Source organism: Noviherbaspirillum malthae (assembly GCF_015352985.1).
Taxonomy (GTDB): Bacteria; Pseudomonadota; Gammaproteobacteria; order Burkholderiales; family Burkholderiaceae_D; genus Noviherbaspirillum; species Noviherbaspirillum malthae.
In genome coordinates, this window is the sequence record NZ_JACYXF010000001.1 from 558,905 (window position 1) to 613,691 (window position 54,787).

Consider the following 54,787-nt stretch of genomic DNA (forward strand, 5'->3'; position numbering starts at 1 on the left):
CGATCTGCTGCACGGCTGTCCGGTCGTCACGGCCAGCGGCCAGCGCGTCGGCATCGTGGACCGTTTGATGATCGATGTCGTCACCCACCAGCTGCGTTATGTGGTGCTGGCCCGCAAGCGAGGCAGCGCGATCGTGGCGCTGCCGTGGCATGCGCTGTATTTCGATGCGGCGCAGTCCAAGCTGGTGTTTTATACGCTGGGGTGAGCCGGGGTTGAATGGCTTGCTTTTCGGGGGCGGCTGGAGAGGCGGGTGTAGCAAAGGGTTCGCAATGCGAGAGATGCGCCTGCGTCGGCTGCAGGGCTAAAGAATACTCCTCCCCTTTCAAGGGCGGCCGGCGAGGCGGGAGGCTGGGTGGGGGATGGGTTTAAATGATGCAGTTGAAACCCATCCCCACCCCAACCCTCCCCCTACGCCGGGCGCCCTTGAAGGGGAGGGAGAAAATGTGGGCGGTTGTTCTCGCCCTTACTTCACCCCCAGAAACAACCCCTTCCCCCGCGCCTCCGCAATCCCCGCCTTGGCCAGCGCGCGCAGGCACATCGCCACCGTACCGGCAAAGGCTTCGTCGTACCAGGCATTGGCGCCGCTGACGCCGACCACGATGCCGTCGACCACCACGCTGCCCCACAGCACCGTATCCTTTTCCGCCAGCAGGTGGGGGCGCAGCTCCTGCACCAGGTGGCCATCCATGCCGGTGCGCCATGCGACCATTGCCTTGGCGCGCGCAAACCCCGCATAGTCGGCATCCCATTTCTCGCGGTCGCCCACCGCATGCTCATACAGCACCGCTTCTTCGAACGAGGAATTGGCCGGCGTGCGCAGCGGGTCCATCACCACGATATAGAGGAAGCCGCTTTCGCCCACTTCCTTCTGCTTCATGGCTTCGGTGATCATCGGCAGGCTCAGCGTCACCGCCTTTTCCGCGGCGGCGCGATCGATGAAATAGCTTGCGTTGGCTGTCATGTTGTCCTTTCGGGAGAGCGTTCGGTTAAGTGGTGACGAAGTGGAAAGCCTGGTTCCAGTCATCGACGAAGCGGTCGATGTGAAAGCGCTCGGAGGCATAGCGGCGAGCGCCTTCGCCAAGGCGCCGTGCCAGCTGCGGATCGTCGATCAGCGCCTGCATGCGCTCGATCAGGGCATCGACATTGGTATCGACATAGCCCGAGACGCCGTTGTCGATCACGGTCGACATCTCAGTGGTGGCGAGGCCGATGACGGGCAGGCCGATCATCATGGCTTCGATCACGGCCAGGCCGAGGCTGGTATAGCGGATCGGATTGAAGAAGAACCGGTATTGCGAACTGAAGGCCGGCAGCTGCGCATGCTCGATCTCGCCGATGCCGCCGGCTTCCAGTGCGCCCATGCCCACCAGGTCGAGCGGAATCCTTTCCCGCGCCTGCAGGAAGACGTCATGGCCGAGGCGACGGCCCCGGGTCGCGATGTTGTTGATCACCACCAGCCCGCGCGCCTTGTCGCCGCGATAGGACACGTCGCGGGGCGTCAGTACGCCATGCTCGACCACGCGCGTGGGCGTGCGGCCGTTGTTCCACATCAGGCGGTTGAAATGGGTGACGTGGACCAGCAGCACTGACGGATCATCAACCGGATGCGGCATGTCGGTAGGATGCTCGCGCGGCGTGTCATGCTCGATGTAAATCTTTGGGAGCCTGCGCTGGCCTTCGCTGAGATACGTGTGCTGGTCTTTCAGGTACTGGTCGTCGTCCTGGAACAGGATGAGGTCGAACTCATGATCTTTCACCTCCGCGACCGGCATGTCGATCACGTTGTCGCCCCAGGGAATATGGCCGCAGCGGCCGCCGTAGCCAGGCGGGCGGTCCGGCTTGGACATGACGTAGAAATCGTGCGGCGCCTGGGTTAGGTAGTACAGGTAGCTGCCGTGGGTATGCCAGGTGAGGATCTTCAGTCTTCGCTGCATGGTCGGATGTGGTGAGTGGGAAAGAAGCCGGTGCGCGGGAGGATGCGCCGCGCCCGGCGGCGAGGCTTGGAGCCGCAACGCGAGGCGCTACGGAACCGACGCCTTACAGGAAGCCGACCCGAAACTTGAAGGCGCCGACTGCGCGCCAGAACACCGCAAGCGGCGGGATCAGGATCGAGGTCACCAGCATTTCCAGGACATGACTGGGCGCCTTGGACGTCTTGCTCAGGCGCTGCAGGCAGAAACGTCCCGTCATGAAGGTCCAGACCGTGCCGGAGACAATTGCGGTGCCGACCGCACCGGCCGGAGTCGCGGCCAGCGTCGTCAGCAGCGCCCCGACCGTCAGGTAGAAGTCCCAGCGCGGCTTGGCGCGGATGCGGCGGCGGTACAGCGAGGGATGCTTCTTGTAGAGCAGGGCGTCGAACTGCACTTTCTTGACCTGTTGCAGGCTGACGCCCCACTGGGCAGGACGGATGGGATGCATCATCACCGCCTTCGGCTCGCGCACGATGTTGGCGCCGTAATCGATGAGGCGGAAGTGCAGGTCGGAATCCTCGCGCCAGGCGAAGCGGAAACGCTCGTCGAAGCCGCCGAGGTCTTCCAGCACCTTCTTCAGGCAGAAGCAGTTGGCCGTGACGAACTCGGCGGTTTCCAGGTTCTTCGCATCCTTTTCGTAATCGGTGGGCGTGCCTTCGAGCGGCATCACGACGCTGCCGCAGACCGCATGCACGCCCGAGGCAAAGGCCAGCACGCCGTTCTTGAGCCAGTCGGGGCGCGCGACCGTATCGTCGTCGGTGAAGGCGATGATGGCGCCGCGCGCGGCGCGCCAGCCGTGGTTGCGGGCGGCGGCCGGTCCGTGCGGCCCCATCGAGGGAATGTAGGTCACCTGCAGGCCGTTCTCGGCAGCCTGGGCGGCCCAGCCCGCGACGACGTCGCGGGTGTCGTCGCTCGGCCCGTCGTCGACCACGATGATTTCAAAACGCGCCGTATCGAACTGCTGCATCACCAGGCTGGCAAGGCAGCGGTTGAGCAGCTGCGGCCGTCCCTTGGAGGGTACGACGATGGAGGCCGCGATGCCCACGGCAGGAGCCTGCGTGCCCGCGCCCGCGGCCAGCATCGATACCACCGGAGCGCCGCCTTGCCGGCGCAGCTTGACGCTGCTCGCCCGGGCTTCCTGCTCGGTATCGGCGGTTACGATCCTGCGGTTGCGGTTGAAAGCAATTATTTTCGTCATCAACGTCGTCCTGATCATGCAGCCCATGCCTTCGCAGGCTGCGGCCCGTCGGCGAAAGCATGCGCGTTGCATCTTGCATCCATGCATGGCTTTCGCGGTGTCTTGGTGCTGTCGCTGTATTCCGTTGTTTATTGAACAGATTGGCTAACTTGCAATTCCCGCATCAATGCATTGCGTTGAGGCGGCTCAAGACGGTTTTCCGCCGGACAGCTTTCGGCAAGGCATGACGGCATTGCCGCTCATCCCTGCATCGTCGACTGCATCTCGCGCGCAATCTGTTCGTTGTCGTCGGCGCGCTGCTGCAGCTGCCACAGCCGGGCATAGGCGCCGTTGAGTTCCAGGAGGCGCGCATGGGTGCCGCGCTCGATGATGCGGCCGCGCTCCATCACCAGGATTTCGGTGGCATCGACCACCGTCGACAGCCGGTGCGCAATGACCAGCGTGGTCCGGTTGGCCGACAGCTGGTCCAGCTCTTTCTGGATCGCCTGTTCGGAAGCGGTGTCGAGCGCCGAGGTGGCTTCGTCGAAGATCAGCAGCGGCGGATTCTTGAGGATGGCGCGCGCCAGCGCGATGCGCTGCTTTTCGCCGCCGGATAGCATCACGCCGCGCTCTCCCACCGGCGTCTCGTACTTCAGCGGCAGCGAATTGATCAGGTCATGGATATGCGCTGCCTTGGCTGCGGCGATGATCTCGTCCATGGTGGCCCCGCTGCGGCCGTAGCCGATATTGAAGGCGATGGTGTCGTTGAACAGCAGCGCTTCCTGCGGCACGACGCCGATGGTTTCGCGCAGGCTGTGGCTGCTGACGCTGCGGATATCCTGGCCGTCCACGCTCACGCTGCCGCCGCCGACCTCATAGAAGCGCAGCAGCAGGCGCGCCAGCGTCGACTTGCCCGAACCGCTGCCGCCGACCACCGCCACCGTGCCGCCGGGCGGAATGCGGAAGCTCACGCCGTGCAGGATGGGCCGCGCCGGCTCGTAGGCGAAGATGACGTTGTCGAAGACCACTTCGCCGCGCGTGACCTTCAGGGCCGGCAGGCCGGGCGCCTCGGCGATCTCCGGCTTCTCGCGCAGCAGCTGGAACAGCTTTTCCGCATTGACCAGCGCATCCTTGGCCTCCCGGTAGACGAAGCCCAGCGCATTGAGCGGAAGACAGACCTGGATCACGTAGGCATTGATGAGAATCAGGTCGCCGACCGTCATGGTGCGCGTCAGCACGAACTGGCCCGCCAGCAGCATCACCGATGCCACGCCCATGGCGATGATGGAACTCTGGCCCACATGCAGTATGAACAGTGCGCGCTGGTTGGCCACCACGGCCTCGGCCCAGTTGTCCATGATGTGCTGGAAGCGCGCCGACTCGCCGCGCTCGTTGGTGAAATATTTCACCGCGTCATAGTTGATCAGGCTGTCGGCCAGCAGGCTCTTTGCATTCGAGTCGAGGCGGTTGACGCGGCGCTGGACGATGGTGCGCCGCTGGGTGAACACCACCGTGAAGCCGCAGTACACCAGGAAGGTGACGGCGAGGATGACGGTGAACCAGTCGCTGTAGCGCGCCGTCATGATGCCCACCACCATGCCGATTTCCAGCAGCGTGGGCACCAGCGTGAACAGGCCGACGCCGAGCAGGAAGGCGATGCCGTTGGTGCCGCGGTCGATGTCGGGCAGCAGGCCGCCGATGCGGCGCCTGGCATGGAAGCGCGAACTCAGCGCATGCAGGTGGGTGAAGGTTTTCTGGGCATAGGTGGCCACCGTATGCTGGGTCACGCGGGAGAAGGCGAGGTCGCGCAACTCGTTGAACAGCGTGCTGGCGAAGCGCAGCAGCGCATAGCCGATCAGCAGGGCAACCGGCAGCGCGACGAAGGATTCCGGACGCGACATGTCGTCGACGATGCGCTTGAGCGCCAGCGGGACCGACACCACGGCGAGCTTGGCCAGGATCAGGAAGAAGACCGCCACCGCGATGCGGCCCTTGAAGGCCGACACCACGCGCCACAGGTCGCGCATGACATTGAGGGCTCCCAGCTTTTCCGGTTGTGCGTCCGACATATCGGTTTCATCTCCTTGCGTCGCGGCGGTGAATGTATGGATTGTGCTGTAAGGCTTACAACTTTCCCTTGCAAAAACTTCTCCGGCCCGGAATGCCGGCACGGCCATTCTTTGAGTGCGGGGCGCGCCTATCGTTGCCTAACCAGTGGTATGGATGTTGCAGGCCCGGCATGCAACCGAGAAAGTTCGCCGTACCGTGATGCGTGCCGGCATAACCTGGAGATTCGCAATGGCAAGAATGGAACACGCAATCGAAATCAACGCGCCGGTGCATGTGGTCTACGAGCAGTTGCTGCGGTTCGAGGAATATCCAAGGTTCATGGAGAGCGTGCAGTCGGTCCACAGAATTGACGACAGGCATCTGCGCTGGCATGCGCGGGCGGGCGGCCGGGATGTCGAATGGGATGTCGAGATCATGCAACAAGTTCCGGGACACAGTCTTGCCTGGCGCAAGACCGGCGAGGCGGCGCATGAAGGCCGGATTGTTCTGGAGGACAGGGGAAGCCAGCGCACCCGCCTGTGCCTGAGCCTCGATGTCGAGGCGGTCTACGGCAACGGATCGGGAGCGATGCTGGCGCTGCGTGCCGAACAGGACCTGGTGCGCTTCAAGAAATGCGTCGAGACACTGGTGCTCAATCCATGGCCCGGGCAGTCCCTGCCCGGGCATGCCGGCGCTGGCAGCGTTGCCGGCGAGGATGTCCGTCCGGACGCCTCGGTCATCGCTTCCCGCCGGCGGCGCAAGGCCGAGGGAAACAGTCCCCGCCCCGAACCGGGCTTGCGTCCGCCGTGGCTGCCCATGTTCTTTCCAAGGTTGGAAAGCCCGCTGCAGATCGTGCGCTGCGTGTCGCAGGGAGTGGACAAGATCGTGGACGGCGTGATGGCCGGCACGCGGCTCGATGGGCGTACGGATGCGCATCGCGCGGCAGGCTCGGCGAACGACGCCTACCGCAACGGCGGCGCATGGAGTCCTCTGGTCGAGGTGACGCGCAGCGGCGATAGCGTGGTGGTGCTCGCCGAACTGGCGGGCGTGCGGCGCGAGGATGTGCAGATCGACATCCGCGCCGACCGCCTGATGATAGAAGGCGACCGTCGTCCGCAGGAGCCGCAGCAGCCGGGCGCAGCCCGGCGTTCCGAGCGGTCCTACGGGCATTTCTACCGGGTGGTCGATCTGCCGCTGGGCGCGGATCCGGAAGCCGCGACGGCTTCCATGCACGACGGCCTGCTCGAGATCAGGGTGCCGGTGCGCCCCGGAGCCGCCGAGTGCCGCCGCCTGGACATCAAGACTTCCGAATGACAGGCCGAAGCAAATCGGGCTTGTCGGCTGCGGCAGGCAGGAACAAGCCCGGCGCCGCGCAGTCCACCGTCGGCTACCATCCACTCGTCATCCATGCCGGCCGCACCTTGCGCACCGGCACGTTCATCAAGGAGAAACAATGAATGCCGAAATCGTCGGCTGGCTCAGTTCGCTGATCCTCGTATCCACCATCTCGCGGCAGGTCTATACCCAATGGCGCACCAAGCGCATCGACGGCGTCTCCAAGTGGCTGTTCATCGGCCAGCTCACCGCTTCACTCGGGTTCACCATCTACAGCTATCTGGTCGACAACTGGGTTTTCGTGTTCACGAACTTCTTCATGTTCCTGACCGCCGTCGTGGGGGAATGCATTTATCTCAGCAACAAGCGTCATGCGCAGCGGCAGCAGAATGGAACGGGGGCTCAGGGAGGCGCCCGGCCGGCGCCGAGCCGTTAGGTAAATTGTGCCCGGCTGCGCGGAGACTATTTACAAGGATGTGTAGTTAATGCGTCCCCGAATTTTCAACATCATGCCGCACGACATGCAGCCTTGAATAAGCGCCTCCTGCCTCTTAGCCGCCGAAACACAGCAGCAATACGGGATGCGGCAGGAATGGGGGCACTATCCTCACCGGCAATGAGTTGACTCTCCCTCTCGGGTATATCGCTTGCTTAACGCATTTCAATGCAAGTCTAAGACACGCCGTCTGCAGCGTTCCAAGGAGCGCTGCCCCGGCGCTTTATTTTTTGGAGGGAAATGTGTATACGCTTGGAATCAATGCTGCCTATCACGATTGCTCCGCGACGCTGGTGCGAGATGGGGAAGTGCTCGCCGCAGCCGAAGAGGAACGCTTCACCCGCATCAAGCATGGGAAACGGCCGGTGCCCTTTTCCACCTGGCAGCTGCCTTTCCACGCCATCGATTATTGCCTGAAGGAGGCAGGCATCGCGCTGAGCGACGTCGATCATGTCGCCTACTCCTACAACCCGTGGCTCTTGCTCGGCGAGCGCAAGGGCGATGAAACCATCACGCTGCCATTGGAGCCTTCCGCGCACAAGACTTCCGACTGGCTGTCGCCATGGGACCCGCTGTTTCTTTCCTCCATCGTGAATGCGCCGCGCCAGCTGGCCAGCGGCGCGCCTCACCATATCCGCAAGCGCTTTCGCGGCGTGAGCCATGACGGTCCGTTCAAATGGCATTTCGTCGAGCACCATCTCGCACACGAGGCGAGCGCCTTCCTGGCGGCTCCCTTCGATGAATGCGCGGTGCTCACCATGGACGGCCGCGGCGAGAATGCCACCACCAGCTACGGCTATTACGAGGACCGCCGCTATCGCCGGCTCAAGCAGGTGAACCTGCCGCACTCGCTCGGCCTGCTGTATGAAATGGTCACCGACTATCTCGGCTTCCTGCATTCTTCCGACGAATACAAGGTGATGGCGCTGGCTTCGTACGGCAAGCCGGTATTCGCCGAGCAGTTCCACGAGATCCTGCAATATCGCGGCGACGGCGATTATGAAGTCAGGCCGGCCAGGTGGGCCGAGGTGTTTGGTCCGGCGCGCGAGCGCGGTTCCGAATTCACCCAGCACCATATGAACATCGCGTCCTCGCTGCAGATCGTGCTGGAGGAAACGGTATTGAAGATGGTGCACTGGCTGCATGAGCAGACCGGCGCGGAAAACCTGGCCATGGCCGGCGGCGTCGCGCTCAACTGCGTAATGAATGCACGCGTGCGCGACCGCGGTCCGTTCAAGAAGGTTTGGGTGCAGCCGGCCTCGGGCGATTCAGGCACTTCGCTCGGGGCAGCCATGTGGATCGATGCCCAGCAGCGCGGCATGTCCAAGCGCAGCTGGCAGATGAACCATGCCTTCCTCGGTCCGGCCTATGATGACGAAGAGATCGAGGAATTCCTGAAGCAGGCCAAGCTGAGCTACCGCCGCGCCAATGATCTTTCCGCGGAAGTGGCCGAGCTGCTGATGCAGAACAAGGTGATCGGCTGGTTCCAGGGCCGCATGGAATTCGGTCCGCGCGCACTCGGCGCACGTTCCATCCTTGCCTCGCCGCTGGATGCCTCGATGCAGCAGCGCCTCAATACCATCAAGGATCGCGAAGACTTCCGTCCGGTCGCGCCGGTGGTGCTGGAAGAGGAGGCGGCCAACTGGTTCGTCGACGGCAATGTTTCGCCCTTCATGGTGTTCGTCTACGACGTGCGCAAGGATTGCGAAGACAAGATTCCGGCGGTAAGGCATGTCGACGGAACCGCCCGCATCCAGACCATCAACCGTTCGCAGAATCCGGCCTACTACGATCTCCTCAAGGCCTTCGCCGAACGCTCCGGCGTGCCGGTGCTGATCAATACTTCGTTCAACACGCGCGGCGAACCGGTGGTCTGCAATCCGCGCGATGCGGTCGAGTCCTTCTGCACCACGCCGCTCGATGCGCTGGCGATCGGTTCCTTCATCGTTCAGAAGCCATGATGAAGGGGAGGGCGGATGCTTGAACTGACGAGGATAGGCAAGGCAAAGGAAAATCTTTTTTCGGGCGTGAGAAGCATCGCGGTATTCCGCGCGCTGCAGCTCGGCGACATGCTGTGCGTGGTGCCGGCGCTGCGCGCTCTGCGTGCGGCCGCGCCGCAGGCCTGCATTACCCTGATCGGCTTGCCGTGGGCGAGCAGTTTCGTCAGGCGCTATCACCGCTATGTCGACGACCTGCTGGTGTTTCCCGGCTTTCCGAGCTTTCCGGAACAAGCTGCTCGCCTGCAGCAGATGCCGGGTTTTCTTGCCGAAGTCCAGGGGCGCGGCTTCGACCTTGCCATACAGCTGCACGGCAGCGGCACGCTCAGCAATCCGCTGACCGTGCTGTTCGGCGCGAAGCGCAATGCCGGCTTCCACGTGCCGGGGCAGTATTGCCCCGACCCGGCTGCTTTCACCTTTTGGGACGAACGCGAGCATGAAGTGCTGCGCTATCTGCGGCTGATGGAATTCCTCGGCGCGCCGCCGCAGGGCGAACACCTGGAATTTCCGCTCACCGACGACGACCATGCATCGCTGCGGCGCAGCCATGCCGACCTGCCGGCGCCGGACAGCTATGTCTGCATTCATCCCGGCGCGCGCATGCTGACGCGCCGCTGGCTGCCGCAGCGCTTCGCCGAGGTGGCCGACCGCCTTGCGGCATCGGGCATGAAGATCGTGCTCACCGGATCGCCCGACGAAGCCGAGGTGGTACAGGCGGTGCACAAGGCGATGCGCATGCCGGCCCTGAACCTGTGCGGCAAGACTGACCTCGGCGGCCTTGCGGCGCTGCTGGCGCAGGCCAGGCTGGTGGTGTCGAACGATACCGGCATCTCGCATGTGGCGGCCGCCGTCGCCACGCCGAGCGTGATCGTGTCCTGCGGCTCCGATCCCGGCCGCTGGGCGCCGCTCGACCATGCAAGGCACCAGGTGATTCATGCCGACGTCGCCTGCCGGCCTTGCATGCATCAGGTCTGCCCGATCGGGCACCAGTGCGCGCTTGAAGTCGGCGCCGATGCCGTCGCGGAACTGGCGATGCGGCTGCTTGACGGCAAGGCGAACCACATCATCCACATCAACGATACGGAGACGCATCCATGAAAGAAGCTGATTCCAAGCGCATCCTGGTGACCGGCGGCGCCGGCTTCCTCGGCTCCCATCTCTGCGAATACCTGCTCACACAAGGGCATGACGTGTTGTGCGTCGACAATTTCTACACCGGCACCAAGCGCAACATCGCCCACCTGCTGCGCCATCCGCGCTTCGAGCTGATGCGGCACGACGTCACCTTTCCGCTGTACGTGGAAGTCGACGAGATCTACAACCTGGCCTGCCCGGCCTCGCCGGTGCATTACCAGAACGATCCGGTGCAGACCACCAAGACCAGCGTGCACGGCGCGATCAACATGCTGGGCCTGGCCAAGCGGGTCAAGGCCAAGATCCTGCAGGCGTCCACCAGCGAAGTCTACGGCGATCCGCAGATGCATCCGCAGAGCGAGCATTACTGGGGGCATGTCAATCCGATCGGCATCCGTTCCTGCTACGACGAGGGCAAGCGCTGCGCGGAAACCCTGTTCATGGATTACCGCCGCCAGCACAACCTCAACGTCAAGATCGCCCGCATCTTCAATACCTACGGCCCGCGCATGCATCCCAACGACGGCCGGGTGGTGTCGAACTTCATCATGCAGGCCTTGAACGACGAGCCGCTCACCATCTACGGCGACGGCTCGCAGACGCGGTCGTTCTGCTATGTCGACGACCTGATCCGCGGCTTCGACCTGCTGATGCAAAGCCCCAACGGCTTCTGCGGCCCGGTGAACCTCGGCAATCCCGGGGAATACACGATGCTGCAGCTGGCCGAGCGCATCGTCGCGCTTTCCGGTTCCCGATCGAGCATTGTTTTTCGCCCGCTGCCTAGCGACGATCCGACGCGCCGCCGTCCGGACATCGCGCTGGCACGCACCGTGCTGGAGTGGGAACCGATGGTCGCGCTCGACGAGGGTCTGGCGCGCACGATCGACTATTTCCGCCAGTTGCGCATGGGCGAGCGGGATGACGAGGTAGACATTCCCGAGAGCTTCGCCGGCAGCCTGCGGAACCACAGCCTGCAGCAGAGCGGCATGAGCAAGATGTAGCCAGCGCTGCCGGGTGACGAAACCCATGGACAAGAGGTCATTCATGAACGGCTCACGCAAATCCGGAAACAGGCCCGCGGCGGCCTGGAAAACTCCTGTTCTGCTCGCGGTGCTCGGGATGGCGAGTCTTGCCTGCAGCAAGGGGCCGAATGCGCCCGACCTGCCGAACTCGCCGCCGCGGCCGAAGATGCAGGCGCATGTAGAGGCCGGGCCCATCGTTACTGCGCAGTTTCATTTGCCTGGGAAACCGAAGCCGCGCAAGCCGCTGCGGACTTGAGAGGGTTATATAACGCCGCTCTAGTACAAGCGGCTATGGCAGATTGTCCAGATCGGGTGGCAAAGAGACGCTCCCCTCTCCCGCAAGCGGGAGGGGGGCCGGGGATGAAGGAGATTGCCAAGACCTTCATGGGTTGTGCGATTCCCCTCATCCCCAACCCTTCTCCCGCAAGCGGGAGAAGGGGGCCAGTCCGAAGGCGTTCAAGCAGGTTGGCGAAATTTGCATAAGCTCCCCTCTCCCGCGGGCGGGAGAGGGGCAAGGGGGTGAGGGGGACTGTCAAGACCTTGGGAGGTCGTGCGATCCCCCTCATTCCCATCCCTTCTCCTGCCTGCGTAAGAAGGGGCCTCTTGCCAGCGACAGGCTAAATGACAAGGCGTCGTGCGGCCTTGGTTGCCAACACCGAAAGATTTGTTGTATTAGGCACAGACCTTGCGACAGCCCCGCCTGACGCGATATTTCTCCCCGCAGAGGTCATGGTGCCCGGAAACGCACTTCATCGCGCCGCCGCAACTCCGTTGCGCGAGTCGATGAGCCGGTTTCAACACTATCTTTCCCGCAGTGCCGCAGCGACGGCACATCTCCACCGACGTTTGCAGAGCCGCGTCAATTTCCAGATTCCTCCTGCCGGCCGCATGAACCGGGCCGGCACGATCCTGCTTAACCCCCATCCCCGAAACACGCAGGCCGCCGGCCTGCTGGAGAAAAACAATGTTGCCCCTCATTACCAGAAGACATGTTTCCATTGCCTGCGACGATGGTGCCCTGAACGGCATGCTGTGCCAGCCGGAAAACGCGCTCGGCGTCGTGGTATGCGTTCACGGCAGCAGCGCCAGCCGCCTCAAGCCGCCGAGCGACTACGTCGGCAGCGTATTGCACAAGGCCCGCCTGGCCACGCTTTGGCTGGATACCGCAAGCCTTGAGCAGCGGCGTCACGGCCAAGCGGCAAATGACGTGCGCACGCTGGCCGGCCGGCTGCAGGCGGCATGCACGTGGCTCAGGCGGGAGGCTTCCACCGACGAATTGCCGCTTGCCCTGTTTGCTTCCGGTCATCTCGCCGCCGTCGCATTGCGGCTGGCCTCGGCGGGCGGCGACATATCGGCACTGGTCCTGCGCAGTGCGAGACTGCCGCAGCCCGAGCCGGGGCTGGCGAGGATTACTGCGCCCACGCTGCTGATTGCGGGAGGTCTGGACGACGGCAGCGTCGGCGCCAACCGTGCCGCATTCGCCGTTCTGCGCTGCAAGAAACGCTTCGAAGTGATACCTGGCGCGACTCATGCATTCGAGGAGCCCGGAAGCCTCGAAGTCGTCGCCCGTCTGGCCCGGGGATGGTTCCTGCAGCATACGCGCTTTGTATTGGCATGACTGGATCGCGCGGCATGAAGTTGTAAATCGTACCGTGCCGCGCAGCTTTTACAATGCACGCCGTACTGTCCGGGACGGACGGATGGCGAGTCCGGCTTCCTGATGGTGTTTGCGAGTAGTGGCGTTGCCCCTTCCTGCTGGTCAGGAAGGGGCTTTTTTCCGCCCGCAGCACCAGTCTTGCCGCTCGCTACCTGTCCTCGAGCCAGCGTATGGCCGCAGTGATGTCGCTGTAGAACACCCGGTAATCACCTTCGCCGAAGGCCAGCCGCGCAAGGTAGGCGAGCCTGGTGTTCGGCACCACGATGGCCCGGCGCAGGCTGACATTGTTCGTCTCGTCGTCGAGCCTGCGCTGCAGGAGCACGACATCCAGGTTCGGAGCTTCCATTTCCAGCGTATCGTAGAGCACCTTGCCGCATCCGGTATCCATCACCAATTGCAGCACGCGCTCCTGGCATTCGCGCAGCAGCGCCTCGGTCGGCATGCCGCGCATGCGGGCGATGATCAGCGTGCCGACGGGTTCGACCCAGAGTTGGTCGTTCGTCATGGTGGTTGTCCTTTATGGAGGCCGGTCGTCATTCAACCCGGCAAGGTTTGCGCATGCGGCACGGTCAGCACCACATCCGACTCCGCATGAGCGACGCAGGGAAGAATGTAGCCTTCGGCCTTTTCCTCCCGGCTCACGCCGGGCCAGTCGATGCCGTAGCGGATCTGTCCGCTGACCAGCTTGCACAGGCAGGTGCGGCAGGTGCCGTTGCGGCATGAGGCCGGCAGCGCTATCTTCGCGGCGCGGGCCGCAGCCATCAGGGACTGTTCGCCGCCAGTGGAAAATTCCCAGCCTGCGGGTTCGATTCGCACGGTAAACGGCGCTGCGGCGGCTTCCGTGCTCATCCCTGGATGCCCGTCACGGTGGCCGGCAGCGGCGACACGCCCTGTTCGATGGCGGCTTTCTCCTGCGCGGCCAGCGCGCGCTGGTAGCCTTCCCGCGCCTGCAGGCGCTCCCAGTAGGCCCGCACCGGCTCGCTGAATTCCGGTTCCAGCCCGATCAGTTCGCCCAGCATCAGCGCATAGCCGACCGATACGTCGGCAGCGGTGAAGCGCTGCGCGCACAGGTAGTCCTGCCGCGCCACCACCGCATCGATGCCGCGCAGGCGGGCAAGGAACCAGCGGCGGTAGTCTTCCGCCACCTGCGGCTGGCGCCGCTGCTCCGGCTCGAAGCGGCCGTAGCGCAGCACCAGGGTCTGGGGAAAGGTCAGGCTGGCTTCGCCGAAATGCAGCCAGTTGAGGTATTCGCCATAGGCGGGCTCATCGCCGGCGACATCCAGCGTGCCGGGTTTCCCGGAGCCGCCACGGAAGGCGAGATACTGGCAGATCGCTGCCGACTCGGTCATCCGCAGGTCGCCGTCCAGCAGTGCCGGCACGGTGCCGAGCGGGTTCACGGCAAGGTAGTCGCGCGCGGCGAAGCGGGGCGGGAAGGGCAGCATCTTCAGCACATAGGGCAGCCGCAGCTCCTCCAGCATCCAGAGCGGGCGGAACGAGCGGGCGCTGACGCAGTGGTACAAGGTCAGCATCGTCTAGCTCGCGCGTCCGTCGTAGGGGACGCGCTGCAGGCCGGCCAGATCGATGCCCTCGAGGCAGCGCACATTGATTGCCACCGTTTCCCGGCCCGACGGGTCCTTGCCGAAGCCGAAGGGCGCGCTGCCGCACTGCGGACAGAACTTGTGCTCGATCACGTGCCGGTTGAACAGGTAGGTGGACATGTGGGCCTCTGGCGTGGACAGCTTCAGGCCGGCGCGCGGCAGGAACCACAGCAGGTAGCCCTTGCGGCTGCAGTGGGAGCAGTTGCATTCAACGACCTGGGCGGGTTCGCCCTCGACTTCGTATGCGATGCGGCCGCAATGGCAGGATCCTTGGTATGTCATGTCGTGCGTCTCCTTGGTCGGGGTGCGAAAGGTGTACGAAGGTGAGGCGAAATTGTAACGCGGCCGGGTGCGTGCGGCATTCCTACATGGGTTGAGCAAGGAATGCGACAATGTCGGTCGCGTTGCCGGCCGACTGCGGGCCGGCGCATCAGATCAATTCAAACAAGCTTGCAAAAGGACTCAACATGACAGTCAAGACCGTTGTCTATCAGGCACTGGAAGCCGGCCCGGCGCTGACCATACTCGGAGCCGTGCACGGCAACGAGCGCTGCGGCCCGGAAGCCATCAAGCGCCTGATCGCCGCGCTCGACGGCGGGGAGGCGGCGCTGCGGCGCGGCACGCTGCAGATGATGCCGGTGGTGAACCCGAAAGCCTATGCGCAGAATGTGCGCTTCGTCGAGCGCAACCTGAACCGCCAGCTGTATCCGAAGGACGAGAAGCAGCATTACGAGGATCATCTCGATCCCATCGTCTGCGGCCTGCTCGACCGCACCGATGTGCTGCTCGATCTGCATTCCTTCGCCTCGCCGGGTGGTCCCTTCATTTTCCTGAGCGGCAAGAATCCGCGCGAGCTGGCCTATGCGAAGTCGCTCGGCGTGAACGACTTCGTCTACGGCTGGGCCGAAGCCTACGGCGGCGGCGACAGCAAGGAATCCCAGGGCACCACCGAATATGCGCGCACGCGCGGCGCGATGGCGGTCACGCTGGAGTGCGGGCAGCACCAGAATGCCGATGCTCCCGACGTCGGCTACCGCGCGATCCTGATGGCGCTCAAGCATCTCGACATGCTCGATCCGCAATGCCCGGCGGCGGCATCGCTGGAGCAGCCGGCGGAGAGCGGGCAGCTGCGCTGCGTGCGCATGAAGAGCGTGTATTACCGCAGCGAAGGCGCCGTGTTCAGCAAGCCCTGGCGGCATTTCGATGCGGTGAGGAAGGACGAGCCGATTGCCGTGCTCGCCGACGGCGAAGCGCTTGCCGCACCGGAGGACGGTTTCATCGTGCTGCCGAAGGAGGCAGCGGCAACCGGCGGGGAATGGTTCTATTTCGGTACGGCGACCGCCTATCCGGAGTAAGCGCAAGCGCTGATGCGCACATGCAGAATGCAGCATGCGGAAAGGGAGGCAATCAGCCTCCCTTTTTCATTTCCGGATCATTCCGCCTCGGCGTAGCGCTTGCCGGCCACTCTTTCCCGTATCCACTCGATCTTCGGTGCGGAATGCAGGTCCGCGATCACCGCGCCGTAATTGGCCTGCCCGCGCGCGTGCCGGTTCGGGCCGCTGACTTCGTATTCCAGCACGTAGCTGACGAAGACGCTGTCTGACGCCGGGTCGGGCGTGATGTAGTCGATGCGCGCCAGGCGATAGCTGCGCATCGGCCAGCGACGGCTGTAATGCCGCACGTCGCGCACGATCTCGGACCTTGCGGTGGGGCCGAACTCGTAGTAGTCCACACCGTCGGCAAAGAACTCCGCCTGAGCCTCGGGCGTCTTGCCGGGATCAATGAACTGTTGCAGGAAAGACGCGACGTTGCTTTCGAGGGCGTCCGGCGGCACGGCTGCAGCGGAAACCGGATGTGCCGGCCGGATCGGCTGGGCAAGGGCTGCGGCCGCGAACAGACCCAAGACAGCCGAGGCGCAAGCAGGGAACAGCGGGGCGAACATGATATGCCTTGATGCAATGCCGGAGAAATGCGGCAGGTAAGTCCATGGACCCCGGCACCGCAGCGGAGTTCAGCGCTTGCTGTCAGCGCGGATGCGGTACGGGATGGCCGGAAACAAGTTTTGTGGCGGGGACCACCGGCCTGCTCTTGCCGGATGCCAATGCATCTTGGAATGCGTCCACCACCGCATTGCGCATTTCCTGCCAATGCCGGCCGCGCATGACGACATGCTTCTGATTGATTTCCAGTTCGATGCCGAGATAGCTGTCGCCGGAAAAGCGCCGGCGCAGATGGACGGTGAAACCGTCGGCGGTGCCGCTGTAGGGGTAATTCATGCGGGTGCGCAGGCCATGCGCGCGCACTTGCAGCGCGGTGCGCCAGTCCCGGCACAGCGCCGCTTCGCCCTCGCGCGCCGGATCGTAAAGCAGGCCGATATCGGTATGGCGCACCTCGCCGTCGAGCTCGGGCGTAAAGCTGTGGCAGGAGAGGTGGATCACCCTCGCGCCGCCGGCAACGGCTTGGGCGATGCGCGTCTCGACCTTGGTGCGGTAGGGCAGGTAGTAGCGGCGCAGGATTTCCTCCCGCAGGTCCGGCGGGGCGACGCGCGTGGCTTCCGAGTACAGCCTGGGATGGCCTTGCGAGCGATTGAGATCGATGAGCAGCCGGCTTACCGTGGAGGCCACCAGCGGGCATGCCAGCGCGGCTGACATGTCGCGCGCCATGCGCAGCGCGCCGGCATCGTAGCCGCGATGGGTGCGCAGCAGCGCTTCATGGCCGCGGAAGAATTCCTCGTAGCGCGAAGGAATGCGGTTGCCGCCATGCTCGCAGGTGATAAGGAGAAAGTCGGAGCGTTTCAAGATGATGCCGTCGATGTCGCCGATGCTGTATCGGGTGCCTTGGCCGGAACTTCGTCCGGCCGGAACATCCTGCCTTCCTGCAGGCAGTCGCACAAGTGCGAATACACCGCGTGCAGGCGCTGCGGCGAAGCGCCGCCCGCCGCGCGCAGGATGCGCCGCGCCAGCGGACCTTCCCGTAATATGGTCTGAAGCGGATCGCTCCATGCGTGCCATGAATCCCTGCCGTCGCGCTCCGGCGAATCGGCGGCCCCGGCGTCGTATTCGCCGTCCGTCATCCGCCCGATCAGGTGCCGCCACAGTTCGCCGGCGCTGCACCCGTGGCCCGGGTAGCCCATGAGCCGCAGGTAGGCGGGCTGCTCGATGACAGCCTGCTCCGCATCGCGGGTGCAGGCGCGCAATATTCCGGCAAGCGCCTCGGTCGGGATGGCCTGCTGTTCGGCCAGCGTCGGCGCGTCGTAGAGCCGGCGTACCGCATCCATCGTGGCTGCAGCGATTGCGAGGTCGGCATGCGGGCATTCCTGGGTATCGATCACGCGGATCTCGATGGCATTGCGGTCGAAGCGGGCGATGGCGCCGCGCGAATTGAGCCATTCATGCTGCAATATGCCGTCCGGGTCGTGCGGCGCGATGTCGCGGTACATCGGGGCGAGGATGCGCTGCTCGTATTCGGCGCGGCTGTTCACGGTTTCCGGCACCACCATGCCGGCGATCGAGGGAATGCCGTCGGCGTTGCCGGCATACACCTGCATGCGGAAGTCGGCCGCCTCCGCGATCCGGCCATCGGCCAGCGGCGAACTTGCCGCCAGTGCCGGCAGGATGGGCAGCACCAGCCGTATCGCCGCATGCAGGCGGGCGAACTCCGCGTCATCGGCGAAGGGCAGGTTCACATGCATGCTTTGCAGGTTGGCCCAGCCGTGGCTGCGGCTGTCGAAGATGCGGTCGTAGATCCGGTAGATGGCTTCATTGTCATGCGGCCACAGCCGCGTTTCCGTCAGCGGGTTCATCCATGGATGCATCGCCCCCGGCATCAGCCGCGCCTGCATGGCGGCCAGCCTGCGGTTGATCTCCCGCACTTCCTCCTGGAATGCGGCATGCAGCGGGACGAGCGAAGCGGACGGCTCCCGGTTCTTGATCTCGATGACGTGCAGCACCAGTTCATTGGACCAGCCCATGATGCCGCGCTCGACTTCATTGCCGCCGTCGCCGTCTCTCAGCAGTTGGTCGGCAATCGGCAGCACCGACAGCGTGTCGCGCCGGACGATCATGTATTCGAGTTCGATGCCGCAGCCCGCGAAGGCATGCAGCGGTTGTAGCGGTTGTGGTGTTGGCGGCGCGTCGTCGCTCATGAGTTCGGGTTTCCTTTGCTGGCTTCGATGCGCTTGCGGAAGACGCCCATGATTTCGCGGTACAGCGCATCGCTCAGCACCGCATCTTCGTTGCCGGCATCGACATTCGGGTTGTCGTTGATTTCGATGACGTAGACCTGGTTGCCGACCTGCTTGAGATCGACGCCGTAGAAGCCGTCGCCGATGAGGTTGGCGGCCTGCACCGCGATCCTCACCACATCGTCCGGCGCCTCGCCGACCGACAGCGCTTCGGTGCGGCCTTCGCTGGTGCGCTGCTGCTCATGCTTGATGATCTGCCAGTGGCCGGGCGCCATGTAGTACTTGCAGACGAACAGCGGGCGCCGGTCGAGCACGCCGACGCGCCAGTCGAACTCGGTCGGCAGGTATTCCTGGGCGAGCACCAGTTCCGACTGCCGCAGCAGTTCACCGACTTCGGACTGCAATTCCTCTTCCGATTCGACCTTGACGACGCCCAGCGAGAAGGCACCGTCGGGCTGCTTGAGTATGCACGGCAGGCCGAGCGTGGAAACGATCTGGCCCACGTTGCCCTTGTGAACCATCATGTGCTTCGGCGTGGGGATGTGATGCCGGGTCAGCAGTTCATTCAGGTAGATCTTGTTGGTGCAGCGCAAGATGGAATCCGGATCGTCGATGACCACCAGACCCGCCGCGCTGGCCTGGCGCGAAATGCGGTAGGTGTAATGATCGACGTTGGTGGTGTCGCGGATGAAGAGTGCGTCGAAATCCGCGATGCGCGCCGTGTCCCTGGGTGTGAGCAGTTCGGCCCGCATGCCCAGAAGCTCGGCCGCTTCGCAGAACTTGCGCATTGCCTCGGCATTGGAAGGCGCTTCCGGCCGCGCGGGATCGTGCAGGATGGCCAGCGCCGGCTTGCGTGCCGCCGTATCGCTGCGGATTTTGTGTTCCCTCAGATGGCTGACTGCCGCCTGCGCTGCCAGTTCTCGGTGATGCAGCGGGATGTCGCGTATGCTGCCGCCGACCACGCTGCACAGGCGCCAGGCGTCGTCCAGGCGTTCGAAGCGGGCATGCAGCACCGGCGCACGCAGCAGCCTGAACAGCTGTTCGCAGAGATGCCCATGGCGGCCGTCCGCATCCTGGCCGAAATAGATATTGAGGTCGACCACGTCCGCGGCGTCACGGGCGAAGGAGCAGTCGATCAGGTTGCCCAGCCGCTCGGTGATTTCCCGCACCAGCGTGTCGGACTGCAGATCCTTCATCGCCTCGGCATCGGGCAGCGGCTGGTGGCCGCGCGCTTCGGCCAGCAGCGACACATAGTAGCCTTCACTTTGGTAACGGTAGGAACGGCAGAGATTGAAAACTTTGGCGGAATGGATATCGCCGTAGGCGGGGTCGAGCAGATAGGTTTGCGCGGGGACGACGGTGACGCCGGGGATGTCGCTGGGCCAATCCTGGGGCTGGCTGACGACAAAGAGAATGTTCATGGTACTTCCTGTCGCGGCACGCACCGCGGGTGGATGATCAGCAGGTTGGCGTCATGCGTGACGATGCCCAGCAGGATGGCATTGACGACGCGGTCCACGCTCAGCCAGTAAGCCTGTGCGCTGTCGTAGGGATTCTGCTGATAGGGGTCCACCACGAATACCTTGCGGCGCTCGCGGTCGTAACCGCCGATGATCACGAAATGCCCGGAGGGCAGGCCGCGCACGTCGTCTGGCGTGTCGTCGGGACCGAATTCACGCGCGGCGCGGTACAGGTAGGTGGAGCTGAGGCCGGTGATGATCGGCATTCTGCGGCGCAGGATGCCGCGGATCAGGTAACGCGTCAGGTCGACCAGGCGCAGCCTTCCGCCCAGTTTGAGGAATTCGAGATAGCCGTTGGTCGCGTGCTGCAGGCGGTAGTCCATCTTGTGCTCGCGCTGGCGCTGCAAGCGCTCGGCGATATCGACGCCGGGCTCGGTGAACCAGACCGGATCGAATACGTTCAGGTTATAGGTATAAATGGTGGCCTTGTAGCCCTTGCGCAGCGCATCGCAGGCAAGAAATACCGCGAAGGTACCGCCATGCTCGAGCTTCCCGGTGCGCTGGATCACGTTCTGCAGCGGCTCGTTGTCGCCCCAGTAGCGGTACACCGCATGCAGGCAGGTGGGGCCGCAGGTGGTTTCGTCCGGCTGGGGCAGGATACGGACAGGCAGCTGCAGCAGGTCCGGCGATTCCGAAACGCGGCTCCGCAGATCTTGGTTGGTATCGGCATGCATCGTGTCGCCCTGTTTCCGTCGGTTGCCCAGTAAGAGTCGTATAGCATTTTCGGTGCCAGTCGCATGCCCATAATGGACCAGGCAACCGGTGTTTCAAGTGACGCATCGGAGAGACAAAAGTTTCGCAATGCCTAGCGTATCGGCACGAATGATGCATGACACGGCGGCTTTGCCGCTTCGACGCAATAATGATCGGGAGACCGTACCGTGAACATGATCAGACATTGTTCCATCCTTCCCGCCGTGCTGGCTGCAGCCTTGCCCTTCGTTTCCAATGCGCAGCTTGTATCGCCGCCCGGTGCTGCGGAAGGAACGCCCATCACCGCACCCGCCTTGCCGCCGGGCAGCGCCGAACTGTCTTCCGGCGGCGTCAATGCGACGCGCTCGGAAGCGGGGGTCGAACTCGAAGCGGAGCGATTCCCCTCATCGCCGGCCGAGCGCCTCAAGCCGGTCATGCGCAACGACATCACCTATCTCTGCGGCGGAGTGGGCGACGAAGAGTCCGCCTACATGAAGTCAGAGGCGTCTTCCTATGATCTGATGCTGACCTTCGCCGCACGCAACGGCGCCTATCTGGCCGACGTCGGCGTCGAGATTGCCGACGCCGGCGGCAAGCGGCTGCTGCAGGCGCGCTGCGACTCGCCGATGATGCTGGTGGACCTGCCGCGCGCGGGCAACTACCGCATCCGCGCCGATGCCGGCGGACAGGTGATCAGCCGCAGCGTGAAGGTCAATGCCGGCCGCAAGACCGGGCAGCATCTCGCAACCGCCGTGCTGACCTGGCCGCGGCAGGCTGCTGAAAAGGCTTCGGGCCGGCAGACGGCCAGCGGAAGCCGCGGAAGCATTGGAAGCAGCGGAGCCCGTGGAAACGCAGGTACTGCAGCGACGGGCGGTAACGGAGGGGAACGCGGAATGCGCTGATGATTTATCGCAGGGGAAGCGGAAAGCCGCATCCGGCGTGAACACGCAGCGGCTCAAGCGGCTCGACAGTCGTTCAAGCAAACTGCGCCACAAGCGCAAAAGGCAGGTGTGGCCCGAGCAGCCACGCCTGCCTTTTGCATTGCCTGAGCGATGACTCAGGAATCGGGAATTACTTGTTGCGCTCAGCCGAACCCTGGATCTTTTCGCCGCCGCGCTCAACGTCACGACCAAAGCCGGACATGGTGTTGCAAGCTGTCAAACCAACGGTAACGATCAAGACGCTCAGTACGGAGATGATTTTTTTCATGATTTATTTCCTTTCAGGTTAACGGGGTAAAACAGGTTTTTAAAACGCTGCAATGATCATGCCTATGTTTTGGTTTGGCATGTTTCCCTGCAACACCGACTGCCAGCGTCGCGTTCCTTCTCTCCCTGTATTGCGTGTGATGTCGGCTTCGAAGGAACATGGCACTTGCCCGGGTTATTGACTGCGGCCTTGCATCTGCATGCCTGCCGAAACTGAGAGTCTTCCGGATATGTCCGCGTTCGAAATATTGTTCACGGTCAAATCCGGCCGGCCGCCGCAGCCAGTCTGCGCCGCTTCAGCGGCGCTTGAACAGCAGGCCAAGCAGCAGACCGGTGCCGACTGCCACGGCGACCGATTGCATCGGCTTGTCCTTTACAAACGTGCTCGTGGTCTCCACGCCGCGGTTGAGCTGCCGTCCGGCTTCATTGGCGATGCCTTTTGCGGCATAGCGCATGGTGCTGAACTTGGTCATGAGCTGCGCATGCGCTTGCGCCAGTTCTTCATCGGAAAGACTGGCGGACCGGTTGACCAGTGCATCCAGGTCGCTTTTGAGACTGGAGAGTTCGGTACGCAGCGAGGCGGCCGAACGCGGGTTGCCGCTGCTGGTGCCGGCCATGGTGTCGACGCTGCTGACGACTCCGCCGCTCACACCGTTGGTGTCAGTGCGTGAATAAGTTGCGCCTGCCGGACGATCGCTGCCGGTGGCCGAAGTGGAATTGGTATCCATGTTCTGTTCCTTGACGAAGTTCTTCTCGATGCGCTGGCGCATCCCACCCAGGCTGTCGCAGCACGATCCTGCATCAATATGCGGCGCAGCCGGTCGTTGCCATTCTTGCGTGGCGTGTTGCCGACTATTCAGCAAATGCTGTGCCATGCGTTCATCTATCCGGTGTTGAAGGCCAAGCGCATGAAAGCAAAAGGAATTGCAGGAAGGAACGGTATTGATTGCCAAAAGGCATTCCAAATTTTGCACAAAATGAATGTAAGTATTGCAACCTTGTTTCTTGCAAATCTTTTCGTCATTTCCCGTTTGCAATGCCCGCCGCGCAGAAGCAGACAAAGCGCTTGCTGCAATTGCCTTAAGGAAACATAATTTGCTTGTCCGCCGATTGAGGGCGGATCCATGTACGAATCGGATCAGCAAGTCAGCAAAGGAAGGTTTCCATGTCGAATTTCGGAAACGACGAAGCACGCAGCTACATGCATCAGCTGCTCAAGGTCATGCACCAGCAGGGCGGGTCGGATCTGTTCATCTCGTCGGACTTCCCGCCGAGCATGAAGCACCAGGGCGCGATGAAGCCGCTGAGCCAGCAGAAGCTGACCGGCGAGATCACGCGCAAGCTGGCGCTGTCGCTCATGAACGACAAGCAGCGGCAGGAGTTCGACACCGAGCTCGAATGCAATTTCGCCATCTCGCTGCCCAACGTCTGCCGCTTCCGCGTCAATGTCTTCGTGCAGCAGCAGCAGGTGGGTATGGTGATCCGCACCATCGCAGCCGAAATCCCGAACTTCGAGAAGCTGCAGCTGCCCGAGGTGCTCAAGGACGTGATCATGACCAAGCGCGGTCTGGTGCTGGTAGTAGGCGGCACCGGCTCGGGCAAGTCGACCACGCTGGCGGCGATGATCGACCACCGCAATGCGAGTTCGTCAGGCCACATCATCACCGTTGAAGACCCGGTCGAGTATGTTCACAAGAACAAGTCCTGCCTCATCACGCATCGGGAAGTCGGGGTCGATACGCTGTCCTGGCATCACGCCCTGAAGAACACGCTGCGCCAGGCGCCGGACGTGATCCTGATCGGCGAGATCCGCGACACCGAGACCATGGAGCATGCAATCGCCTTCGCCGAGACCGGGCATCTCTGCCTCGGCACCCTGCATGCGAACAATGCCAACCAGACCATCGACCGCATCATCAACTTCTTCCCGGAAGAGCGGCGCAGCCAGCTGCTGGGCGACCTGTCTTCCAACCTGCGCGCGATCGTGTCGCAGCGCCTGGTGCGTACCGAGGACGGCAAGGGCAGGCGGGCGGCCATCGAGATCCTGCTCAACACGCCGACCATCGCCGAGCAGATCCTCAAGGGCCAGTTCCATGCGATCAAGGAAACCATGGCGAAATCCAGGGAACTCGGCATGCGCACTTTCGACCAGGCCTTGTTCGATCTCTACAATGCCGGGCACATCGGCTACGACGAGGCGATCCGCAATGCCGATTCGGCCAATGAACTGCGGCTGCAGATCAAGCTGCGCGCCAACCGCGGCAAGCCGGGAGAGGCTTCGGAGTTCAACCTGGCCATCGACGAGGAGGAAGAAAAGGAAGGCGCAGCGGAAGAGAAGAAATAAGAAATGAAGGTCTTGCCGGAGCGGGACGGCACGCATCGCGGAATCCCGAGCCGTTTGAAAAATGAAATGGAAGCGATGGCAAGGATGGCAAGGACGAGGCGCATGTCGATTTCGTCCAACACATTGTCCATTGCAATATGAGCCTGCGCCGCGCCGTCCGGCCATATTGGTTAAGATAGCGGTCGTTTATCCAGTCCCACTTCTATGACTACAGATTCCAATTCCATCCTGGTCGTCGAGGATGACGAGCATATCGGCCAGGTGCTCAAGTTTCTGCTGGAGCGCCAGGGCTATCGGGTCAGCCTCTTCAATGAAGGTCTCGCCGCGCGCGACGGCATCGAAGCCGCCGCCGAGATTCCCTGTCTGATCCTGTTCGACGTCATGCTGCCGTATATCGACGGCTTCGAACTGGTGAAGATCGTCCGCGCCAAGGCGGGCTGGGAATCGGTCCCTATCGTCATGCTCACCGCCAAGACCATGGAACAGGACATCGTGCGGGCGCTCGACGCCGGCGCCAACGATTATGTCGTCAAGCCTTTCCAGCCCAATGAACTGCTGGCGCGCATCCGCCGCTTCCTGAAAGGCAAGGCATGATCAGGCTTGCAAGACATCCGGCAGCATGCGTCCTGTCCGCTGCAGCCGCGCTGGCGGCGGCGAACGCACATGCCGGCAGCACGGTGGGCCTGTTCGTCGGTCATGAGCATCTCAACAACGGCTCCCCGAACTGGGAGGAGACTGCCGTCAGGATGAGCCATGAATTCGCGCCGCGCCGGCAGGTCGATGTCGCCGTCACAAGGACCGAACGCTTCGACCTGCGCGACAGCCAGTTCTCGGCAGCCTATGTCGCGCCGCTGTCCCATCAGCTGACTGCAAGCATCGAGGCCAATGCAAGCGCGACCCACAAGGTCCTGGCGCGCAATGCCTTCGGCGGCGCGCTGCAGTATGAATTCGCACCGGCATGGCTGATCCACGCGGGAGCGAAGACCACCCGGTATGACGACGTGCGCGTGAACCAGTCGCTGCTGATGCTGGAGCATTATTTCTCCAATTTCAGCTGGTCCGCCGCCTGGCGTCCCGCGCGTGCATTCAACACCACCGCGCACAGCGGCGAACTGCGCGGCAGCTACTACTACGGCGACCGCAACTCGGTCGGCATCATCCTCGCCGGCGGCAAGGAAGCCGCCAGCATCGGCGGCACCGTGGTGCTGACCAGCCTGCGTTCGGCAACGCTGATCGGCCGCCACTGGCTCAGCCGCGACTGGGCGCTCAACTACGGAATCGGCTCCTCGCGGCAGGGCGAGTTCTACGTGCGCAACGGAGTCAGCATCGGTGTCCAGCACACTTTCTGATCCGCTGCTGGCGGCGGCATTCTGGACCGGCTTCGGCGCGCTCATCGTGACGCTGCTGCTGGCGGGGGAAATCGTCAACCTGCGCATGGCGCTGCGGCGCAGGCAGCGCCGCGAGCGGAACACGCTGGCCAAATGGCGGCCCATCCTCAACGCCGCCGTCATCGGCGAGATTCCCGACGCACTGCCGCGCCTGCGCCGCGGCGAACGCATGGTCTTCCTGAAGTTCTGGGTGCACCTGCACCAGTCGCTGCGCGGTTCGGCCAGTGCCGCCCTCAATGAAGTCGCCTTCCGGCTGGAATGCGATGTGCTGGCGCGTGACCTGCTGCGCGGCCGGCGCCGCGCAGCCCGGCTGCTGGCGATTCTTGCGCTCGGCTACCTGCGCGACCGCAAGGCATGGGACGCCCTGCAGCAGCAGGCCGCTTCCGCAGACAGCACCGCCTCGCTGCAGGCGCTGTGGGCGCTGGTGCAGATCGACCGCAAGGCGGCGGCCGCCACCATGATGCCGTCCTTCATCGAGCGCGGCGACTGGGCGCTGTCGCAGGTCGTGAACATCTTGCAGGAGGCGCGCGAAGACTGCGCCGAGGTCCTGGAACGCATCATTCCCGAGCTTTCCGACGACCGCCTGCCGCGCGCGCTGCAGCTCGCCGAAGCCCTGCGCGCCGACCTGCCGCCGGCCATGCAGGCCAGCCTGCTGAAGCATGAAGAGATTCCCGTGCTCGCCGCCGCCTTGCGCATCGTTTCCAGTCCTGCCGTGGCCGACGAAGTGCGCGCGCATGCCGCCCACGCCGACTGGCGCGTACGCGTGCAGGCAGCCAAGGCGCTCGGCCGCATCGGCGGGCGCGAGGATGTCGCGACGCTGACGCAGCTGCTCAACGATTCCGAATGGTGGGTGCGCTACCGCGCGGCGCAGGCGCTCGCCGAGCTGCCTTTCCTCGGCCGTGCCGGCCTGGAGCGCATGCGCGACGAAGCGGCCGACCGCTATGCGGCCGACATGCTGACGCAGGTCATGGCGGAAAAGGAGATGGCATGAGTACAGGCGCGCTCATCATTGCATTCGTTACCTGGTTCGTCATCTGCTACTTCATCGCGCTCAACGGCGGCTACCTGATGCTCAACCTGCTGGCCATCTTTTCCCTGCGCCGGCGAGGCGAGGAAAAGATCCTCGACGACCTGCCGCAGGCCTATTCCGGGCTGGAGCCGCCGATCAGCCTGCTGGTGCCGGCCTACAACGAGGCTTCCACGATTGCCTCCTCGGTGCGTTCCATGCTCCAGCTGCAATATTCCGAACTGGAAATTATCGTTATCAACGACGGCTCCAAGGATGACACGCTGCAGGTGCTCAAGGACGAGTTCGGCCTGCTGCCTTTCCCCGAAGCCTACCGGGTGCAGATCGAAACCAAGCCGATCAACGGAATCTTCCGCTCGACCCGCTATCCAAACCTGCGCGTCATCGACAAGGTGAACGGCGGCAAGGCGGATTCGCTCAATGCCGGCATCAATGCGTCGCGCTATCCGCTGTTCTGCGGCGTCGATGCCGACTCCATCCTGCAGCGCGACAGCCTGCAGAAGGTGGTCAAGCCTTTCCTGCACGATCCCACCGTGGTGGCGACCGGCGGCACGGTGCGGGTGGCCAACGGCTGCGACGTGCGCGGCGGCTTCCTGACCAGCGTCGGCCTGCCGCGCAACATCTGGGCGCTGTTCCAGGTGGTGGAATATCTGCGGGCTTTCCTGTTCGGCAGGCTGGGCTGGTCGGCGATCAACGGCATGCTGATCATTTCCGGCGCCTTCGGCGTGTTCCGCAAGGAAGCCGTGATCCTGGCCGGCGGCTACCGGCCCAAGACCATCGGCGAAGACATGGAACTGGTGGTGCGCATGCACCGCGTGCTGCGCGAACGGCGTCAGCCCTACCGCATCGAATTCGTGCCCGAGCCGGTGTGCTGGACGGAAGCGCCGGAAGACCGGGCGACGCTGCGCAACCAGCGCATCCGCTGGCAGCGCGGCCTGTCGGAAAGCCTGTCTTCCAACTGGGGCTTGATGTTCAGCCGCAACGGCGGCGTTCCCGGCTGGTTCGCGTTTCCGTTCATGGTGCTGTTCGAATGGCTGGGTCCGCTGGTGGAACTCGGAGGCTATGTTTTCATGGCCATCGCCTTCGCGCTCGACTGGATTTCCTGGGGCGCGGCCGGGATCTTCCTGTTCGTTGCCATCGGCCTGGGCATCATGCTGTCGGCGTCGGGGCTGCTGCTCGAAGAAATGTCGTTTCAAATCTATCCGAAAGGACGTCACCTCGCATGGCTTGGCCTGATCGTGATCATCGAAAACTTCGGTTACCGCCAGCTCAACAGCTACTGGCGCCTGGTCGGCCTGTGGCGCTGGGCGACGCAGAAGGAAGCAAGCTGGGGCGTGATGACGCGCAAGGGCAGCTGGCAGCGCAAATAGGGCGGCGTGCGGGATTGCGCCGGTTCGCGCTGCCGGTCCTTCTTTCTTCCATCGCAGGCGGATTGCTCATCATGACTTCATCCCATGCCGCCGGAACGGCCGTCCTTCAGTCCTGTCCGGCGACGCAGGCAGAGCAGGGCGCGCATCCCGGTCTGAGCAGCGAAGTCACCCAAGCAGACGGCACCCGCATGCGCATCTCGGTCGACGCAGCCGCCCGTCCCGGCTGCCGCAGCATCACATTGCCGGTAGCGCCCGAAGCCATTGCGGCAATCCATCCCGTCTCCCCGTCCACCGCCGCCGGTATCGGCGACACGGTCCTGCTGCAGGGGCCAAGGAAGGAGGATTTCCTGATCGGGAGCGTATCAGGCACGGTAGCCGCGCCGCCGCGCCGCGATGCGATCACGCCGATGCCCTTGCGAGAGAATCTGCTGGCCGGCATGTCGGCGCGTGCCTTCGGCATCGAGGAACGAGTGAGGGTGCAGCTCGCGGACGGAAAGCTGCGTGTGCAGTGCACACCCGGCAGCCGTCCGGCCGGCGTCATCCTGAGCGCGCCCTGGACCATGACGCAGGCGCAGGCCGAGCTGCAGCTGACCGCCGCCGGCAGCGGACGTTACGAAGTGCAGGTGCAGGATGCCGCCGGCGCAGCGAGCGGCAGCGCGGTGTCGCTCGGCCATCTGGATGCTGCCGGCGCACGGGACCAGCGCCTGCCGCTGCCGCGAGGCGGCTTTGACCGCACGCGCTGGCGCAGCTTCTCGATCGCTTGCCCGATGGAAAAATCGGAGCTGGTCATGGAGGACATGCGGCTGTCACCGCGCGCCGCGCCCGCTACCGCGGTGCCGGGCAGGTCGGCCTGGATATGGCGCGCGTCGGACTGGCAGCAGTCCGAGCAAGCCTTCGCGCATGCCGAACGCCACGGCCTGCACACGCTGTTCATCGCCGTGCCGGTGAAGGAGGGCGCGATTACCGATGCCGCGCAGCTCGCCGCCTTCATCCGCGAGGCATCGCGGCGCGGCATCGCGGTCTGGAGCGTGGACGGCGATCCGCACATGGTGCTGCCTGAGGAACATGCAGCCGCCGTGCAGCGCGTGCGCGCCTATGCGGCCTACAACCGTTCAGTCGAGCCGGAAGCGCGCTTGCGCGGCCTGCAGTTCGACGTCGAGCATTACCTGGTGGCGGGGTACGAATTCATTGCGCCGGCGCTGGACCGGCATTATGCGGCGCTGGTGGAAGCCCTGCACGGTGCGGCGGGCGGCTTGCCGCTGGAGTTCGTGGTGCCGTTCTGGTGGAGCGACAAGGATGAACTGCTGAAGGCGCTGGCCAGGCATGCTTCCGGATTGACGGTGATGGATTACCGGACCGATCCTGAACAGATCCTGCGCTTGGGTACACCTTTCCTCGATTGGGCAGCGCTGCACGGCAAGCGTGTGCGCATCGCGCTGGAAGCGGGGCCCATCGATGCCGAGTGGCAGCGGCGCTATGTGAAAGCGTCCAGGGGTGAGCTTTGGCTGGTGAAGCTGGACCAGTTGCCGGTACTTGTTCTGCTCAGGCAGGCGCAGGACGCGCCGGCAGGGGCTCAGTCCTTCCGCTTCGCATCGGAGCGGCTGATCGACGGCTCGGCCACGACCTTCCATCGTGATCCGGCGCGCATGCTGTCGCTGCTGCCGGGATTGGAGGCCGATTTTTCCGCATGGGCGGGATTTGAGGGGATGGCGTTGCATGAGTTGAAGTAGGAGAGGCGCAGCGAAGCATGCCTTGCGAAGTTCCGTCTCCCGTCACCTCGCACCGTGTTTGAGGCCCCTCCCCTTCAAGGGGAGGGTTGGGGTGGGGATGGGGTTCAAAGCGTGCAGCTACAACCCATCCCCCACCTAACCTCCACCTCGCCGCTTGCAAGCGACTCCGACTCCGCAGGCGCAACGCATGCGTTGCGAAACCCCTGCTACGTCCCCCTGGAAGGGGGAGGAACATTCTTTACGGGGTTGTCGGCTGCCTTACCGCTTGAAATCTTCTCAGGCTTTGCAACGCTATACCAATCCCAAGTCATGACATGCCGAATGAGATCGATGGATTTTTTCAACTGGCAAGGCGCGGGAGGAGTCCATAGCGGGGCTATGGATGACGAGCGCAACGCGGCCAGATGGAAAAAGACGCGCTCTCATGGCATGGAATGATTTGGGATTGGTATTATTCATTGCAAAAGTCCTGCTATGCCGCCCTTGAACGGGACGAATGTCCCTCAATCACCCCGCCAATGGCAAATCCACATGAAACACCGTCCCTTGCCCGGCCTCGCTCTCAAACGAAATCCTGCCCCCGTGTTCCTCGACAATGCTTTTGCAGATGCTTAATCCCAAACCGGTCCCTCCCTTGCGGCGCGAATCGGTGGCGTCGGCCTGCGCGAATCTCTGGAAAATGCGCTCCCTGAACTGTTCCGGAATACCGCTGCCGTGGTCGATGACCGAAATCTTAGCCTCCTTGTCCCGCGTCAGCAGGCGCACCGTGACCGTCGCTTCCGGCGGCGAGAACTTGATCGCGTTCGACAGCAGGTTGTGCAGCACCTGGATCATGCGGTCGCGGTCCACCGCCGGTTCGGGATCGCTGCCGTCGCTTTCCAGATCGAGCCGGACCCGGTACTGACGCGCATAGGAATCGATGGCTTCCATCGATTCCCGCAGCAGGGGCAGCAGCGGCTGGCGCAGCATCCGGTATTCCATGCTGCCGGCTTCGATCTTCTGCACGTCGAGCACGTCATTGACCAGCCGCACCAGCCTTTCGCAGCTCTGGTAGGAAATGTTCAGCAGGCCCTTCACGTCCGGCGGCAGGTCCGCGCCCATGCCCTCCGTGTCACCTGTGTCATCCACCAGCATCGACAGCGACGCGCGTATGGAAGTGAGCGGCGTGCGCAGTTCATGCGAGACGGTGGAGACGAATTCGTTCTTCATGCGCTCGATCTTCTTGCGCTCGGAAATGTCGTGCAGGAAGGCGCTGAAGAAGTAGGTGTCCGCCGTGCCCGCCAGGCCGATGGTGGCTTCCACCGGAAACTCCGCTCCGGCGCGGTTGACCACGATGCGCTCCAGCCGCTGGTTGAGGTAATCCGGTGCGCCGCTGCGGTGAAACTCGGCGAGCGCTCCTGAATATCGATCATGGAAACGCTGCGGGATGATGAGCTCGTCGAGTCTGCGGCCGATCGCCTCGCTTGCACTCCAGCCGAACATCTGCTCGGCGCGGCCGTTCCAGTCGGTCACCTTGCCGTGCAGGTCGACGCCGATGAAGGCATCCTGCGCCGTTTCGATGATGGTCTTGATGCGCTTCTCGCTGGTGCGCACCTCCGTCAAGGCCTGGGCCAGTTCCTGCGTGCGCTGCTCGACGCGCCGTTCCAGGGTCTGGTTGAGGTCGCGCAGCGCCGATTCCTTCTGCAGCAGATCGGCGACCAGCGCATTGAGCGAGCCGGACAGGCGGCGCACTTCGAGATAGTCGGTATCGATGCGGGCAATGCCGTCGGCCTGCCGCATCTGCACCTGCTGCGCGGACGCGGCGAGCTCGCCGAGCGGCTTGGCGATGCGGCCGGCGACCAGCCAGCCGAGAATGGAGAAAAGCAGCGCCAGGACGATGCCGCTCCACAGCACCTGCCGCTGCAGGCGCTTTGCCGGCGCATAGGCTTCGTCGATATTCTGGCGGACGACCACGGTCCAGCCGAGACCCGGGTAATCGTCATAGCCCTTGCTGGCGCTGTAGCCCACCAGGTACTGGCGGCCGTCTTCCCATTGCTCGATATGAAAGGCATTCTGCTTGTCGTCGGCTGGCCGGTAGCGCTTGATATCGAGCGTCTTGCCCTGCATGCCGGCAGGCCCGAGCAGGACCGTGCCGGCGCGGTCGAGGATCATGGATTCGATGTTGCGGCGCGCTGCGATCGGATCGATGATGGAGCGTTCCACATCGCGTGCCCACTGCCAGGAAAGATGCACGCCCAGAACACCGAGCAGCTTGCCGCTGGTGTCGCGGTAAGGGAAGGCCACATCGACGAAGCGCTTCGGCTCGTTGGTGGGATTGGGCAGCAGCTTGGCGAGCAATACCGCCTCGTGAACGTCGCCGAGATAATTGCCCGCCAGCGCATTCCTGAACCAGGGACGCTGCGACACGTTGGCGCCTTCGAGCATTTTCTGCGTCGCGGCCAGCACCTTGCCGTCCGGGTCGGTCAGGCCTATCCATGCATAGAATCCGTAGGTCTGCTGGCGCTCGTCGAGCACGTCGCGCTTGTCGTCGATGCTGACCTCAGGCGAAGCCAGGTCCTTGCGTATCGACATCAGCCTGACTTCGCGGTAGCGCTCATGCATGCCGCGGTCCAGCTTGTCCGAAGTCTGCACCGCCAGTTCGGCCAGGCCGTTGCCGATGTTGTTCTTGATCTGGCGGGTGGCCGTAATGCCGATGACCTCGACCAGAATGACGGTCAGCACGATGGTCATCAGTGAAAAGACCAGCGCCAGGTAGACGCCGATGCTGCGGTTCGAAAGTGCGTTCTTGAGATTCATGCAATAGGTGAAGACCAGAGCAAAGATCAGGACAGGAGCAATGAGCGATGGCGGAGGCGACAGAGTGCAGAGATGATCTGCTTGCCGCCGAGCATGCCGGTAATGCATGGTAGCACCTGCCCGCTCCGGCGGACACGCTCAATGTTCAATGTGTAATTGGACGGCCTCGCTCAGACCGGCAAGCGTGAACCGATGGAGGGCAGCAGGGAATAGCGGGGCGGAAAATGGCGGGTCACCGCATTGATCGTGCGGCGGGTGTGTGAAGCACCGCGCTGCTGCGGCCGCATGGCCTGCGCAGCACGGCTTCTTCGGCTTGGCGTGATTCAGCTCTCTCGGTTGCGGCGATAGACCAATTCGTCAACGTCGGTGGCACCGGCGTCTCCAAGAATGCTGGAGGCACGAGATTGCAGCTCTTCGCTGCCGGCATCGACCGTCATCACGATGGTGCCGCGCTGGACCATCCTTTGCGGCGCACTGGTATCCGGCCGGCGGCTGATGTCGGTGCCGGCGTCGGGGTCGCCTTCATGCAGACGGTCGAGGAAGCTGGGTGAATCCGGATTGGTGTCTTCCTTGCGGTCGACCACGAAGTTGCCCTGCACCGGGCCGGCTTCGTCCCAGGTGGAGGTCATGTTGATGCTGGAATCGGGGAAGCCGTTGCGGAGCAGTTGCTCCCGCGCCTGTTCGGCGTCGGCGAGGTGGTCGAACACGCGCACCAGGGTATTTGCCATCGTCTTTCTCCTGCATGTCTGTTTCGGGGATGCGCAGTTCCGGCTGGGGAACCCGCGAATATCCTTTTCTGACTATGGCGAAACTGATAAGTGCCCGCGCGCGGAACGCTTGGTTCCGGCTATGCTGCCGCATGCAGCGCAATGGAATGAATTGGATTCAATCAGGCAAGCGGCAGCCGCTTGCCTTCGCGCACTATCTGCTCGAAGGCCTCGTTCGAGATGGGCGGGCTGAAGAGATAGCCTTGCAGCTGATCGCAGCCGAGATTGCGGAGAAAGGCCATCTGTTCCTGCGTCTCCACACCCTCCGCCACGATTTCCTGGCGCAGCTGCTGGCCCATGGTAACAATGGCCTGAGCGATTGCGCAGTCATTCTCTTCGCGCGGCAAGCCGACGACGAACGAGCGGTCGATCTTGAGCGTGCTGATCGGGAATTTTTTCAAATAGGCAAGGCTGGAATAGCCGGTGCCGAAATCATCGAGCGCCAGCGCTAGGCCCATCGCGGCCAGTTCATTCATGATGGGAATCACCTGGTCCGGACCGCGTACGAGCAGGGTTTCGGTGATCTCGAGCTTGAGGCGGTCCGGCGCGACATCGTAGCGTTCCAGCACTTCCTGCACGCGCTGCGGCAGGCTGCGGTCGAACTGGCGCGACGACAGGTTGACCGCAATCGGCGGCGCATTGAAGCCCCGCTGCCGCCACTCGCTGATCTGGCGGCAGGCTTCCTCCAGTACCCAGCTTCCGATCTCGAGAATGAGGCCGGTTTCTTCCGCCACCGGGATGAACACGCCGGGCGGTACCATGCCGCGGTCCGGATGCCGCCAGCGGATCAGCGCTTCGGCGCCGACGATGCGGCCGCTGCGCAGGCTCACCTTCGGCTGGTAGTAGAGCAGCATCTGGCCGCTGGCCAGCGCGCGCCGCAGTTCGGTCTCGATGCGCAGGTGCTCTTTCGCCCGTTCGTTCATTTCCGAGCTGTAGAACACATAGGGCGCATCGCCGTGCTGGCGCGCCTTGGTCAGCGCCGCATCCGCAGAGCGCAGCAGCGCGCCGTTGTCGAAGCCGTCTTCCGGAAACACGGAAATGCCGATGTGGGCATTGATATGGAGCTCGTGCGAATCGATGGCGAACGGCGCATCCAGCGCCGCGCGCAGCTTCCTGGCCACGATGCCGGCATGCTCGCGTTTCTGGATGTCGAGCAGCGCCACCGCAAACTTGCCCCCGTCGACGCGGGCCAGCACATCCTCGTCGCGCAGCACGCCGCGGAAACGGCGCGCAATCTCGCGCAGCAATTCGTCGCCGGCTTCGTAGCCAAGCATGTCATAAATGGACGTGAAGCGGTCGAGGTCGATCACCATCAGCGCGCCGTGCTTGTGGCTGCGGCGCGCGGCAGTCAGCGCCTGTGCGACCAGCTGGTTGAGCAGCGTGCGGTTCGGCAGCCCGGTCAGGCTGTCGTAGTTCGCCATCTGCTGCATGCGCGCTTCGGCTTCCTTGAAGATGCTGATGTCGGAAAAGATCGAGAAGGCATGCGTGATCCGGCCGTGGTCGTCGCGCACCACGCTGATCGACACCGACTGCGGAAAGATCTCGCCGTTCTTGCGCTTGCCGAAGATCTCGCCCTGCCATGGCCCGGAACCGAGCATGGCAGAACGCACTTCGGCGCGGAAGTTGGCATTGTGGCGGCCCGAGCGCAACAGGTCCGGCGTCTTGCCGATGGCTTCGGCGGCGGAATAGCCGGTAATGCGGGTGAATGCCGTGTTGACCGACACGATGCGTTCGTTCGCATCGGTGATCAGGATGCCCTGGTCGCTGTCTTCGATGATGCGGGCGTGCAGCCGCAGCTTGTCTTCCGGCGACAGGCGTTCCTTGATTTCCGACATCCTTGCGACCAAGCCTTCGGGATTCCCGGCATCGTCATGGCGCATTGACAGCGCGAGGCTGGCCCAGAAAATTTCGCCCGATTTCTTGCGGCGCCTGACTTCCATCAGCGAGGTGCCGTGCTCCAGGAACAGCTCGGCGATCTCGTTGTCATCATCGGCATACAGGAACAGCACATGCTGCCCGATCGCTTCCTCGCGGGTGTAGCCGAACAACGCTTCGGCGCCTGCATTCCATTCGGTGACGTAGCCCGCCAGATCCATTTCGATGCAGGGTTCGTCCGCGCAGGCGTCCGCGGGGAGCGTCGATCTCGCCGTCTTCATTTCCACGGCCTGCTCCGCCCGCAGGCGGATCGTTTCCTTCTCCATGCGCAGCAGCGCTTCGAGCTCGCTCAATGCCTGCAGCTGCGCAGCGCCGTCGAGGTCGCGTGCATTGCGGCAGAGCGCGATGCAGAGGTCGAGCGCACTGTCAGGCATGACCGGCTCCGCGGCTCTCCTGGACGACGTCCAGCATCCAGCCGTGCGCCTCGATCAGCAGCCGGTTGAATTCATCCGCCGGCACCTGCCATTGCGCCAGTAGGGTAGCGGCAGCCGCCGTTTCCTTGCGCTCGATGCATTCGATCAGGCGCAGCAGCTGTCCGAGATCGCCTTCATGTTCCAGCACTGCGTTGAGCAGCGTGGTGCTGATCTTCAGCGGCTTGAGCACCTCGGCCAGCGGCATGCCGAACAGGATGCCGAGCAGCGAGAACATGCCCGCCATGAATGCCAGCTCCTGTGTCGACTTGTCCACGCCGGCCGCCTTCGCGGTCAGTTCCATGGCGCGCGCCCGCACCGCCACGCGGGCCAGCAGCATCGCCGACCGCTCGTCGTTCGCGCGCGAGGAAAACAGCATCAGGTTGAGCCAGCGGCGCAGCTGGGCGCGGCCGAGAATCAGGATCGCCTGCGAAAAGCTGGTGATCTGCCGGCTCATGCCCATGCCGAGCGAGTTCACCAGGCGCAGCAGATGATAAGAGAGCGCCGGGTCGCGCCGCAGCACGGCTTCGATTTCATGGGTGTCGGCATCGGCCGTCACCAGCTGCACCAGTTGCAGCGCAAGCGCACGCGAAGCGGCCTGCGCGCCGGTCGGCTTGGATGGAGGAGCGAGATACCAGCTGCCGGCGATGTAGCGCGCCTGCGGCGCCAATGCTGCAAGCTGATCGCTATGCTGCACCACGCCGCGATCGATCGGCGCAAGGCTGGCGGCGGTCATGGCGTCCTGAAGAGGTGTGCCGGGAATGAAGAAGCAGGACACCCGTCCGGCCAGACCGGAAAGTTCTTCCTGCCACGGCAATTCGTCCAACGCCACGCCGTTGCTGACGGCCGCATCCACGACCAGGCCCGCGAGGTTGCGATTGCGGTCTGCCAACAGTTCTATCGTAAGTAGGGGTGGATACGGGTTGGTCATTCTTTTCGGTGTTACAGGAGTTCGCAGTAACTGAACGGCAATAGTACCCGTTTCTGCCGCATTGTTGTTATATGGAAATATTTTATTCGTAACCGTCGCTCATGCTTCGCAATGGCAGAAGTATCGAAGTTACGGTCTGGATATGCGCTTACGTGTTATTTACGGCGGATTCGAGCGCAAATTGAAGACTGGCCTCCAATATTTCACGGCGATGGAGACCGGGAAGGAAAGGGTGCTGCGGCGAAGCGGGGGCTTGCCGCAGCGCCAGGATGACTTATCGACTAGGGGCACCGCCCAGTCCGCTGGGCCCGGGTGCCGCAGGATTGCCGGCTCCCACGCCCATGCCCGCGCCGGGAACGGATAGAGGGTTGCCCTGCACATCGTTGGAACCTTGAATCGCGGCCGGCGGCTGGCTCAGCTGCGCGCCGTCCCGGGTGATCATGCAGCCGCCCAGCGAGAAGGCCAGCAGCAGAAGCAGATATCGGATATTCATCGACCACCTCAGAAACCAAGTCCGATGCCGACACCGCCGCCGCCCCGTCCACCCCAACTGCCGGCGCCGATGCCTATATGCACTCCGCTGCCGGGATAAGTGGGATCGTCGTACACGCTATTGGCGCCGTGCGGCGGCGCATCGTTGTAAGGAGCTGATGCGCAACCGGCCAGCGCGGCGGCCAGTGCGGCTCCGATAAGCAAGGATTTCATGGCATCTCCGTAAAGACAATATCTCAAGCTTAGAGAGGTGGTATCCGGCCCGGTTCTGGCATGGCCGAAGCCGGACATGACAAGGGTTAAGCCCCTGTCAAAGTTTTTTTGCCGAAATGCGCATTTGGAATTGCCAGTTTGAGGTGAAGTTTGTATAATCGTGGGCTTGCTTGATATCACTTCTCGCAAGCAGTTCATTGGTGGCCGTAGCTCAGTTGGTAGAGTCCAGGATTGTGATTCCTGTCGTCGTGGGTTCGAGTCCCATCGGCCACCCCAAAGAATTCGAAGAAAAAGCCCGGTTTTCAACCGGGCTTTTTCTTTTCTGCGCAAACTGATGCGTCCGCTGTTCCATCGACACCAACTTTTGCCGACAGCTGAATCGCACGCAAAATGTATTGCGGCCTTGGCAAGAGCGATGCACAAATGCCGGCAAGGGCTCGTTTCTTTTTGCTGAATCCGCCGAAATAACCGAAACCGCTGAAACACAATGCACTTCCGGAGCCGGAATGCATTCGATTGCCAATACCAATCCCAAGACATAACGTGACAGATGGGACCGATGGATTTTTTCGTCTGGCAAGGCTTGGTAAGAATCCGTAGCGGGGCGATGGATAACGAGCACAACGCGGACAGACGGAAAAATCCATCGTTCTCATCGCACGTTATGCGTTGGGATTCGTATAAGTCCGGGCGAATGTGCGTTTGGTCCTAATCCGAACCTTCACACAACTAAGAATTCGAAGCCTTATCCGATCCAAAAAGAAAAGCCCGCGGCCTTAACAGGCTTACGGGCTTTTTGCCTTTGGCGTAACTATTCAAGGGAATTTCCGGCATGCTGCCTGTCGTGCATTGAAAGCCTTGAACCAGGCTCAAGCTTGCCTAACCCCCTGCAGCAACGCTTCCCGCGTATTAATTCTTTGTGAACGCGAAGGTATCCTCGCCATCCACCAGCGTGAGGGAGCGTCCATCTGCCGAGAAGGTGGCAAGCATGGCGCCCGTTTCGAAACCATCGGACACGCTCAGCTTTTCAGCATTGCCTGACATTTCAGCGAAGCTTGCGTTGAATGGAATGCTGAGCTGTGCTGAAGGACCGCCGCAGTTTGCCTGATTGTAGGCATCCGCAACCATGCGGCCGGTTGCCGACTTTTGCGTCGCAGTCAGTACAAGCGACATGCGCACCGTTTGCTGACCTTGGGTCATGCAAACCGAAGTCCATGTGCCGGCGTATTTGGTCATGTCGCCAGCTACGGTGACGGTAGGTGCAGGCTGGGGTGCCGCAGACTGCGCCGAAGCTGCTGTTGTGCTGTCGTCGCCACCGCCGCCGCCGCATGCGGACAGAGTCGCTGCCAGGGCGATAAGTAGAAGTTTGTGTTTCATTGAATCTGATGTGAATGATTAAGACAAGTCTCTGCTTCAGAGTGACCTGATCTTAACTTGGCCTTCTGGCTAGTTTAGGAATAAATAAAAAACTGATATTTAAAAATATTGTGATTTGTTGTAGCTGTGCCTAAAGATGTCTAATTAAGAATTCATATAGACATGAAAGGCATATCGCGAAGAGCAGGGCTGCGGAGACCCAAGCCGGAGCGGGAGTTCCAACAGGCCGGGCAAGGCCGTGTCGGGGTGAGGCAGGAGAAGACCGGACAGTCGGGAGAGCAGCAGCAAGCAGCAAGAAGCAGCGGATCAAAGCCGCCGCGTCATGTCCATCGAAGCCGGCCGCCATTCCTCGATGTCTTCCGCAGGGCAGATGGTCGGCGTGCCGCGATGGAGGATGAAGAAGCACCCGCCTGAAACGCTCCATCGCGCTTCATGCTCGCCATGCCGTGTCGTTACGATGCAAAGCTCTCCATCTTTCAGGCGGGAGAGTGCCGAATCTGTTCTCATGATATTTCCAAGCCAATTGCAGCCATGCCGGATTGCATGGTCGAGGTCCTGTCAGAGGCTCAGGCCCTTGCTTTCATGAGACGTCGTTGAAGAAGAAAACGGAACCCGAGCTGTCTATCAATACTGTACAAAATTACAGTATCAAAGGGCAAGGGGTCTTTTGTAACCGTATGCGCCTCAAATTCGCACAAAGCGGTGATTTCCTTGAAAATCAGTTACTTGGAAAGAAACCCAAGGCTTGTCCACAGGATTGCTCACAGAAAATGTGGGTAACTCAGGGCGAAGTCATCGCCCTGTGAACCAGGGCCGGAGAAGAAGAATTTCCGGGACGAGTGCGATACGGAAGATTTATTGCTGCACGTCATAACACTGGAACACGTGTGCACTATGATCTCCACATCTGCCGGACATGCAAACGACATGAGCGCGGCAGCCAGGTATGCCGTCAGAGCCGATCAAGAACGGGGCGGCATACCAACCACTCCCTCCAAAATTTTCCTGTTTTCTTGTTTGCCGGCGAACTGCCGTATGCAGGAAGCAGTATCAGGATGAAGCCGCAATCTGCGTAACCGGCGGCCGTATGCCGAGCAGCTTGTCGAATGCGCTTTCGAGACTGGACTTGCTGCCGGTGGTGAATCCGCTCAGCGTGCCGGGACCATTCTGGCGCAGCAGTGCGCGGTCGGTCAGCAGGCGCACCAGCTGCCGGGCTACCGGCTCTCCGGTATCGACCACGGCGATCGGACGCGTCGTGATGTGCGCGAGAATCTCTTCGATCAGCGGCAGCACGAAAGGATAGTGGGTGCAGCCCAGCACCAGCGTATCGGCGCCCTGTTCGATCAGGGGCTCGACATAGCCGCGCACCAGGGTGGCGGTGGCTGACGAGTGCAGTTCGCCTTTTTCCACCTGGTCGGCAAGACCGATGCAAGGCTGGGGAAGGAATGCGACGTTGGTCGCTGCGGAGATCTGCTCGCGCAGCTGGTGAAACTTGTCGCTGGACAGCGTACCCTTGGTGGCCATGACGCCGACGGTGCCGGTCTTGGTAAGTGCGGCGGCCGGCTTGAGGCCGGGCTCGACGCCGACGACGGGCAGAGAAGGGTAACGCTCGCGGATTGCGCGGATCGCCGCCGCGGTTGCGGTATTGCAGGCGACGACGAGCGCCTTGGCATTGAACTGCAGCAGGAATTCCGCGATGGCCAGCGAGCGGGCAACCACTTCCGATTCCGGCCTTCCACCGTAGGGCGCAAAGCCGGAATCGGCGAAGTAGAGCAGATGCTCGTTCGGCAGGCAGGCATGGATGTACTTCAGCACCGACAGGCCGCCGATGCCCGAATCGAACACGCCGATGGGAGCATCCGCTCCCATCGGATTCGCGTTCGCCGCTTGCGAAGTCATGCTCGCTACGCTCACGTTTGCTGCTTGCTCCGTTTAGGCGACGGTCACGGGGATCTTCGCCAGGTTGCCCGACGAAATGCGCTCCTGCCATTCCTTCGGACCGGTGTTGTGCACCGAGATGCCGTTGGAATCGACAGCCACCGTCACCGGCATGTCCTTGACTTCGAACTCGTAGATCGCTTCCATGCCGAGGTCTTCAAAACCGACCACCTTGGCGCCCTTGATGGCCTTCGACACCAGGTAAGCCGAGCCGCCGACGGCCATCAGGTAAGCCGACTGGTGCTTCTTGATCGACTCGATCGCGACCGGGCCGCGTTCGGCCTTGCCGATCATCGAGATCAGGCCGGTCTTTTCGAGCATCATGTCGGTGAACTTGTCCATGCGGGTGGCGGTGGTCGGACCTGCAGGGCCGACGACTTCATCGCGCACCGGATCGACCGGGCCGACGTAGTAGATCACGCGGTTGGTGAAGTCCACCGGCAGCTTCTCGCCCTTGGCCAGCATGTCCTGAATGCGCTTGTGCGCGGCGTCGCGGCCCGTCAGCATCTTGCCGTTCAGCAGCAGCGTCTGCCCAGGCTTCCAGGAAGCGACTTCTTCCTTGGTCAGCGTGTCGAGGTTGACCACCTTCGACTTCTCGGTGTCGGGCGTCCATTGCACGTTCGGCCATTCGGACAGTGACGGCGGTTCGATGTAGGCCGGACCGGAACCGTCGAGCACGAAATGCGCATGGCGGGTGGCCGCGCAGTTCGGAATCATGGCCACAGGCTTGGAAGCCGCGTGAGTCGGATGCATCATGATCTTCACGTCGAGCACCGTGGTCAGGCCGCCCAAGCCCTGGGCGCCGATGCCGAGCGCGTTGATCTTGTCGCACAGTTCGATGCGCAGTTCTTCGGTCTTGTTCTGCGGGCCGCGCTTCTTCAGTTCGTACATGTCGATGTCTTCCATCAGCACCTGCTTGGCCATCAGCATGGCACGCTCCGCGGTGCCGCCGATGCCGATGCCCAGCATGCCGGGCGGACACCAGCCTGCGCCCATGGTCGGCACGGTCTTCAGCACCCAGTCGACGATGGAGTCGGACGGGTTGAGCATGACGAACTTGGACTTGTTCTCCGAGCCGCCGCCCTTGGCCGCGACCTGCACGTCTACGGTGTTGCCGGGCACGAGTTCCATGTGCACCACGGCCGGCGTGTTGTCCTTGGTGTTCTTGCGCTCGAACTGGGGATCGGCCACGACAGATGCGCGCAGCACGTTGTCGGGATGGTTGTAGCCGCGGCGCACGCCTTCGTTGACGGCATCGGTGATGGAGCCCTTGAAGCCTTCGAAGCGCACTTCCATGCCGATCTTCAGGAAGACGTTGACGATGCCGGTGTCCTGGCACAGCGGACGGCGGCCTTCGGCGCACATGCGCGAGTTGGTCAGGATCTGGGCGATCGCGTCCTTCGCGGCCGGGCTCTGCTCGCTTTCATAAGCGCGCGCCAGGTGCTGGATGTAATCCACCGGATGGTAGTAGCTGATGTACTGCAGCGCTGCGGCGACCGATTCGATCAGGTCTTCTTGCTTGATGATAGTCATGATGGTGTGAGCGTGGGTCAGTGAATGTGCTTGCTATGGGAGGCCGTCGTGCTGGCCATGATCTTGTCGCAATAGGCGATCGCCATCGCCGACAGCAGGAAGGCGAGGTGGATGCCGGTCTGCGCGATCAGGGTCTTGGCATCGTAGGCGCCGGCGTTGATGAAGGTCTTGAGCAGATGGATCGACGAAATGCCGATGATCGCGGTCGCCAGCTTCACCTTCAGCACCGAGGCATTCACATGCGACAGCCATTCCGGCTGGTCGGGATGGCTTTCCAGGTTCATGCGAGAGACGAAGGTTTCGTAGCCGCCGACGATGACCATGATGAGCAGATTGGAAATCATGACCACGTCGATCAGGCCGAGCACTACCAGCATGATGGTGGTTTCATTGAGCTTGGTGGGCTGTACGCCGCCCTTGATGGCGACTGCCTGGAGAATGTGGTCGAGCGCCGCCTGGTTGCCGAGCGCCGCGCCGATCAGGTCGACCAGCTCGACCCAGAAATGATAAACGTACACGCCTTGCGCCAGGATCAGGCCGAGGTAGAGCGGCAGCTGCAGCCACCGGCTCATGAAGATCAGGTTCGGCAACGGACGGATCGGTCGGGATGCTTGAGAGGTATCTTGATCGAGTCGATTCATGTAGAGGGTGATGGAGCCAAAAAAACCGCTACATTTTACACGGGTCAGCAATTCATGATCGGCGTTTCGCAAGCCCGCGGCGCGCCGGCCTGCTCTCGGCGCTCTCGCATGCCCCGCCGTTCCGGCAAGACTGAGAATTCTCAAGATAAGCGCATGGGAAGGCGTTAAAAACCCTATAGGAGCGGAGAGGTCGGCGGCCGTTCCGCCGTATTGTCCAGAAAACATGTAAGGCTTCAGTAAGCGTAAAAGCTTACCTTCATGGCAAACTCACATCCCCGCAGGAGACAACCATGGCAGACATAGAAACGCTCAAGCAGGAAAACCGCATCTTCAATCCTCCGGCGGCATTCGTTGGGAATGCCACGATTTCCGGCATGGACGCGTACAAGGCCATGTGCGCCAGGGCGGAACAGGATTACGAGGGTTTCTGGGCAGCATTGGCGAATGACAACATTGAGTGGAAAAAGCCGTTCACCAAGACCCTCAACGAAGCCGACGCGCCTTTCTACAGATGGTTCGAAGACGGGCAGCTCAATGTCTCCTATAACTGCCTCGACCGCAACCTGCAGAACGGCAATGCGAACAAGACCGCCGTCGTGTTCGAATCCGACGACGGCAAGTCCACCAAGGTCACCTACCAGGAACTGCATGACAAGGTTTGCCAGTTTGCTAACGGCCTGAAGTCGCTCGGCATCAAAAAGGGCGACCGCGTCGTCATCTACATGCCGATGTCGGTCGAAGGCATCGTCGCCATGCAGGCCTGCGCCCGCATCGGCGCCACCCATTCCGTCGTCTTCGGCGGCTTCTCCGCTAAGTCGCTGCAGGAGCGCATCATTGACGCCGGCGCAGTCGCCGTCATCACCGCCGACGAGCAGGTCCGCGGCGGCAAGCAGCTGCCCCTGAAAGCCATCGTCGACGAAGCCATCGCCATGGGCGGCTGCGAGCACCTGAAGAACGTGGTGATCTACCAGCGCACCGGCGCCAATATCAACTTCGTGCAGGGCCGCGACCTGTGGCTGAAAGACGTCGTCGCCAACCAGGCCAGCACCTGCGAGCCGGAATGGGTCGAGGCCGAGCATCCGCTGTTCATCCTCTACACCTCCGGCTCCACCGGCAAGCCCAAGGGCGTCCAGCATGCTTCCGGCGGCTACCTGCTGTGGGCCATGCTGACCATGAAATGGACCTTCGACATCAAGCCCGAAGACATCTTCTGGTGCACCGCCGACATCGGCTGGGTCACCGGCCACACGTATATTGCCTACGGCCCGCTGGCGGTGGGCGCCACGCAGATCGTCTTTGAAGGCGTGCCCACCTATCCGAACGCCGGCCGCTTCTGGGACATGATCGCCCGCCACAAGGCCACCATCTTCTACACCGCGCCTACCGCCATCCGCTCGCTGATCAAGGCAGCCGACGCCGACGCCAACGTGCATCCGAAGAAGTACGACCTGTCGTCGCTGCGCCTCTTGGGTTCGGTCGGCGAGCCGATCAATCCGGAAGCCTGGATGTGGTACTACCGCAATGTGGGCAACGAGAAGTGCCCGGTGGTCGACACCTTCTGGCAGACCGAGACCGGCGGCCACATGATCACGCCGCTGCCGGGCGCAACACCGATGGTGCCAGGCTCGTGCACGCTGCCGCTGCCGGGCATCATGGCAGCGGTGGTGGACGAGACAGGCAACGACCTGCCGAACGGGCAGGGCGGCATCCTGGTGGTCAAGCGGCCATGGCCGTCGATGATCCGCACCATCTGGAATGACCCGGAGCGGTTCAAGAAAAGCTACTTCCCGGAAGAGCTGGGCGGCAAGATCTATCTGGCCGGCGACGGCGCGGTGCGCAACGAGCAGACCGGCTACTTCACGATTACCGGCCGCATCGACGATGTGCTGAACGTGTCGGGCCACCGGATGGGCACGATGGAGATCGAATCGGCGCTGGTGGCCAATCCGCTGGTCGCCGAAGCGGCGGTGGTGGGCAAGCCGGACGAGACGACGGGCGAGTCGATCTGTGCGTTCGTGGTCTTGAAGCGCGCACGGCCGAGCGGCGATGAGGCGAAGCAGATTGCCAAGGAGCTGCGCGACTGGGTGGGCAAGGAGATCGGGCCGATTGCCAAGCCGAAGGAGATCCGCTTCGGCGACAACCTGCCGAAGACGCGTTCGGGCAAGATCATGCGGCGTCTGCTGCGTGTGCTGGCCAAGGGCGAGCAGATCACCCAGGATGTCTCCACGCTGGAAAATCCGGCCATCCTGGACCAACTGAAACAAGCGCAGTAAAAAGGGAAAACCAACGCTGTTGTAACCAATAAATCCCTGGAGACCAGCCGGCGGGGCCACAAGCTTCGTCGGCATTTTTGTTTGTGCATTTTGTCTGTGTTTGTTGCCCCAGAAAAAATTGCGGCAAATTCTCAAACCTTTGCTATAATCTGCGGCTTCGCAAAGGCGAAAACCGAATCCAGGAGAGGTGGATGAGTGGTTTAAGTCGCACGCCTGGAAAGCGTGTATAGGTTCATAGCCTATCGGGGGTTCGAATCCCCCCCTCTCCGCCAGAACACGAAACCCGTTGCTTTCAACGGGTTTTTTTACGCCCGCCGTTTGAATGGTGCGATGTGCCTTTCACATGTCTGCCGAATTAAATTGGATGTACAGCCTGAGCTGCTCTGGCGGCCGGCACTCAATACAATTTATTGTTGAAAATTCAACGCTGTGATGGGATAGTCTTGCGACGAACCAAAACCTGCAGCGTTAATGAATTTACGTGCCGACTCCCCATCTGACAGCCAAACCATCGCCACGCTGCACGCAGATAGTTGGAATTCTGCGGTTCGCGGTGCATTAAATGATGACTACGTCACCGGCAGTATCGCCGCTGACCGAGAGGCACTTCGGACATCAAGGTTAACGAACCCATCGTTGAGTCAGCATGTGGTTGTTGCACATGACGATGATGACGTACTGCCTTTCTTCTGCATCGTTCTCTTGTTGATACCGCTGATCTTTTTGGCGGCTTGCACCCGACAAGCGGAACATGGCTTGGAGCAAAAATCATCTGCAGGTTCAGCGGCTGCTCCATCGACACCGCCCATCAATTCCAAAGGAATGAAAAAGAAACAGGACGAACTGCTGGGAGCCATTTTTCAAAATGCTTATCGGCCTGAAAGCGGTGATGCTTTGGCTGAGATTCAAGATGCGGGTGAAGCGGCAAAGTATCTGATGACGTTTGTTTCCTCAATTGAGCGAGTTGATGGACGTGCCGCCGTAATTACGAATGCAATGCCGGCTGACGAGGAAGGGCAGGCGCAGTTCGGGCATTCATCGCCGGGCTTGCTCAACGTTTATTTCCTGCAGCGGTCAGATGGAATCTGGAAAGTTCTGGAGCGTCGGGAAAACATAGGCGCGATGGGCTCGAATGGCAATATCGGTAATGTCGAATGGGTCACGCTTGCACCCGAAAAGCAAGGATTCGTCGTATCGTCCGGTGGGACATGGCAAGGTTATACGGCGACCATGGCGGAAGTGTTCGACCTCGCAGACGGCGTGGTAAGTCTGGGAAGTTTCAGGAACCACTCAAGCAACAGTGGCGCATGTACTGAGCAAGCAGACGAATGCTGGGAAGTTACGGGCACCTTGCGCTTCGTTGACAGCAGCCAGCCAAATGCCTACCGCGATATCCTTGTTGATTTCGCCGGAAAGAAATACACGATTACGGAAGGCAAGGGCGGGACGGCCACGGAACATTTAAAAGCCAGCATCAAGGAAACTGCGCGCTACCGATTCGACGGCAAACAGTACAAGCTCATTTCCGGTACCAACCCTGTGCCGGAGATCTGATCCAAACTCTCGCTTGTTGCGGCTCGGATTCCTGCAGTTGCTCCTTCATTCTTGCAAGTGATTGGAAAGTATTTCATCCAGGCAGGCGCTGGCCGGGATAGGGCGAAGTGTCAGCTACTGCGAGGATCGCCACATGAAATCGTACATCTGATGGGTACCGGAACAAGAATTCAAGGCAGTCCATCAAGTCACGCCATTCTTGCAAGCAAATGGCACATGTTTTGCTGCTAAAAAGCGATCGCATCCCATTGACGGAGCTTCCTCATGAAAACATTGACTGCATCCATGTTGCTCAGCGCCTTGCTCGCCGTCTCCGGCGCAGTGCATGCCGACGCCAACCAGACTACCCGCAGCCCCGAATCCGGTCATCCCAATGCAGGTGAAGTGACGCCTGGACTGGGCAGTCCCGCGTCGGGCACGGCCGGTTCGACCGGCGGTTCGCGCACACCCGGCACATCGGCTTCGGGCGCTGCAGTGACATGCCCGGAATTGACCATGCGTCCCGGCAGCAACGGCAACGCCGACTCAGGAACGGCGCGGCCGAACGGGCCGTCTCTTGCGCAGAACAGGGCGCCCAGCGTCAGCACTTCCTGCATCGATGAAAAGACCTCTTCGACGGCATCGTCGTCGGCTGATAGCTCAGGCGGCAATGCAGGAGGCCAAGGCCAAGCTGCATCGGGTGCTGGAAAAACGAGCAATGCGAAAGACAGCAATCAAGCGGGCAAGGGCCAAAGCAGCAAGCAGTAAAACAGGTGAAAGCTTATCGATGAGCGCGTTCATTCGATGATGTGCGTGATCGCAGTCTCGCGCATTTGGAAGCGCCTTTGAAAAGTCCTGCAATCAAATTTGGCTATTGCCGCAGTGATGAACAGGCATGTGCGTGTGTGTACATGCCTGCTTTCGCCGGCGCGTCATGTGGCTCGCCAAATCGGCAACCTGTTCTTTGACGGCCATCATGGCGCAATGTCATAGGCGAAGTATCATTCATTCATCTGCTGTACATGCAACCGATATGCATGATGGTAGCCGAACATGCCCTTCCTCCCCACTGGAGTGAAAGGCATGTTCTCCCTCCCGGTCTTTCCAGCCTCTCCCGCTGTTCATCCCTTGCAGACTCCCCTATCGCCGAAGCCGAATGCAGGCCCTTGATGCCGCTGTCTATTCTTTGAATTCTTCGGTATGAAACTCCGCATCCTCCTGCGGCTTCGTGTCTTCGATGCGCTCGTATTCCGCAATCACCTGCGCGCCGAACAGCAGCAGCGTCGCGGCGATCTCCAGGCTCAGCAGAACGATGATGGCAGTGGTCATCGATCCATAGACGACGTTTACCTGCGATAGCGTCGCGAAATACCACACCAGGATATGGCGCGTCAGTTCCCATAGCAGCGCGGCCGTGACGCCGCCGAGAAGCGCATGCCGCCATGACAGGCGGCCGACCGGCATCACCATGTAGACCGACGTCAGCAGGAGCACTTCGCCGGCAAAGCCGAGCAGGTAGAGCAGCACGCCCGACAGGCCGCTCAGCGACCATGAATACCCGAACAGGTCCACGTATTCCTGTCCGATGGTTTGCAGGCTGCCGGCCACCAGCGTCACGAGCAGGAGGCCAAAGCCCAGGAAGAGGATGTAGCAGTAGGGCAGCAAGGCGGAGACAAGGAAGTGCCGCCGGCGTATCGCGACGCGATGAAAGAAAATGACCGACATCGCATTTTCGAGAACAGTGAAGGCCAGCGAACTGAAAAAGATCATCGTGGCGCCGAGCAGCCAGCTGATGACCTCGCGGTGCCCGAGAAAATTGGCGAGCTCGTTGATGACTGCCTTCGATTGACCGGGGATCAGCCATTCAAGATAGCGGCCTATCGTTTCCAGCAGCTCTCCCTGGTCAATGAAGTGCGAGAGCGCGATGACGGTGATGATCAACAGCGGCACGATGGAGAGCAGGGCGTAATAGGCAACCGCGCCGGCCAGCAGCAGGCCCTGATTGGCGCGGAAGCCCTTGAGCGCCCTTAATGCAAAGGTGCCCGGGCGCTCGATCATGAACAGGACTTTGCGGTCGTTAATCTGCATGACATGCCTGGTGGGATAGGTGGCGACTATGCTACGCCGGTTGAAGGGATGTCCGGCTTGTGGCGGCGCAAGTGCAGGCAGTGAAGGACAAGGGAACGGAAGCAATGAAGTGTTGTTGCCGGTGAAAGAAACAACATAGATTTGCTGTACTTCAATAGTGCGTACTGTGTGTCACATCCGGGTCATGAAGGGCTTTTTATAATACGCATATCGAGTGTGTTCATTGGAGAGACCGCATGGGCAAGTCGCTGCACAACCGTATCCGTTTGAAATCCCGCACCCCCTTGAATCTTGCGACAGTGCGCAGCGCCGCGATCGGCGTGTCCGCATCGATCGCTCTGCTGGTGCTGGCGGTGAAAAAGTTTCGCTGAATATCCTTGAACGGGCGTGGAGGCGCGGAGCCGAAATCCCGATATCTGTCTCCGCGTTTGCCCTTTGCCGTTACTGCAGTCTCCAGACGCAGATGGAATAGGCTTCGCATCGTCGCGCTATCAGAAAGCTGCAGATTGCCGGACGAACAAATTTTTGACATTCCGGCTGGGCTGTCGATATAATGCGGCCTCTGTTCCCTGATAGCTCAGTCGGTAGAGCGACGGACTGTTAATCCGCAGGTCCCTGGTTCGAGTCCAGGTCGGGGAGCCAGAGTCACCCAGCAAGATCTGATAGTCGCCATTCTTCCTGAATGAGCGGGCATCCAAGGCAGATCATCCCGCACGTTTCTTCCCTTCGATGTTCAACCCGAATGGCTTCTCGCTGTTCCTGTCGCGTTTTGACGCTGTTTCAGCTATGCCTGTCTTGACGGCGTGGAGTCATCCGATGAATGTCCGGACTGCGAAGCATTCGGATGCCATTTCATTTTTTTGCCGCCGACCCACTCCAGCCGCGGAAAGCAGGACATGACGGCCGCTGCCGCGTAGATGTACATGATCACGCACATCACCTTGAAGAGAAGTACTGTCGATCCTTCTTTCATCATTTACCCTTCGCACTCCCGATTGCATTGCACATGCCAGCCTCTATATTGGCGGCCACCAGCAGTGGCACCTTGAGCAAACTTAAGGCAATGTATTCAGCTACCTCAGCAGTGGACCCGATTGCGTGATGAATAGCCGTTGCCGCAGCGCGGCCCCGCCATTTGCTGCTATTGCGGTGCCTTTTGCCGTTGGGCCGGTGCCTGGCGTGCCTTGGCAGGGCAGAGATTGCGAAGTATCTGGTCATCGATCGAATCCGGCACCGGGTCCTTCATTTCGGGCGCTGCGTACTTCGAAGTGCCGGCTACCGCGCCTTTGGCAAATCGCTCGCCGTAATAGGTCACGTCCGTGATGCCGAGGCGGCCGGCCTTGCAGTCTGCAAGCAGGCGTTCCCGAAGCGAGAGGTAGGGCTTTTCCTTTTCAAAATATTCCTGGGCCATCAGCTCCCGGTGCAGCCATACCGCGATGCGGCCATCGCTTTCACGGCGCCGATCCTGGTGCATGAAGACGGCTGCATCGTGGGACTTGCCGACGCCGCGCCAGCTTGACGGCAAGTCGCGCTGGCCCTGCGCGTATAGCTCGTCCATGCTGAGGGGCGGAGTTTGGGGCGCTGCCGCGACTGTCTGCGACAGCACGATCGCTGCCAGGCCGAACAGAGCGCAAAGGACGGAGGATGCCGCGCTGAGGCGAGTGAATGCGAAGGTATTGATCATTGTCGTTCAAGATGGGCCGCTGCATGCCTGACCTGACGTACTGGCAGCCGTGATATACATCGTGTAGTATTGTCCATCCCCAATCCCATACAAGGGAATCTGCGAGCCGGCCACAAGCCGGCTTTTATTTTGCCCCTGCAATGCCGCCTATTTTAATTTCCGAACGACACGTGTGATTGTAAATTGGCCGGAACTTCCATGAAAAATTCCGTACGAAGCTCAATACTGTTGAATCCGACGACGATTGAGGTTTGAAATGCCCGCCGCCGAACATACTGCCCGACAACTTGAGATACTCGTGGAAGCCGCCTGTCACTATGGTCTGGTGCTCGAGCTGCTGTCCGCGATCCATGAGATGCAGAACGGGCGGGAGCTGGACGATGCGGATGCCCGGCTCGTCAACACCGCATCGATTGCGGCCTTGCTTGCGCGTGTGGAGCGCTCGGAGCGCGGCATCGATACCGAATAGGGCCTGTGCGGTATCAGGCCATGGCACTGCCGTGGCCGAACACGCCGCTGTTTGCCGCGAGGTTCAGGTCTTTCTGAATAATTTGCGCGATAACTGGTCGAATGCCAGCCATGCTTTTTGCAGCGTCTTCAGGAAGGGGCTGGAATGCTGGTGCCTTTCCAGGAAAGCTTCAAGCGAAGATGAGCGATGGCGACGATGCCGTGAGCGCCCGCGGCTGCTGCGCCGGATTGCGAAATCCACATTGTCGATGCGGCTGCCGCTCTGGGAGTCCTGCGACTCCATGCGGGCGATCCATTCGTCATGCTCGCGCCGCTTTGCGGGATCGGACAGGACGGCATAAGCGGAATTGATGATCTGGATGACACGGATCGCATCCGGATTCTCGCTGTTTCGGTCAGGATGGTATTTTTGCGAAAGCGTCTTGTACGCAGCGCGAATTACCTCGGGCGGCGCATTGCGAGCGACTTTCAGGTTGTCATAGTGCGTGTGGATCTGTGCCATCCTAGGCAATCCGAAAAAGGTTTATACAATAGAGTCGAATACAAGAATACTCGAGTGCGGCATGGCATTGTTTAGCAACTTTGCCGGACATGTCTAGCATGGTATTGCACCGCACAGAGGCTTCATTGCATTTTATCAAGTCGCCTGACAGATCCTCATCTATCTGCGCAGACGAGCACCGAATTTGAAGCCGACAGACCCGCAATCATCATTGGCATCATTGGCGATGTTCGCGCTGCAGCCATGCCGTGCCGGCGCGTCTTGCCGCCTCTATTGCTTCCTCATAGGTCGGCGCAGGCGTCTCCGATGCGCGGTGCTTCTCCAGCACGCAGCGGAAATCGCCGGCGGCATCGTCGAACTTGAGAATGGTGACGAAAGGGTCCCAGGTCCGGCCTCCCGGCAATTCGTGCGCCAGCAGGTGCAGCTGATACTTGCCGATTGTTTCTATCTGCATCGTCGCTCCATGGATATATGCCGGCTCTCATCGTAGCAGGGGCGGACCGGACACTCTTGACGACGGTCATGCAGGGCAACGGGTTCGTGCAGGGCACGATCTGCCTGTTTCCAGCATCGAGAGATCCCGTCATGTGAAATCGCGCTGTTCCGAAGACTCGCAGGACGCTTGTCGGCTCGCGTCATCCTCACTGATGGTGTCGGGTCAGGGCCAACGGAATATGTGGGCAGCGGACCTGCAGGTCTTGGTTCGTGTGCGCGAGGATCGGGCGGCTGGGCTGACAGAAGCGGCTATTCGGCGGAATTCCACCAGGCGCCCAGCAAGCCTGTCATGTAGGTGCCGACGCCGACGGTCACGGTGACGCTGGCAATGACAAGAGCATCGGCGAGCACGGCGGCGAATCCGGCGCAGCTCATGGCGATACCGGCCAACTGCATCAGCTTGTATTCCCTGAGCGGCGCGACGTTGGTTTCATTCTCGTCGGGCAGGGCGGGCTGACCGCGGCTTACAACCGGATAACCGCACGCGTGACACGCTTCCGCATGCACGGAAAGAATGGCCTCGCACTCGCTGCAAATGATCCGCGACGTTTTCATATCTGCTCTTGCCTGGGTCTGGTTCGCCTGATTTGTATGGACGATCAATACTGAAGAAGTCGCGTCATTAGACACGCGGCCGCGAACGAAGCCCAGCCATATATATGGGAGAGATGGCATGAAAATATGCGGAAATTGATTAAAACCAAGCAGGTTTTGCGTCATTTTGACGCGGCACGGCTTTTGCACGGTAAGCAGCAGCAACCGGCTTGTTGTTGAAAACCGCACAGGGCAGGCAAGGTGTGATTCATCATGAAGTCACAATCCTCATGCAGACTTTCTTTCCCGCTCCGGCATGCTCGGCCGGAGCCGCCGGCACTCATTGCGATGGCGCTGCCGACAGCGGCCGCGCCACCCGCACAGGAGCTTAGCGATGAAGGTAACGACGGAAATGATAGACGCTGCCATGAAGAAGGCGACCGAAGCGGGTCTTCTGCCGCGTCATGCGCGGCACGAGGATGTCTCCATCAACCGTGAACTGATACGCATGGTGCTGACAGCGGCATTGGAGAGCGAGCGCAATCATGCCAAAGCGTCGGTGCCGAATGCGCCTGGCAGTCCGGGCGGGATGGGGGCCGCAGATACGAACGGCGTGCGGCGTTCAGGCCTGTCCAAGCTGACCGCGGGCGTGTTCTGATACGGGCTGCCGAACCTGAAACACACCTAGGTTATCGAGATTGAAGTCTCGACATTGACCGTTGCGCTCGCGTGGGGACTTTCCCACACCTGCTGTGGTCAAGCCTGTGGATAACCGCAGGCCGATGATGGTATGTCTTTGATTTGACGGTATAAATCCGAGCTGGTAAAAAATAAGGCAGGCTCGAGGCCTATAGGTGACCGCATGCCTGCCTTTTTCATGCCCCGGCAACTCCGGGCGACGCTGCGCACGGATGGCGCGCAACGCTTCTTCGATCAGTATTAGAGATATTTTGCGAAGTAGAGCGCCGGGAATGTGACCGCCGTCCAGTAATCGACGGTGGTTTTGACGAGATACTCGTTGAAGGACAAGGCGGTTTGATAGTTGTCGAAGTAGTTTTGCATAATGTGTCTCCTCCCAGGTTGGTTATGCACTGTAGCAACTCCGGTTTGGCCGAGGTTTGCGATATCTCAAGTCTGCGGCGTGCCGAAAGAACGCCCCTCGGCTTCGCGTCCAGGCATGTCCGGAGTCACTTCGGCCCGTACTCTAGGGAGATATTCCGGATGCTGCCGCTGCACATAATCGATCAATCCTTCCCTCAAGCGGCAGCGCAGATCCCATGCGCGGCCCGCATCTCCGGCACTGACCAGTATCCTCAACTGCACGGCACGCTCGCCCGCTTCGATCACCTGAGTCAGGCACAGGCGTTTGTCCCATTCCGGCGCTGCTGCGCAAAGCCGCTGGGCTTCTTTGCGCAGGAGATCGACCGGCATCCTGTAATCAACCCAGATGGAGACCGTGCCGAGGATCTCTGAATTGTTGCGGGTCCAGTTCTGGAAGGGGTTTTCGATGAACCACTGCAGCGGAACGATCATGCGACGCTGGTCCCAGATCCGTACCACCACGTAGGTGCCGGTGATTTCTTCGACTTGTCCCCATTCATTCTGGACGATGACGACATCTTCAAGGCGGATCGGCTGCGTCAGTGCAATCTGCATCCCTGCCAGCAGATTCCCCAATACAGGCTTGGCAGCGAAACCGACCACCAATCCAGCAACGCCGGCCGATGCCAGCAGGCTGGTACCGATCTGGCGCAGCACCGGCAGCGTGGAAAAGGCTGCGCCGGAGCCGATCAGGACGATCAGGGCCATCACGGAGCGGGCAAGCACCTTGGTTTGCGTCTGTATGCGGCGCGCCTGGAGATTGTCGGGGGCGTCCACCGGATTGTTCTCGATGATCGTATGCGCGATGGCGCGCACGCAGCGCAGCCCCAGCCAGGTCAGCGCCGCAATCAGTGCGAGTGCGCCTGCATGGCGCGCCGATGCGATATTGGCCAGGCTGTCGCTTGCATTGCGCAGCAGGACCTGGGCCAGCAGCAGGTACAGCACGCCGGCCCCGGCGCGATGTCCGTACTGGACCAGGCGTCGCGAATAGGGCAGGGGCGCTGTAATCCTCAGCAGCAGATGCGTTGCGAAATGATGTGCAAGCATCACGCCCGCAAGCAGGATCACGAGTTGCACTGCCAGACTGATCCATGGCAGCTGGGTCACGAGCAGGAACCAGGGCATCAGTGCAAGAGCCAGGGCCTCCAGGCCATTGGAGAAAGCATTGTTCATTGAGT

Annotated in this window: 59 protein-coding genes and 3 tRNA genes (1 of these 62 only partly in view); 27 read left to right on the forward strand and 35 right to left on the reverse strand. The window is 61.7% G+C overall.

Features of this window, described 5'->3' with window-relative positions; translation table 11 throughout:
- Positions 1–205 carry the 3' portion of a PRC-barrel domain-containing protein gene (locus IGW03_RS02805; protein WP_194720969.1) on the forward strand. The gene continues 95 nt to the left of window position 1, outside the view, so only the last 205 of its 300 coding nucleotides appear in the window; its start codon lies off the left edge, out of view; it ends in the stop codon at positions 203–205.
- A 258-nt stretch (positions 206–463) separates the two neighbouring features.
- Here IGW03_RS02805 and IGW03_RS02810 read toward each other — a convergent pair whose 3' ends face one another.
- From IGW03_RS02810 to IGW03_RS02825, 4 genes are all read right to left on the reverse strand, one after another.
- Positions 464–961: a hypothetical protein gene (locus IGW03_RS02810; RefSeq protein WP_194720970.1), complete on the reverse strand. Its 498-nt coding sequence runs from the start codon at positions 959–961 to the stop codon at positions 464–466.
- A 25-nt stretch (positions 962–986) separates the two neighbouring features.
- Positions 987–1,934, reverse strand: a complete 948-nt coding sequence (locus IGW03_RS02815) for a glycosyltransferase family 4 protein (RefSeq protein ID WP_194720971.1) — start codon at positions 1,932–1,934, stop codon at positions 987–989.
- A 103-nt stretch (positions 1,935–2,037) separates the two neighbouring features.
- Positions 2,038–3,168: a glycosyltransferase family 2 protein gene (locus IGW03_RS02820; RefSeq protein WP_228534919.1), complete on the reverse strand. Its 1,131-nt coding sequence runs from the start codon at positions 3,166–3,168 to the stop codon at positions 2,038–2,040.
- A 239-nt stretch (positions 3,169–3,407) separates the two neighbouring features.
- Complete coding sequence (locus tag IGW03_RS02825) at positions 3,408–5,216, reverse strand: ABCB family ABC transporter ATP-binding protein/permease (protein WP_194720972.1); 1,809 nt, start codon at positions 5,214–5,216, stop codon at positions 3,408–3,410.
- A 229-nt stretch (positions 5,217–5,445) separates the two neighbouring features.
- Here IGW03_RS02825 and IGW03_RS02830 point away from each other — a divergent pair, with 229 nt between their 5' ends.
- From IGW03_RS02830 to IGW03_RS02865, 8 genes are all read left to right on the forward strand, one after another.
- On the forward strand, positions 5,446–6,510 hold the full coding sequence (locus IGW03_RS02830) for an Hsp20 family protein (protein WP_194720973.1): 1,065 nt from the start codon (positions 5,446–5,448) through the stop codon (positions 6,508–6,510).
- Complete coding sequence (locus IGW03_RS02835; RefSeq protein ID WP_194720974.1) at positions 6,507–6,653, forward strand: hypothetical protein; 147 nt, start codon at positions 6,507–6,509, stop codon at positions 6,651–6,653. The genes IGW03_RS02830 and IGW03_RS02835 overlap by 4 nt, the downstream gene beginning before the upstream one ends.
- Positions 6,650–6,967, forward strand: a complete 318-nt coding sequence (locus tag IGW03_RS02840) for a PQ-loop repeat-containing protein (protein ID WP_194720975.1) — start codon at positions 6,650–6,652, stop codon at positions 6,965–6,967. Before IGW03_RS02835 ends, IGW03_RS02840 begins: the two co-directional genes overlap by 4 nt.
- A gap of 290 nt (positions 6,968–7,257) precedes the next feature.
- On the forward strand, positions 7,258–8,988 hold the full coding sequence (locus IGW03_RS02845; RefSeq protein ID WP_194720976.1) for a carbamoyltransferase family protein: 1,731 nt from the start codon (positions 7,258–7,260) through the stop codon (positions 8,986–8,988).
- A 15-nt stretch (positions 8,989–9,003) separates the two neighbouring features.
- The gene (locus tag IGW03_RS02850; RefSeq protein WP_194720977.1) at positions 9,004–10,122 is read left to right on the forward strand and encodes a glycosyltransferase family 9 protein; all 1,119 of its coding nucleotides are present in this window, start codon (positions 9,004–9,006) and stop codon (positions 10,120–10,122) included.
- Positions 10,119–11,159 carry a UDP-glucuronic acid decarboxylase family protein gene (locus IGW03_RS02855; RefSeq protein WP_194720978.1) on the forward strand — a complete coding sequence of 347 codons (1,041 nt, stop codon included), beginning with the start codon at positions 10,119–10,121 and terminating at the stop codon, positions 11,157–11,159. The genes IGW03_RS02850 and IGW03_RS02855 overlap by 4 nt, the downstream gene beginning before the upstream one ends.
- A 43-nt stretch (positions 11,160–11,202) precedes the next feature.
- The gene (locus IGW03_RS02860) at positions 11,203–11,436 is read left to right on the forward strand and encodes a hypothetical protein (protein ID WP_194720979.1); all 234 of its coding nucleotides are present in this window, start codon (positions 11,203–11,205) and stop codon (positions 11,434–11,436) included.
- Positions 11,437–12,144: 708 nt separating this feature from the next.
- Positions 12,145–12,798, forward strand: a complete 654-nt coding sequence (locus tag IGW03_RS02865; protein ID WP_194720980.1) for a dienelactone hydrolase family protein — start codon at positions 12,145–12,147, stop codon at positions 12,796–12,798.
- Positions 12,799–12,985: 187 nt separating this feature from the next.
- On the opposite strand, the gene IGW03_RS02870 is transcribed toward IGW03_RS02865, so the two are convergent.
- Genes IGW03_RS02870 through IGW03_RS02885 form a run of 4 tightly spaced genes read right to left on the reverse strand, consistent with a single transcriptional unit; the run spans position 12,986 to position 14,717 of the window.
- Entirely contained in the window at positions 12,986–13,342 is a 357-nt protein-coding gene (locus IGW03_RS02870) for an STAS/SEC14 domain-containing protein (protein ID WP_194720981.1), read from the reverse strand.
- A gap of 32 nt (positions 13,343–13,374) precedes the next feature.
- Entirely contained in the window at positions 13,375–13,686 is a 312-nt protein-coding gene (locus IGW03_RS02875) for a 2Fe-2S iron-sulfur cluster-binding protein (protein ID WP_194720982.1), read from the reverse strand.
- Entirely contained in the window at positions 13,683–14,366 is a 684-nt protein-coding gene (locus IGW03_RS02880) for a glutathione S-transferase family protein (protein WP_194720983.1), read from the reverse strand. Before IGW03_RS02880 ends, IGW03_RS02875 begins: the two co-directional genes overlap by 4 nt.
- Positions 14,367–14,369: 3 nt before the next feature.
- Complete coding sequence (locus tag IGW03_RS02885; RefSeq protein ID WP_194720984.1) at positions 14,370–14,717, reverse strand: GFA family protein; 348 nt, start codon at positions 14,715–14,717, stop codon at positions 14,370–14,372.
- Between the two features lie 185 nt (positions 14,718–14,902).
- Here IGW03_RS02885 and IGW03_RS02890 point away from each other — a divergent pair, with 185 nt between their 5' ends.
- Positions 14,903–15,790, forward strand: coding sequence for a succinylglutamate desuccinylase/aspartoacylase family protein (locus IGW03_RS02890; RefSeq protein ID WP_194720985.1), 888 nt, complete (start codon positions 14,903–14,905; stop codon positions 15,788–15,790).
- A gap of 77 nt (positions 15,791–15,867) precedes the next feature.
- On the opposite strand, the gene IGW03_RS02895 is transcribed toward IGW03_RS02890, so the two are convergent.
- The 5 genes from IGW03_RS02895 to IGW03_RS02915 all read right to left on the reverse strand — a co-directional run bounded on the left by IGW03_RS02895 (position 15,868) and on the right by IGW03_RS02915 (position 20,812).
- The gene (locus IGW03_RS02895; protein ID WP_194720986.1) at positions 15,868–16,377 is read right to left on the reverse strand and encodes a hypothetical protein; all 510 of its coding nucleotides are present in this window, start codon (positions 16,375–16,377) and stop codon (positions 15,868–15,870) included.
- A gap of 82 nt (positions 16,378–16,459) precedes the next feature.
- Entirely contained in the window at positions 16,460–17,233 is a 774-nt protein-coding gene (locus IGW03_RS02900; protein WP_194720987.1) for an N-formylglutamate amidohydrolase, read from the reverse strand.
- The gene (locus IGW03_RS02905; protein ID WP_194720988.1) at positions 17,230–18,579 is read right to left on the reverse strand and encodes a carboxylate-amine ligase; all 1,350 of its coding nucleotides are present in this window, start codon (positions 18,577–18,579) and stop codon (positions 17,230–17,232) included. The genes IGW03_RS02900 and IGW03_RS02905 overlap by 4 nt, the downstream gene beginning before the upstream one ends.
- On the reverse strand, positions 18,576–20,039 hold the full coding sequence (locus IGW03_RS02910) for a RimK family ATP-grasp domain-containing protein (RefSeq protein WP_194720989.1): 1,464 nt from the start codon (positions 20,037–20,039) through the stop codon (positions 18,576–18,578). Before IGW03_RS02910 ends, IGW03_RS02905 begins: the two co-directional genes overlap by 4 nt.
- Positions 20,036–20,812, reverse strand: coding sequence for a C39 family peptidase (locus IGW03_RS02915; protein ID WP_194720990.1), 777 nt, complete (start codon positions 20,810–20,812; stop codon positions 20,036–20,038). The genes IGW03_RS02910 and IGW03_RS02915 overlap by 4 nt, the downstream gene beginning before the upstream one ends.
- Positions 20,813–21,019: 207 nt before the next feature.
- Here IGW03_RS02915 and IGW03_RS02920 point away from each other — a divergent pair, with 207 nt between their 5' ends.
- On the forward strand, positions 21,020–21,733 hold the full coding sequence (locus IGW03_RS02920) for a hypothetical protein (protein WP_194720991.1): 714 nt from the start codon (positions 21,020–21,022) through the stop codon (positions 21,731–21,733).
- Positions 21,734–21,902: 169 nt separating this feature from the next.
- Here IGW03_RS02920 and IGW03_RS02925 read toward each other — a convergent pair whose 3' ends face one another.
- Together IGW03_RS02925 and IGW03_RS37870 are read right to left on the reverse strand one after the other, a co-directional pair.
- Positions 21,903–22,040 (reverse strand): entericidin A/B family lipoprotein, encoded by a 138-nt coding sequence (locus IGW03_RS02925; RefSeq protein ID WP_194720992.1) that lies wholly within the window; start codon positions 22,038–22,040, stop codon positions 21,903–21,905.
- Between the two features lie 295 nt (positions 22,041–22,335).
- The gene (locus IGW03_RS37870; protein WP_228534921.1) at positions 22,336–23,184 is read right to left on the reverse strand and encodes an ElaB/YgaM/YqjD family protein; all 849 of its coding nucleotides are present in this window, start codon (positions 23,182–23,184) and stop codon (positions 22,336–22,338) included.
- A gap of 20 nt (positions 23,185–23,204) precedes the next feature.
- On the opposite strand from IGW03_RS37870, the gene IGW03_RS02935 reads away from it, so the two are divergent.
- The 6 genes from IGW03_RS02935 to IGW03_RS02960 all read left to right on the forward strand — a co-directional run bounded on the left by IGW03_RS02935 (position 23,205) and on the right by IGW03_RS02960 (position 29,898).
- On the forward strand, positions 23,205–24,383 hold the full coding sequence (locus tag IGW03_RS02935) for a PilT/PilU family type 4a pilus ATPase (protein ID WP_323744918.1): 1,179 nt from the start codon (positions 23,205–23,207) through the stop codon (positions 24,381–24,383).
- Positions 24,384–24,587: 204 nt separating this feature from the next.
- On the forward strand, positions 24,588–24,977 hold the full coding sequence (locus tag IGW03_RS02940; protein WP_194720993.1) for a response regulator transcription factor: 390 nt from the start codon (positions 24,588–24,590) through the stop codon (positions 24,975–24,977).
- Positions 24,974–25,732, forward strand: a complete 759-nt coding sequence (locus tag IGW03_RS02945; protein ID WP_194720994.1) for a YaiO family outer membrane beta-barrel protein — start codon at positions 24,974–24,976, stop codon at positions 25,730–25,732. The genes IGW03_RS02940 and IGW03_RS02945 overlap by 4 nt, the downstream gene beginning before the upstream one ends.
- Positions 25,713–26,762 carry a HEAT repeat domain-containing protein gene (locus IGW03_RS38830; protein ID WP_194720995.1) on the forward strand — a complete coding sequence of 350 codons (1,050 nt, stop codon included), beginning with the start codon at positions 25,713–25,715 and terminating at the stop codon, positions 26,760–26,762. Before IGW03_RS02945 ends, IGW03_RS38830 begins: the two co-directional genes overlap by 20 nt.
- Positions 26,759–28,168 (forward strand): glycosyltransferase family 2 protein, encoded by a 1,410-nt coding sequence (locus IGW03_RS02955; protein ID WP_194720996.1) that lies wholly within the window; start codon positions 26,759–26,761, stop codon positions 28,166–28,168. Before IGW03_RS38830 ends, IGW03_RS02955 begins: the two co-directional genes overlap by 4 nt.
- A 71-nt stretch (positions 28,169–28,239) precedes the next feature.
- The gene (locus IGW03_RS02960) at positions 28,240–29,898 is read left to right on the forward strand and encodes a hypothetical protein (RefSeq protein ID WP_194720997.1); all 1,659 of its coding nucleotides are present in this window, start codon (positions 28,240–28,242) and stop codon (positions 29,896–29,898) included.
- 507 nt (positions 29,899–30,405) lie between these two features.
- Here the strand turns inward: IGW03_RS02960 and IGW03_RS02965 are convergent.
- The 6 genes from IGW03_RS02965 to IGW03_RS02990 form a co-directional block, all read right to left on the reverse strand.
- The gene (locus IGW03_RS02965) at positions 30,406–32,694 is read right to left on the reverse strand and encodes a sensor histidine kinase (RefSeq protein ID WP_194720998.1); all 2,289 of its coding nucleotides are present in this window, start codon (positions 32,692–32,694) and stop codon (positions 30,406–30,408) included.
- 323 nt (positions 32,695–33,017) lie between these two features.
- Complete coding sequence (locus tag IGW03_RS02970; RefSeq protein ID WP_194720999.1) at positions 33,018–33,422, reverse strand: hypothetical protein; 405 nt, start codon at positions 33,420–33,422, stop codon at positions 33,018–33,020.
- A gap of 161 nt (positions 33,423–33,583) precedes the next feature.
- Positions 33,584–35,770, reverse strand: coding sequence for a sensor domain-containing protein (locus IGW03_RS02975; RefSeq protein ID WP_194721000.1), 2,187 nt, complete (start codon positions 35,768–35,770; stop codon positions 33,584–33,586).
- A complete protein-coding gene (locus IGW03_RS02980) occupies positions 35,763–36,698 on the reverse strand; it encodes an EAL and HDOD domain-containing protein (RefSeq protein WP_194721001.1) in 936 nt (311 codons plus the stop codon). Before IGW03_RS02980 ends, IGW03_RS02975 begins: the two co-directional genes overlap by 8 nt.
- 313 nt (positions 36,699–37,011) lie before the next feature.
- Complete coding sequence (locus IGW03_RS02985; protein ID WP_194721002.1) at positions 37,012–37,230, reverse strand: hypothetical protein; 219 nt, start codon at positions 37,228–37,230, stop codon at positions 37,012–37,014.
- Positions 37,231–37,238: 8 nt separating this feature from the next.
- Positions 37,239–37,442 carry a hypothetical protein gene (locus IGW03_RS02990; protein WP_194721003.1) on the reverse strand — a complete coding sequence of 68 codons (204 nt, stop codon included), beginning with the start codon at positions 37,440–37,442 and terminating at the stop codon, positions 37,239–37,241.
- A 200-nt stretch (positions 37,443–37,642) separates the two neighbouring features.
- Here IGW03_RS02990 and IGW03_RS02995 point away from each other — a divergent pair.
- Positions 37,643–37,718: transfer RNA gene (locus IGW03_RS02995), tRNA-His, on the forward strand.
- Between the two features lie 26 nt (positions 37,719–37,744).
- On the opposite strand, the gene IGW03_RS03000 is transcribed toward IGW03_RS02995, so the two are convergent.
- The 3 genes from IGW03_RS03000 to IGW03_RS03010 form a co-directional block, all read right to left on the reverse strand.
- Positions 37,745–38,089, reverse strand: a complete 345-nt coding sequence (locus tag IGW03_RS03000; protein ID WP_194721004.1) for a hypothetical protein — start codon at positions 38,087–38,089, stop codon at positions 37,745–37,747.
- A 262-nt stretch (positions 38,090–38,351) separates the two neighbouring features.
- On the reverse strand, positions 38,352–38,678 hold the full coding sequence (locus tag IGW03_RS03005) for a hypothetical protein (RefSeq protein ID WP_194721005.1): 327 nt from the start codon (positions 38,676–38,678) through the stop codon (positions 38,352–38,354).
- A gap of 447 nt (positions 38,679–39,125) precedes the next feature.
- A complete protein-coding gene (locus tag IGW03_RS03010; protein ID WP_194721006.1) occupies positions 39,126–39,326 on the reverse strand; it encodes a hypothetical protein in 201 nt (66 codons plus the stop codon).
- A gap of 86 nt (positions 39,327–39,412) precedes the next feature.
- On the opposite strand from IGW03_RS03010, the gene IGW03_RS03015 reads away from it, so the two are divergent.
- Positions 39,413–39,625 (forward strand): hypothetical protein, encoded by a 213-nt coding sequence (locus IGW03_RS03015; RefSeq protein ID WP_194721007.1) that lies wholly within the window; start codon positions 39,413–39,415, stop codon positions 39,623–39,625.
- 244 nt (positions 39,626–39,869) lie between these two features.
- Here IGW03_RS03015 and murI read toward each other — a convergent pair whose 3' ends face one another.
- The 3 genes from murI to IGW03_RS03030 are packed head-to-tail and all read right to left on the reverse strand — an operon-like array spanning position 39,870 to position 42,931.
- A complete protein-coding gene (murI, locus tag IGW03_RS03020) occupies positions 39,870–40,733 on the reverse strand; it encodes a glutamate racemase (RefSeq protein WP_438943615.1) in 864 nt (287 codons plus the stop codon).
- An 18-nt stretch (positions 40,734–40,751) separates the two neighbouring features.
- Positions 40,752–42,290, reverse strand: a complete 1,539-nt coding sequence (locus IGW03_RS03025; protein WP_194721008.1) for a fumarate hydratase — start codon at positions 42,288–42,290, stop codon at positions 40,752–40,754.
- A 17-nt stretch (positions 42,291–42,307) separates the two neighbouring features.
- Entirely contained in the window at positions 42,308–42,931 is a 624-nt protein-coding gene (locus tag IGW03_RS03030; protein ID WP_194721009.1) for a YqhA family protein, read from the reverse strand.
- Between the two features lie 290 nt (positions 42,932–43,221).
- Between IGW03_RS03030 and acs the strand changes: the two genes are divergently transcribed.
- The 4 genes from acs to IGW03_RS03050 all read left to right on the forward strand — a co-directional run bounded on the left by acs (position 43,222) and on the right by IGW03_RS03050 (position 47,505).
- The gene (gene acs / locus IGW03_RS03035) at positions 43,222–45,204 is read left to right on the forward strand and encodes an acetate--CoA ligase (RefSeq protein WP_194721010.1); all 1,983 of its coding nucleotides are present in this window, start codon (positions 43,222–43,224) and stop codon (positions 45,202–45,204) included.
- Positions 45,205–45,385: 181 nt separating this feature from the next.
- A tRNA-Ser gene (locus IGW03_RS03040) sits at positions 45,386–45,476 on the forward strand.
- A gap of 199 nt (positions 45,477–45,675) precedes the next feature.
- Positions 45,676–46,758, forward strand: a complete 1,083-nt coding sequence (locus IGW03_RS03045) for a hypothetical protein (protein ID WP_194721011.1) — start codon at positions 45,676–45,678, stop codon at positions 46,756–46,758.
- 264 nt (positions 46,759–47,022) lie between these two features.
- A complete protein-coding gene (locus tag IGW03_RS03050) occupies positions 47,023–47,505 on the forward strand; it encodes a hypothetical protein (RefSeq protein WP_194721012.1) in 483 nt (160 codons plus the stop codon).
- Between the two features lie 411 nt (positions 47,506–47,916).
- Here IGW03_RS03050 and IGW03_RS03055 read toward each other — a convergent pair whose 3' ends face one another.
- On the reverse strand, positions 47,917–48,825 hold the full coding sequence (locus tag IGW03_RS03055; protein ID WP_194721013.1) for a YihY/virulence factor BrkB family protein: 909 nt from the start codon (positions 48,823–48,825) through the stop codon (positions 47,917–47,919).
- 236 nt (positions 48,826–49,061) lie between these two features.
- Between IGW03_RS03055 and IGW03_RS38645 the strand changes: the two genes are divergently transcribed.
- Both IGW03_RS38645 and IGW03_RS03060 read left to right on the forward strand, forming a co-directional pair.
- Positions 49,062–49,196, forward strand: coding sequence for a hypothetical protein (locus tag IGW03_RS38645; protein WP_267253461.1), 135 nt, complete (start codon positions 49,062–49,064; stop codon positions 49,194–49,196).
- Between the two features lie 195 nt (positions 49,197–49,391).
- A tRNA-Asn gene (locus IGW03_RS03060) sits at positions 49,392–49,467 on the forward strand.
- Positions 49,468–49,609: 142 nt separating this feature from the next.
- Here IGW03_RS03060 and IGW03_RS03065 read toward each other — a convergent pair.
- Complete coding sequence (locus IGW03_RS03065; protein ID WP_194721014.1) at positions 49,610–49,801, reverse strand: hypothetical protein; 192 nt, start codon at positions 49,799–49,801, stop codon at positions 49,610–49,612.
- Between the two features lie 165 nt (positions 49,802–49,966).
- Positions 49,967–50,509, reverse strand: a complete 543-nt coding sequence (locus IGW03_RS03070; RefSeq protein WP_194721015.1) for a surface-adhesin E family protein — start codon at positions 50,507–50,509, stop codon at positions 49,967–49,969.
- 298 nt (positions 50,510–50,807) lie between these two features.
- On the opposite strand from IGW03_RS03070, the gene IGW03_RS03075 reads away from it, so the two are divergent.
- Positions 50,808–50,978 carry a hypothetical protein gene (locus tag IGW03_RS03075; protein ID WP_194721016.1) on the forward strand — a complete coding sequence of 57 codons (171 nt, stop codon included), beginning with the start codon at positions 50,808–50,810 and terminating at the stop codon, positions 50,976–50,978.
- Between the two features lie 63 nt (positions 50,979–51,041).
- Here the strand turns inward: IGW03_RS03075 and IGW03_RS39250 are convergent, their stop codons facing one another.
- The 3 genes from IGW03_RS39250 to IGW03_RS03090 form a co-directional block, all read right to left on the reverse strand.
- Complete coding sequence (locus IGW03_RS39250; protein ID WP_194721017.1) at positions 51,042–51,479, reverse strand: J domain-containing protein; 438 nt, start codon at positions 51,477–51,479, stop codon at positions 51,042–51,044.
- A gap of 217 nt (positions 51,480–51,696) precedes the next feature.
- Entirely contained in the window at positions 51,697–51,933 is a 237-nt protein-coding gene (locus tag IGW03_RS03085; protein ID WP_194721018.1) for a hypothetical protein, read from the reverse strand.
- Between the two features lie 290 nt (positions 51,934–52,223).
- Positions 52,224–52,733 carry a hypothetical protein gene (locus IGW03_RS03090; protein WP_194721019.1) on the reverse strand — a complete coding sequence of 170 codons (510 nt, stop codon included), beginning with the start codon at positions 52,731–52,733 and terminating at the stop codon, positions 52,224–52,226.
- A gap of 169 nt (positions 52,734–52,902) precedes the next feature.
- Here IGW03_RS03090 and IGW03_RS03095 point away from each other — a divergent pair, with 169 nt between their 5' ends.
- Positions 52,903–53,166, forward strand: a complete 264-nt coding sequence (locus IGW03_RS03095) for a hypothetical protein (protein WP_194721020.1) — start codon at positions 52,903–52,905, stop codon at positions 53,164–53,166.
- A gap of 281 nt (positions 53,167–53,447) precedes the next feature.
- On the opposite strand, the gene IGW03_RS38650 is transcribed toward IGW03_RS03095, so the two are convergent.
- Both IGW03_RS38650 and IGW03_RS03100 read right to left on the reverse strand, forming a co-directional pair.
- Positions 53,448–53,570 carry a hypothetical protein gene (locus tag IGW03_RS38650; protein ID WP_267253462.1) on the reverse strand — a complete coding sequence of 41 codons (123 nt, stop codon included), beginning with the start codon at positions 53,568–53,570 and terminating at the stop codon, positions 53,448–53,450.
- Positions 53,571–53,636: 66 nt separating this feature from the next.
- Positions 53,637–54,782: a mechanosensitive ion channel family protein gene (locus IGW03_RS03100; protein WP_228534923.1), complete on the reverse strand. Its 1,146-nt coding sequence runs from the start codon at positions 54,780–54,782 to the stop codon at positions 53,637–53,639.
- Positions 54,783–54,787: the final 5 nt, after the last annotated feature.

Excerpts from the sequence above, each read along its gene's own strand:
- IGW03_RS02960 (WP_194720997.1), top strand. The coding sequence starts at position 28,240 with ATGACTTCATCCCATGCCGCCGGAACGGCCGTCCTTCAGTCCTGTCCG.
- IGW03_RS03000 (WP_194721004.1), bottom strand. The coding sequence starts at position 38,089 with ATGGATTTTTCCGTCTGTCCGCGTTGTGCTCGTTATCCATCGCCCCGC.
- IGW03_RS02935 (WP_323744918.1), top strand. The coding sequence starts at position 23,205 with ATGTCGAATTTCGGAAACGACGAAGCACGCAGCTACATGCATCAGCTG.
- IGW03_RS02825 (WP_194720972.1), bottom strand. The coding sequence starts at position 5,216 with ATGTCGGACGCACAACCGGAAAAGCTGGGAGCCCTCAATGTCATGCGC.
- IGW03_RS02955 (WP_194720996.1), top strand. The coding sequence starts at position 26,759 with ATGAGTACAGGCGCGCTCATCATTGCATTCGTTACCTGGTTCGTCATC.
- IGW03_RS02915 (WP_194720990.1), bottom strand. The coding sequence starts at position 20,812 with ATGCATGCCGATACCAACCAAGATCTGCGGAGCCGCGTTTCGGAATCG.
- IGW03_RS02985 (WP_194721002.1), bottom strand. The coding sequence starts at position 37,230 with ATGAATATCCGATATCTGCTTCTGCTGCTGGCCTTCTCGCTGGGCGGC.
- IGW03_RS02925 (WP_194720992.1), bottom strand. The coding sequence starts at position 22,040 with ATGAAAAAAATCATCTCCGTACTGAGCGTCTTGATCGTTACCGTTGGT.
- IGW03_RS38645 (WP_267253461.1), top strand. The coding sequence starts at position 49,062 with ATGGGCAAGTCGCTGCACAACCGTATCCGTTTGAAATCCCGCACCCCC.
- IGW03_RS02870 (WP_194720981.1), bottom strand. The coding sequence starts at position 13,342 with ATGACGAACGACCAACTCTGGGTCGAACCCGTCGGCACGCTGATCATC.
- IGW03_RS02855 (WP_194720978.1), top strand. The coding sequence starts at position 10,119 with ATGAAAGAAGCTGATTCCAAGCGCATCCTGGTGACCGGCGGCGCCGGC.
- IGW03_RS03100 (WP_228534923.1), bottom strand. The coding sequence starts at position 54,782 with ATGAACAATGCTTTCTCCAATGGCCTGGAGGCCCTGGCTCTTGCACTG.
- IGW03_RS03025 (WP_194721008.1), bottom strand. The coding sequence starts at position 42,290 with ATGACTATCATCAAGCAAGAAGACCTGATCGAATCGGTCGCCGCAGCG.
- IGW03_RS03010 (WP_194721006.1), bottom strand. The coding sequence starts at position 39,326 with ATGAGAACAGATTCGGCACTCTCCCGCCTGAAAGATGGAGAGCTTTGC.
- IGW03_RS03095 (WP_194721020.1), top strand. The coding sequence starts at position 52,903 with ATGAAGGTAACGACGGAAATGATAGACGCTGCCATGAAGAAGGCGACC.
- IGW03_RS02890 (WP_194720985.1), top strand. The coding sequence starts at position 14,903 with ATGACAGTCAAGACCGTTGTCTATCAGGCACTGGAAGCCGGCCCGGCG.
- IGW03_RS03055 (WP_194721013.1), bottom strand. The coding sequence starts at position 48,825 with ATGCAGATTAACGACCGCAAAGTCCTGTTCATGATCGAGCGCCCGGGC.
- IGW03_RS02945 (WP_194720994.1), top strand. The coding sequence starts at position 24,974 with ATGATCAGGCTTGCAAGACATCCGGCAGCATGCGTCCTGTCCGCTGCA.
- IGW03_RS02965 (WP_194720998.1), bottom strand. The coding sequence starts at position 32,694 with ATGAATCTCAAGAACGCACTTTCGAACCGCAGCATCGGCGTCTACCTG.
- IGW03_RS02895 (WP_194720986.1), bottom strand. The coding sequence starts at position 16,377 with ATGTTCGCCCCGCTGTTCCCTGCTTGCGCCTCGGCTGTCTTGGGTCTG.
- IGW03_RS02885 (WP_194720984.1), bottom strand. The coding sequence starts at position 14,717 with ATGACATACCAAGGATCCTGCCATTGCGGCCGCATCGCATACGAAGTC.
- IGW03_RS02940 (WP_194720993.1), top strand. The coding sequence starts at position 24,588 with ATGACTACAGATTCCAATTCCATCCTGGTCGTCGAGGATGACGAGCAT.
- IGW03_RS02905 (WP_194720988.1), bottom strand. The coding sequence starts at position 18,579 with ATGAGCGACGACGCGCCGCCAACACCACAACCGCTACAACCGCTGCAT.
- IGW03_RS03070 (WP_194721015.1), bottom strand. The coding sequence starts at position 50,509 with ATGATCAATACCTTCGCATTCACTCGCCTCAGCGCGGCATCCTCCGTC.
- IGW03_RS02815 (WP_194720971.1), bottom strand. The coding sequence starts at position 1,934 with ATGCAGCGAAGACTGAAGATCCTCACCTGGCATACCCACGGCAGCTAC.
- IGW03_RS03030 (WP_194721009.1), bottom strand. The coding sequence starts at position 42,931 with ATGAATCGACTCGATCAAGATACCTCTCAAGCATCCCGACCGATCCGT.
- IGW03_RS03085 (WP_194721018.1), bottom strand. The coding sequence starts at position 51,933 with ATGCAGATAGAAACAATCGGCAAGTATCAGCTGCACCTGCTGGCGCAC.
- IGW03_RS02850 (WP_194720977.1), top strand. The coding sequence starts at position 9,004 with ATGCTTGAACTGACGAGGATAGGCAAGGCAAAGGAAAATCTTTTTTCG.
- IGW03_RS03065 (WP_194721014.1), bottom strand. The coding sequence starts at position 49,801 with ATGATGAAAGAAGGATCGACAGTACTTCTCTTCAAGGTGATGTGCGTG.
- IGW03_RS02820 (WP_228534919.1), bottom strand. The coding sequence starts at position 3,168 with ATGACGAAAATAATTGCTTTCAACCGCAACCGCAGGATCGTAACCGCC.
- IGW03_RS38650 (WP_267253462.1), bottom strand. The coding sequence starts at position 53,570 with ATGCAAAACTACTTCGACAACTATCAAACCGCCTTGTCCTTCAACGAG.
- IGW03_RS02970 (WP_194720999.1), bottom strand. The coding sequence starts at position 33,422 with ATGGCAAATACCCTGGTGCGCGTGTTCGACCACCTCGCCGACGCCGAA.
- IGW03_RS02865 (WP_194720980.1), top strand. The coding sequence starts at position 12,145 with ATGTTGCCCCTCATTACCAGAAGACATGTTTCCATTGCCTGCGACGAT.
- IGW03_RS03045 (WP_194721011.1), top strand. The coding sequence starts at position 45,676 with ATGAATTTACGTGCCGACTCCCCATCTGACAGCCAAACCATCGCCACG.
- acs (WP_194721010.1), top strand. The coding sequence starts at position 43,222 with ATGGCAGACATAGAAACGCTCAAGCAGGAAAACCGCATCTTCAATCCT.
- IGW03_RS02810 (WP_194720970.1), bottom strand. The coding sequence starts at position 961 with ATGACAGCCAACGCAAGCTATTTCATCGATCGCGCCGCCGCGGAAAAG.
- IGW03_RS02835 (WP_194720974.1), top strand. The coding sequence starts at position 6,507 with ATGACAGGCCGAAGCAAATCGGGCTTGTCGGCTGCGGCAGGCAGGAAC.
- IGW03_RS03005 (WP_194721005.1), bottom strand. The coding sequence starts at position 38,678 with ATGACCAAATACGCCGGCACATGGACTTCGGTTTGCATGACCCAAGGT.
- IGW03_RS02830 (WP_194720973.1), top strand. The coding sequence starts at position 5,446 with ATGGCAAGAATGGAACACGCAATCGAAATCAACGCGCCGGTGCATGTG.
- IGW03_RS02840 (WP_194720975.1), top strand. The coding sequence starts at position 6,650 with ATGAATGCCGAAATCGTCGGCTGGCTCAGTTCGCTGATCCTCGTATCC.
- IGW03_RS02860 (WP_194720979.1), top strand. The coding sequence starts at position 11,203 with ATGAACGGCTCACGCAAATCCGGAAACAGGCCCGCGGCGGCCTGGAAA.
- IGW03_RS02875 (WP_194720982.1), bottom strand. The coding sequence starts at position 13,686 with ATGAGCACGGAAGCCGCCGCAGCGCCGTTTACCGTGCGAATCGAACCC.
- IGW03_RS03050 (WP_194721012.1), top strand. The coding sequence starts at position 47,023 with ATGAAAACATTGACTGCATCCATGTTGCTCAGCGCCTTGCTCGCCGTC.
- IGW03_RS02880 (WP_194720983.1), bottom strand. The coding sequence starts at position 14,366 with ATGCTGACCTTGTACCACTGCGTCAGCGCCCGCTCGTTCCGCCCGCTC.
- IGW03_RS02975 (WP_194721000.1), bottom strand. The coding sequence starts at position 35,770 with ATGCCTGACAGTGCGCTCGACCTCTGCATCGCGCTCTGCCGCAATGCA.
- IGW03_RS39250 (WP_194721017.1), bottom strand. The coding sequence starts at position 51,479 with ATGGCACAGATCCACACGCACTATGACAACCTGAAAGTCGCTCGCAAT.
- IGW03_RS02910 (WP_194720989.1), bottom strand. The coding sequence starts at position 20,039 with ATGAACATTCTCTTTGTCGTCAGCCAGCCCCAGGATTGGCCCAGCGAC.
- IGW03_RS02990 (WP_194721003.1), bottom strand. The coding sequence starts at position 37,442 with ATGAAATCCTTGCTTATCGGAGCCGCACTGGCCGCCGCGCTGGCCGGT.